The organism is Pilosibacter fragilis (genome assembly GCF_032490495.1).
Taxonomy (GTDB): domain Bacteria; phylum Bacillota; class Clostridia; order Lachnospirales; family Lachnospiraceae; genus Pilosibacter; species Pilosibacter fragilis.
This window is the reverse complement of record NZ_JAVYJB010000002.1, coordinates 115,343-173,013: the sequence shown is the minus strand read 5'-3', so window position 1 is coordinate 173,013 and position 57,671 is coordinate 115,343. Positions and strand designations below refer to the sequence as shown.

Below are 57,671 nucleotides of genomic sequence, written 5' to 3'. Positions count from 1 at the left end.
GCGTCTGCAACGCCTGCGAATCCACCTTGGTACATAGAAAGATCGCAAAGGAATTCCTGCCGCTGATGAAAAAGCGTCTCGATGAGAAAAACGTGGAGATACGCGCTGACGAGGGGGCCCGCTCCATCGTGCCGGAATTTACGGCGGCCACAGAGGAAGACTGGGGAAAAGAGTACCTGGATTATATTCTTTCCTGCAAGATCGTGGACTCCGTGGATGAGGCTATCGCCCATATCAACCGGTACAATACGGGACATTCCGAGGCCATCGTGACAAAGGACTACGAGAACGCCCAGAAATTCTTAAATGAGGTGGATGCGGCGGCAGTTTATGTCAATGCCTCCACGAGATTTACTGACGGATTTGAGTTCGGCTTCGGCGCTGAGATCGGTATCAGCACCCAGAAGCTCCATGCGAGAGGACCGATGGGACTTCTGGCGCTGACATCCACGAAGTATATTATTTACGGGGATGGACAGATCCGCAAATAGAAATACAGGCTGTAAAGCATTCCGGCGGATTTCCGCTGACGTTGGTCATGGGCGGAGAAGTAAAAAACAACGTAACTGTTCAGTAGGTCTGCGCACTTGCTGCGCTGACCGTAAGAAAACATAGGCTGGAAGGCAAAAATCCCATCAGCGAAGCTGATCTGGAATGGATTTTTGCACGTAACTATGAAGGTACTGAATAGCTACAAAACAACAAGGTTGCATTTTCGGGGAATCTTGGGTATAATCATTCGGGACAGTTCAGCCAGGGACGTTTATGCCAAAAAGAGAACGGCTGAACATAAAGGTTTATAAAAATAGTTGGAGAAATATCAGAATGACAGATAAAAATATTATCGCAGGTGCCCCGACAGAGGAACCTGCGAGACAGCAGTACTTTATGGAACAGGTGAAGAAGCTCGTGGAGGCGGAGAGCGCGAAAAAAGGCCGTCCGCTCACCTGTTTTATCAACACCTTCGGGTGCCAGATGAATGCCAGAGACTCCGAAAAACTCCTTGGAATCTTAAAGGAAGCCGGTTATGAGGAGGGAACCGATGAGAATTCAGATTTCGTCCTCTACAATACATGCACCGTTCGTGAGAACGCGAACTTAAAGGTTTATGGCCGCCTTGGATATTTAAGCGGTGTAAAGAGAAAGAACCCGGATATGATGATCGCCCTCTGCGGCTGCATGATGCAGGAGCCGGAGGTAGTCGCAAAGATCAAGAAGAGCTACCGCCATGTGGACCTGATCTTCGGAACCCACAATATCTTCAAGCTTGCGGAGCTGCTCTACGAGCGCTTCATGGAGAAGAAGATGGTGGTCGATGTATGGGAAGGAACAAACGAGATCGTGGAGGAACTCCCGATCGAGAGAAAGTATCCGTTCAAATCTGGTGTCAACATCATGTTCGGCTGCAACAACTTCTGCAGCTACTGTATCGTGCCGTATGTGCGCGGACGCGAGAGAAGCAGGGAGCCGGAAGATATTATCAAGGAGATCGAGGGTCTTGTAGCTGACGGTGTCGTGGAAGTCATGCTTCTGGGACAGAACGTCAACTCCTACGGAAAGAACCTGGAACAGCCAATCACGTTCGCGGAGCTCCTTAGAAGAGTGGAAAAGATCGAGGGACTTGAGCGGATCCGCTTCATGACTTCCCATCCGAAGGATCTCTCCGATGAACTCATCGAGACCATGAAGAACTCCAAAAAGATCTGCAGCCATTTGCATCTTCCGCTTCAGTCTGGCAGCAGTGAGATCTTGAAGAGAATGAACCGCAAATACTCGAAGGAACAGTACCTCGCCCTGGTGGAGAAGCTCCGTGCGGCGATGCCGGATATTTCCCTGACCACCGATATCATCGTGGGATTCCCGGGAGAGACAGAGGAGGACTTCGAGGAGACCATGGATGTGGTGAGAAAAGTGCGTTACGACAGTGCTTTCACCTTCATCTACTCCAAACGTACCGGAACACCGGCGGCTGCTATGCCAAACCAGGTTCCGGAGGACGTGGTAAAGAACCGTTTCGACCGCCTGCTTAAGGAGGTCCAGGACATCGCGGCTGAGGTCGTAAAGCGCCACGAGGGAACAGTACAAAAAGTCCTTGTGGAGGAGATCGATACGCACGAGGCAGGCTTTGTGACAGGAAGACTTTCCAACAACACAGTCGTGCATTTCGCTGGAGACGCATCTCTGATCGGAAAGATCGTTGATGTCTCCTTAGACGAGGCAAAGGGATTCTACTATATGGGATCTCTTGTAAAATAAGATGAAACACATGTGACGCCCGGAGCCGAGTGCTTCGGGCGCTGTGGGCATGTTAAGGAATAGGAGAAAAGACGTGGGACAGATTTCACCAATGATGACACATTATCTCGAAACAAAAAAACAGTATCCGGACTGTATTCTTTTTTACCGATTGGGTGATTTCTACGAGATGTTTTTTGAGGATGCCAAGACGGTTTCAAGAGAGCTGGAGCTGACACTGACGGGAAAGGACTGCGGCCTGGAAGAGCGGGCACCGATGTGCGGTGTGCCATTCCACGCGGTGGAAGGTTATCTCACGAGACTTGTCCAGAAAGGCTATAAGGTCGCTATCGCGGAGCAGATGGAGGACCCGAAGCTCGCAAAGGGCCTCGTAAAGCGCGAAGTCATCCGCGTTGTGACACCGGGAACCATAACGAGCTCCCAGGCCCTGGATGAGACAAAGAACAACTACCTGATGGCGGTTGTGTATACTGGAAACAATTACGGAATTGCGACGGTCGACATTACGACCGGCGATTTTTTTGTTACAGAAGTGACGAGCGAGCGGGCACTGCTTGATGAGATCAATAAGTTCACACCGTCGGAGCTCGTGTGCAACGAGGCACTCTTTATGTCCGGGCTGGACATGGATGAGTTAAAAGAACGGTATCATTTTGCCGTGACCGCCCTGGAAAACAGGTTTTTCTCGGACGATGACTGCAGAAAGATCTTAAAAGAGCACTTCCATGTGATGAGTCTGGAAGGACTGGGCCTGGGCGACTACGAGAACGGAATGATCGCCTCCGGTGCTGTTCTTCAGTACCTCTATGAGACGCAGAAGAATGACCTGTCCCATCTGACGAAGATCACACCGTATACGACAGGTCAGTTCATGATGATCGACACCTCCACGAGACGAAATCTGGAGTTAGTTGAGACCTTAAGGGAAAAACAGAAGCGCGGATCCCTGCTCTGGGTTCTCGATAAGACAAAGACGGCCATGGGAGCGAGACTTCTCCGTTCTTTTATTGAACAGCCGCTGATCGATAAAGAGGAGATCGAGCGCCGTCAGCAGGCCATCGAGGAACTGAACATGAACTATATTTCCAGGGAGGAGATCCGGGAATACTTAAATTCCGTCTACGACCTGGAACGCCTCATGGGCCGCATCAGTTACAAGACAGCGAACCCGAGAGACCTTCTCTCCTTTAAGAATTCCCTGGAGATGCTGCCGTATATCAAAGATATTCTCGGAGAATTCTCCTGCGAGCTCTTAAAAAAGATGAATGAGGACCTGGACCCGCTCCGGGACCTCTATGAGCTGATCGACCGCTCCATTGTCGACGAGCCGCCGATCACGGTCCGCGAGGGAAACATCATCAAGGACGGATACAGCGAGGAAGCCGACAAGTACCGGAAGGCGAAGACTGAGGGGAAGGCATGGCTGGCGGATCTTGAGACGGAGGAGAAGGAAAAGACAGGGATTAAAAATCTGAAGATCAAGTACAACAAGGTGTTCGGCTACTATTTTGAGGTGACGAACTCCTTCAAGGACTTAGTTCCGGAGTACTTTATCCGTAAACAGACGCTGACAAACGCAGAGCGGTACACCACAGACCGCCTGAAAGAGCTGGAAGACATCATCATGGGCGCGGAGGACCGCCTCTACACCTTAGAGTATGACCTGTTCTGCGACGTGCGTGATCAGATCGCGGCGGAAGTCCTGCGGATCCAGAGTACCGCGAAGGCTATTGCGGGCATTGACGTGTTCACATCCCTGTCCACGGTGTCCATGAGAAATAACTATGTGAAGCCGAAGATCAACGAAAAAGGCGTTATCAACATCAAGAACGGACGCCATCCGGTGGTTGAGAAGATGATCAAGGACAGTCTGTTTGTCGCAAACGATACATATCTGGACAATGGAAAGAACAGGATCTCCGTCATCACGGGACCGAACATGGCCGGTAAGTCCACCTATATGAGACAGACAGCCCTCATCGTCCTCATGGCACAGATCGGAAGCTTTGTCCCGGCGGACGAGGCTAACATTGGAATCTGCGACAGGATCTTTACGAGAGTCGGCGCCTCCGATGACCTGGCTTCCGGCCAGAGTACGTTTATGGTTGAGATGACAGAGGTGGCGAATATCCTGAGAAACGCCACAAAGAACAGTCTTCTTGTCCTCGATGAGATCGGCCGAGGTACGAGTACCTTCGATGGCCTGTCCATTGCCTGGGCGGTCATCGAGCACATCAGCAACCCGAAGATCCTCGGCGCGAAGACATTGTTTGCGACTCATTACCATGAGCTCACGGAACTTGAGGGAACCATAAGCGGAGTTAACAACTACTGTATCGCCGTTAAGGAACAGGGGGACGATATCGTGTTCCTCAGAAAGATTGTAAAGGGCGGAGCAGACAAGAGTTACGGAATCCAGGTAGCGAAGCTTGCGGGAGTACCGGAGCCGGTCATCGCCCGTGCGAAGGAACTCGTGGAGGAGCTTGCCAGTGCTGATATTACCGCGCAGGCAAAGGAAATCGCCCAGATGAGCGCGTCCCCGCAGCACAAGGCGGTGGCAAAGCCGGACGAGGTGGATCTCAACCAGATGTCGATCTTCGATACGGTGAAGGATGACGATATCATAAAGGAACTCGGGGATCTTGAGCTTTCCAGTATGACCCCGATCGATGCGTTGAATACGCTGTACAGACTGCAGACGAAGCTTAAGAACCGCTGGCAGTAATGATACGAAAAAACCTTGTGGGTGCGGGTTTTCGCATGAAACGGCATGAAAGACAAATACCAGCGAGGGTAAAATATGAAAGAGAGGGAGAGAGACTATGCCGATTCAGGTGCTGGATCAGAGTACGATCAACCAGATCGCTGCGGGAGAGGTTGTGGAGCGGCCTGCTTCCGTGGTGAAAGAGTTAATGGAAAACGCCATTGATGCCGGTTCCACGGCGATCACCGTGGAGATCCGTCAGGGCGGTATCGGGTTTATCCGGATCACGGACAATGGATGCGGGATCAAGAAGGAAGAGCTTCCGTTAGCGTTTCTTCGCCACTCCACCAGTAAGATCCGGACAGCGGAAGATCTGCTCACGGTCTCTTCCCTTGGATTCCGTGGCGAGGCACTTTCCAGTATCGCGGCCGTCTCTCAGGTGGAACTGATCACAAAGACCTCTGGCAGCCTCACGGGATCCAGATACAGGATCGAAGGCGGCGAGGAGAAAGGCCTTGAGGAGATCGGCGCGCCGGACGGAACCACATTTATCTCCAGGAACCTCTTTTTCAACACACCTGCCAGACGGAAATTTTTGAAGACGGAGACCACGGAAGGGGCACACGTGACAGATCTCGTGGAAAAGATCGCCCTGTCCCACCCAGAGATCTCCATCCGGCTTATCGTGAATAACCAGAGCCGTCTCCACACCTCGGGGAATCACAACCTGAAAGACATTATCTACACCGTCTACGGGCGGGAGATCGCGGCAAACCTTCTCCCGGTGGAGGTGTCAAACGGAATCGTGAAGATCTCCGGATTTATCGGAAAGCCGGTGATCGCCCGGGGAAACAGAAATTTTGAGAATTATTTCATCAACGGGCGGTACATTAAGAGCGGACTCGTGTCCAAGGCCATCGAGGACGGGTACAAGAGCTATATGATGCAGCACAAATATCCCTTCACGCTGCTGCACCTCACCGTGGAGCCGGAGTTTATCGATGTGAACGTACATCCGTCAAAGATGGAGCTTCGCTTCAAGGACGGCGAGAACATGTACCGGGTGATCTGCCAGGCGGTGGTGGACGCCCTTTCCGGGAAAGAATTGATTCCGAACGTGAGCCTCATGTCGGAGCGGGAAGAGCGCGAGCTTGAGAAAAAAGAGACTGCCGCGGCGGGAAATCCGATCCCGGGAAGCGGGATGAGTGAGCCCGTAAAGAACGCCCGCGGTCCGGAACCTTTTGAGCACCGGCGCATGGAAGCCATGGGCATCCGCGAGGAACGACCGGCCTACGGGGAGAAGAAGCAGAAGAGCGAATGGATCCTGCCGCCGAAACCGCTGACAAGGGAACTGCCGCCGGAACGCGCACAGGCACAGCAGCCAAACGAGACAGGAGCGGCAGCGATGCCTGCGGCTTTGGAAGAGAAAGCTCCGGAGACGACAGGTGCGGCTTTGGCTGCGAAGAAAGCGGTCCCGGCTGAGAAAGAAGCACCTCTGGCAGAGAAGGAAGCGCTTCCTAAGCAGATGGAAATGTTCGACAACCGCCTTCTCTCGGAAACCGCGAGAAAGCGCCACCGTCTGATCGGCCAGGTCTTCGAGACTTACTGGCTTGTGGAGTACGACGGCAGTCTCTACATTATCGACCAGCATGCCGCCCACGAGAAGGTCCTCTTCGAGAAGAACTTCGCGTCCCTAAAGACGAGGGAATACACCTCCCAGCTCGTGAGCCCGCCGATCATCCTGACACTTTCCTTACAGGAGGCGGATCTCTTAAAACGCCACATGAAGGTGTTTACGGACATCGGCTTCGAGATCGAGCCTTTCGGCGGAAACGAGTACGCGGTGCGGGCGGTGCCGGACAATCTGTTCTCCCTGGCGAAAAAGGACCTTCTGATGGAACTCATCGACGGACTCTCCGATGAGAGTATGGGAAAGAATGTGGAGTCCATCTACGACCGGATCGCCACCATGTCCTGCAAGGCGGCGGTAAAGGGAAACAACGAGCTGTCCTTCGCCGAAGCGGATAAGCTCATCGATGAACTGTTAAAACTGGAGAATCCATATAACTGCCCGCACGGAAGACCGACGATCGTCGCGATCAGCAAATATGAGATGGAAAAGAAATTCAAGAGGATCATATAATGAAAAAGCCTTTGATCATAATCACCGGGCCGACGGCGTCCGGAAAGACCGCCCTGTCGGTGGAACTCGCGAAAAAGGTCGGCGGCGAGATCATCAGCGCCGATTCCATGCAGGTGTACCGCCACATGGATATCGGTTCCGCAAAGGTGACGAAGGAGGAGATGGACGGTGTCAGACATCACCTGATCGATGTTCTGGATCCGTGGGATGAATTTAACGTGGTCGTTTTCCAGAGACTCGCAAAGCAGGCCATGGAGGAGATCTACGCCGCCGGACATATCCCGATCATCGCTGGAGGCACCGGCTTTTATATCCAGGCACTGGTGAACGATATCGATTTTACGGAAAATGACAGTGATACGGGATACAGGAAAGAATTGGAGTGTCTGGCGGCAGAAAAAGGCGCGTCCTGCCTTCACGATATGTTAAAGGAAGTGGACCCGGAGTCCGCAGAGGCGATCCACGAGAACAACGTGAAGCGTGTAATCCGCGCCTTGGAGTTTTACAAGAAAACCGGGACAAAGATATCCGAACATAACGAGGCGGAGCGGCAGAAAGAATCGCCATACAACTTCGCTTACTATGTACTGAACATGGATCGCGAACGCCTGTATCAGAGGATCGACCTGCGGGTGGATCTCATGATGAAGAACGGCCTGCTGGCGGAAGTGGAAAAGTTGAAGGAGATGGGCTGCACGAGAGATATGGTGTCCATGCAGGGGCTTGGATACAAAGAGATCCTGGATGCCCTGGATGGAACGATCTCCTTAGATGAGGCGGTCTACATCATTAAGCGCGACACCAGACACTTCGCGAAGCGCCAGCTCACCTGGTTTAAGAGAGAAAAAGAAGTTACCTGGGTGGATCAGGGAAACTTTGATTTTGATAGAGAAAAGATCCTCGTGTGGATGCTTGAGGATCTGCGCGAAAGAAACATTATGGCAGTTAGAAAAAAGGAGAAATCATGGAACTTATAAAGATGTACGGAGAGCTTGGAATCTCTGAGAAGGTTTTAAATTATGGAAGAGAGATCGAGAAAAGCCTGCACGACCGTTTCGAGGCCATCGATAAGACAGCAGAATACAATCAGTTAAAGGTCATTAAAGCCATGCAGGAGGCGAGAGTCAGCGATATCCATTTCGCCGGAACTACGGGATACGGCTACAATGACCTTGGACGTGACACGTTGGAGGAAGTCTATGCGAAGGCATTCCACGGCGAGGACGCCCTTGTCCGCCCACAGCTGATCTCCGGAACCCATGCGCTTACCATTGCTCTTTCCGGAAATCTCCGCCCGGGTGATGAGATCCTTTCCCCGGTAGGAAAACCGTACGATACTTTAGAGGAAGTCATCGGAATCCGTGATTCTGTCGGTTCCTTAAAGGAGTTCGGCATTACCTACAGCCAGGTGGATCTTCTTCCGAACGGTGATTTCGACTTTGAGAACATCAAAAAAGCTATCAATGAGCGAACAAAACTCATCGAGATCCAGCGCTCCAAGGGATATGCCACAAGACCAACCTTATCCGTAAAGCGTATCGGCGAGCTGATCTCCTTTATCAAGTCTATCAAGCCGGATGTGATCTGCATGGTAGATAACTGCTACGGCGAGTTCGTGGAGGAGATGGAGCCGACAGATGTGGGAGCGGACATGATCGTCGGTTCCTTAATTAAGAACCCGGGCGGCGGACTTGCCCCGATCGGCGGCTATATCGTCGGACGCAGGGACTGCGTGGAGCGGGCGGCATACCGCCTGACAGCTCCGGGTCTCGGAAAAGAGGTTGGTGCCAGCCTCGGTGTCAGCCAGTCTCTCTACCAGGGACTTTTCCTGTCTCCGACCGTTGTTGCGGGTGCATTAAAGGGCGCGATTTTCGCAGCAAACGTGTACGAGAAGCTGGGCTTCGGCGTCGTTCCGAACGGCACTGAGAGTCGTCACGATATCATCCAGGCCATCACCTTCGGAACACCGGAAGGCGTCATCAAGTTCTGCGAGGGCATCCAGGCGGCAGCGCCGGTGGACAGCTTCGTGACTCCGGAGCCGTGGGCGATGCCGGGATACGATTCTGATGTCATCATGGCAGCAGGAGCGTTCGTTCAGGGGTCCTCAATCGAACTTTCCGCAGACGGTCCGATCAAGCCGCCGTACGCGGTATACTTCCAGGGCGGACTCACATGGTATCATGCGAAGCTCGGTATCTTAATGTCCCTTCAGAAGTTAGTGGATGCAGGGATCGTGACACTGTAAGAGTGTGAACTTTTTCTTAACTCATTGTTTTTGGGCGTGAAATATGCTAAAATTTCCTGCATAGGCGAAACAAACAGCCGCCGGGACTGACGATCATGCGCAGTTCCAGCGATCGAGAGGAATGAAACAGTATGAAGAGTAAAAGTTCCTGGGCGCTGCTTCTCCTTCTGCTTTCCGGAATCGTTTTGGGAGGCTTTATCGGGGAGATGACAGCGAAGGTGCCGGGACTTTCCTGGTTGAATTTTGGAGAATCCTTTGGTCTTAACGATCCACTGATCCTTAACCTCGGGATCCTCGTGATCACGTTCGGACTCAGCATCCGGATCACGATGGCGAGCATCATCGGCGTGATCATTGCAATTTTAATTTACCATTTTCTGTAGGAAAAGGGGACATCTGCCGTATCGTGTACTTGGAGAGACAGGAAAGGCGGAATGTCAGTATGGAAAAGAAAAATGGAAAGACAATGAAGGGGCTTCCGATCTCAGAACGCCCCTATGAGAAGGTGCTGGAGAAAGGTCCGGTATCCCTCTCGGACGCGGAGCTTCTCTCCGTGATCCTGCGCTCCGGGACGAAAAATATCCCGGTGCGGGACATGGCGGAGGAAATCTTAAATGCCGGAAATCCGCCGGGACTCGCAGGACTTCTCCATGGAACAGTGGAAGACTATAAGGAGATCCGCGGTGTCGGTGAGGTGAAGGCGATCCAGCTTGCCTGTATCGGAGAACTCTCCGCCAGAATCTGGAAGGCGGCGGCATCGGAGAAGACCATCGTCTTTGACGCACCGTCGAAAGTGGCGGCTTTTTATATGGAGGAAATGCGCCATTTAGAGCAGGAGAACTTAAAGCTTCTGCTCCTGAACACGAAAAATATTCTGTTGAGGGACATCACAGTCTCCAGGGGAACGGTGAATGCATCCTGCGCGACACCGCGGGAGATCTATATCGAGGCGCTGCGCTTCAGGGCCTGCGGGATCATCCTGCTCCACAACCATCCCAGCGGGGACCCGGCACCCAGCCGGGAAGACTGCCTCTTCACAGAACGGGTCCGGGAAGCAGGGAGTCTTATGGGAGTCCCGCTTTTAGACCATATCATTATCGGAGATAATTCCTATGTGAGCCTTAGAGAACGGGGAATTTTTGAAACATGAAAAACAATACGAAATATTTTCTATTTGGACTGTCGCTTCTCTGCGTCTGCATGATCGGAATCACGACCATCAAGGGAAGCATCTTAAACCCGCTGAGAACCGCGGTGGGCTATGTGCTGGTGCCGATCCAGTCCGGCGTGAACCGGGTTGGCGGCGGCCTCTACAATGAACTGAGCAGTGTCGGAAAGCTTAAGACGGCACTGGCGGAGAATGAGACCTTAAAGACGAGAGTGGATGAACTGACGGAGGAGAACACGAGACTCCGCTCCGAACAGTTTGAGTTAGAGCGTTTAAGAAGCCTCTACGAGCTGGATCAGGAGTACATGCAGTACCATAAGATCGGTGCCCGGATCATCGCAAAGGACTCCGGCTCCTGGTTTTCCGTATTTCGCATCGACAAAGGGTCTGATGACGGAATCAAGGAGGACATGAATGTCATCGCAGGCGGCGGTCTTGTTGGCATCGTCACAGACGTGGGCGCGAACTACGCCACGGTCCGCTCCATCATTGATGATTCCAGCCGTGTGAGTGCCATGGCACAGCAGTCCGGGGACTCCTGCATCGTGGCAGGTGATCTGCAGCTCTTTAAAGAGGGCCGCTTAAAGCTTTCTTACATGGAAAAGGACGATGATATCAAGGACGGCGACATGATCGTCACCTCTAATATCAGCGGAAAGTTCCTACCGGGAATCCTAGTGGGATATGCCACGGACATCACGGTAGACTACAATGACAACCTGACAAAATCGGGATACCTGATTCCTGCCGCGAGGTTCGACAGACTTCAGGAGGTCCTGGTGATCACAGACTTAAAGGATGCGGGGCCGGAGATCAATGAATAGCAATATGAAACGGATCATCGCGAGTTTTCTGCTGGTGATTCTGGCATTTATCGTGCAGACATGTATTTTTCCGCTGCTGCCGTTCCTGGCGGTATATCCGAATCTCATGGTGATCCTTGTCTTTTCCTTCGGGTTTATCCGGGGAAGTGCCTGGGGGATGGGATACGGTCTGATCGTGGGACTTCTGATGGACCTCTCGTCCGGAGGTCCGCTCGGATTTCACACGCTGATCTTTATCTGGATGGGCTATGTAAACGGAATCTGCACGAAGTATTATTATGAGGACTATATTACGCTGCCGCTGGTGCTTTCAGCGCTGAACGAAGTGTTTTATAATTTCTATCTTTATGTATTCGGCTTCCTGGTGCGGGGAAGATTACATTTCGGCTATTATTTCATCAACATTATCCTGCCGGAGACGATCTTCACCGTGGTGACAACACTGATCCTGTACCGGCTGTTCCTGTATATCAGCCGCAAACTGGAAGAGATGGAAAAAAGGAGAGACACAACGATTGTTTAACGATTTTTCTGAGATCCTGAAAGAGTTTTTGAAAAAGCTGCTGTCGTCAAGACTTGTGATCCTGGCGGTGGTATTTGTGGGGCTGTACGCGATCCTTGGCATGCGCCTGTTCAATCTTCAGATCATGGAGGGAGAGCAGTTCCAGGAAAACTATATGGCAAAGACGGAGAAAAAGATCAGTCTTACCGGTACCCGTGGAAATATTTATGACAGAAACGGGAATGTTCTTGCATATAATAAACTGTCGTACAATGTGACGCTTCAGGATAACGGAGATTACAAGAGATCCAATGACAGAAACCGGATGCTTTTAGAGCTTGTCCGGATTTTGAACCGCCATGGCGAGAGCGTGGAAGGTGATTTTTCCATTGGATATGATTCCTCCGGCGAGATGATCTTCACGACAACCAGTGAGACGGCAAGAAGACGTTTCCTGAGCGATTACTACGGATTAAAAAAGACGGACGAGCTGGATGACGCGGAAGGAAAATATCCTTCCGATGTGACGGCGAGGGAAGTCTTTGACGACAGGGTGAAGTACTACGGTCTTGACCAGCTGAAGGATGACAACGGAGCTCCTATCGAGTTCACCGACGAGGAAGCTCTCGGGATCATCAACATCCGCTACACGATGGGACTCACTGCATACCGGAAATATGAGTCCACGACCATCGCCTCCGATGTCAGCAAGGAGACCATGACGGATATCCTGGAAAACTCCGGAAACTTAAAGGGTGCAGAAATCGAGGAATCCACGATCCGTGTATACAATGATAGTGTATATTTTGCGCCGATCATCGGCTATATCGGAAAAGTATGGGATGATGAGCTCGAAAAACTGCGGGAGACGAACCCGGATTACGAGCTGACAGACCTTGTGGGTAAGACCGGAATTGAAGCGTCCATGGAGACGGAACTTCAGGGCAAGAAAGGTTCCCAGACCATGTATGTGGACAGTATGGGACGGATCCTGGAGGTTGTTAAGAGGACGGAGCCGGAGGCCGGACATGACATCTACCTGACGTTGGACCGTGATCTTCAGATCGGTGTGTACCATATTCTGGAACAGCAGCTCGCCGGTATCATCACGGACAAGCTTGTAAACCGTGACCTGGATGACAACGATTACAAGAAAGCGGCGAATATCCCGATTCCGGTGAAGGATGTTTACTATCAGCTGATCAACAACAATGTTCTGGATCTTTCTGCGTTCTCCGCGCCGGAGGCATCCCAGACAGAGAAAAATATTTACGCGAAATACAGTCAGTCGAGAGAGCAGATCCTGGCTCAGATCAGGAGCGAGCTCACGGACGGATCCGCAAGAAAGATGGTGGACCTGCCGGAAGATATGTTTGCCTATATGCAGTATATCTACACGCTGCTTTCCGAACGTCAGATCATCAAGACGGATAAGATCGACCAGGAGTCCGACACCTACAAGGCATGGAAAGACGATTCCATCAGCCTCAGGGATTACCTGTACGATGGAATCGCTGAGAGCTGGATCGACACGACAAAGTTAAAGATCGAGTCCAGATATTCCGACGCGGACAGCATTTACCGGACCATCGTGGATTATGTGCTGGATGACCTGCAGAACGATGCGGCCTTCACAAAGAAGATCTTCCGGTATCTCGTAAACAACGGCACCGTATCCGGAAAGGAACTCTGCCTCGCCCTCTATGACCAGAATATCCTGGCATACGACGAGAATGAAGTCCGGATGCTGGAGGCGGGAGGAGACGAGTACGCGTTCCAGTTTATCAGAAAGAAGATCTCCGATATCGAGATCACACCGGCCCAGCTGGCTCTGGATCCGTGTTCTGCCAGCGCGGTCATCACGGACGTCCACACCGGTGAGGTGCGGGCGCTGGTGACATACCCGAGCTACGACAATAACAAGTTCTCCGGAACTGTGGATGCGGAGTATTACAATAAGTTAAATAATGACCAGTCCCTGCCACTCTTCAACAATGCCACTCAGGCACAGAAAGCGCCGGGTTCCACCTTCAAACCGATCATCGCGGTAGCGGCTTTGGAGGAGGGAGTCATCGGATTAAACGACACGGTGAACTGTACCGGCATCTATAAGGAGATCTCACCGGCGTTGAGATGTTGGATCTATCCGGGACAGCATGGACCTCTCGATGTGGTCCACGGTATCCAGAACTCCTGCAACGTGTTCTTCTCCGAGATGGGACACCGTCTCTCCATGGACGAGAACGGCAACTATTCACCGGAGCTCGGTATCGAGAAGATCCGGAAATACGCGTCGCTGTTCGGTCTGGATGAGACATCTGGAATCGAGATCGCTGAGAGAGAGCCGCAGATGACAACGGAGAAGCCGGAGGCGTCCTCCATCGGACAGGGTAAGAACTCTTACTCTAACGTCCAGCTTTCCAGATATATCACGGCTGTGGCCAACAAGGGAACAGTCTTCAAACTGAGTCTTCTCGATAAGATGACAGATTCTCAGGGAAATCTCTTAGAAGATTTCACTCCGGAGGTCCGCTCTGTCATCGATGTGAAGGATTCCACATGGAACGCGGTCCACACCGGTATGCGCCGGGTTATCTCCGACGGTTCCGCGAGAAAGATCTTCAGCGATCTTGAGGTGGATATCGCCGGCAAGACAGGTACCGCCGAGGAGATCAAAAACGGACACCGCATCAACCATGCATTCTTCGTTTCCTTTGCACCGTACCAGAATCCCGAAATCGCGGTGACGGTAAATATTCCCTATGGGTATTCGTCATCCAACGCGGCGACGGCCGCGAAAAATATATATCGTTTCTACTACGGATATACAGACCTGAATTACATTCTGAATAACAGTGCGTTGAACTCTTCGAACGTAGAGATCGGAGACTAATCCACGCACTGCACAAACAAAAAGCTGCAGCCCGGCGAATCTGCCGGGCTGTAAGGCGTTGACGGACCGGCGGTCTGGTTTACCTGCCGAAGTTACATAAAGGGGGATTTCAAGATGAAAGATGCTGTCGTAATCAAGGGAAATAAAGCGGGAATGACGGTCTATCTGGAGAAAGACCTGGATTTTGATGAGGTTCTTCAGGCAATCGCAAAGAAATTCAAGGCGACGGCGAAATTCTGGGGAGCTGCCCAGATGACACTGACACTGGAAGGACGGGATCTGACACCGGAGGAGGAGTACCGCGTCGTTCAGACTATCACGGATAATTCTGATATCGAGGTGCTGTGTCTTCTCGACACGGACGGAAACAGGACAAAGAAGTGTGAGAAAGCGCTGAACGAGAGGTTGATGGAGCTGTCGTCCCTCACGGGACAGTTTTACAAGGGAAATCTCCGGGACGGGGATGAACTGGAATCGGAAGCCAGTATCGTCGTGATCGGTGACGTGGAAAAGGGAGCGAAGGTCAGCGCGAAAGGAAATATCGTCGTCTTAGGGGCGCTCCGCGGAGCGGCTTACGCAGGTGTCTGCGGGAATGAGGACGCGGTGATCGTCGCCTTCGAGATGGCACCGATGTCTGTGCGGATCGCCGGGCTTTCCCTGAAAAAAGCCGGGAACGGACGTCACCTGGGACGGGGGCCGATGATGATCCTGTCTGAAAACGGGAAAGTTGTAGAGGAGCCGATCAAGAAGAGCTTTCTGAGCGCACTGAATTTTATTTAAGCCAAATGCCTAACCGTCCTTGCGTGCAGGCACGCAGTCCGTTTAGTTGCTTGACAACCTTTAACTGTAAATTTTTTATAAACTCTATTTTTTACTGGAATTTTTTGCTTTTTTCATGTAAAATATATTTTGTGGATTTATGTCCAGGCAGCGCCATTCTCAGATAATAGAACCGCTGCGGTACATTACAACTGAATACAGGAGGATATTCTTATGAGTGAAGTCATTGTTGTTACATCCGGAAAAGGGGGTGTTGGCAAGACGACGACCTCAGCGAATGTCGGTACAGGACTTGCCATGCTTGGGGAAAAAGTAATTCTGATCGATACAGATATCGGTCTGAGAAACCTCGACGTGGTGATGGGACTGGAGAACCGCATCGTCTACAACCTTGTGGACGTCGTGGAGGGAAACTGCCGTCTGAAGCAGGCACTGATAAAAGACAAAAGATATCCAAACCTGTTTTTACTTCCGTCCGCCCAGACCAGGGACAAGTCTTCCGTGACTCCCGGCCAGATGCGAAAGCTGGTGGATGACCTGAGAGAAGAGTTTGATTATGTACTGTTAGACTGTCCTGCCGGAATCGAGCAGGGATTTAAGAATGCCATCGCCGGAGCGGACCGTGCCTTTGTGGTGACGACTCCCGAGGTGTCAGCAATTCGTGACGCTGACCGGATCATCGGTCTTCTGGAAGCAGATGAGATCTCAAAGATGGATCTCATCGTAAACCGGATCCGGATGGATATGGTCCGGCGCGGGGATATGATGTCAATGGAGGACGTGACGGATATTCTCGGAATCCCAATCCTCGGCGCGATCCCGGACGATGAGGAGATCGTGATCTCCACGAACCAGGGGGAACCTCTGGTGGGAATGAATTCCTTTGCCGGACAGGCTTATCTTAATATCTGTAAGCGGATACTTGGTCAGGAGGTGCCGCTTATGGGGCTTGAGAAAAATAAAGGATTCTTCCATATGTTTAGCGGTCTCTTAAAACGGGCATAAATGAAGAAGAGGCTGTTCCATATCCTGACAGGAAGAAATTCCGGAAACATAGCAAAAAAACGGCTTGAATTTCTGCTGATCGCAGACCGGGCCGGATGTACGCCGGAGATCCTCGAGATGTTAAAAAACGACATGATAAAAGTCATATCAAGATATATGATGATCGATCCGGAGCAGCTGGAGGTCAAGGTGATCCATATGGACCACAAAAGGGTGGGAGAGAAGCTCCCTGTCCTGTACGCCAGCATCCCGGTTCGTGAACTGCTAGTTAAGGGGACATTTTAATACATGTTTTCAGAATACAATTTTAAAAACTTCAATTTCCGCCTGCTGTTCTATGCCCTGGCATTAAACGCCATCGGGCTTCTCGTGATCAACAGCGCGGTAAACGGAGACAGAAGCTATATCAACCGCCAGTTGATCGGCCTTTTCGGCGGACTGGTGATCATGCTCTTCCTGGCTCTGACAGATTACCACAAACTGATGCGCTGCACCGGCGTGATCTACCTTGGATGTGTGGCGATCCTTCTCGCGATCATCGTTGCGGGACAGTTCGGAGGAGCCGGAACTGGTGCGAGACGCTGGATCACGCTTCCTGTTATCGGACGTTTCCAGCCGTCGGAATTTGTTAAGATCGGTCTGATCATTTTCTTCTCCTGGTTTCTGCAGCGAAATCAGGAGAAGATCAATAATCTCCGCACGTTGATCATCGTCGGAGCGTTTGCTGCTGTTCCGCTGCTTCTAATTATGAAGCAGCCGGATCTGTCCACGAGTATCGTTATCATGTTTATCATCGTATGCCTGATCTTTGTCGCGGGACTCAGCTACAAATGGATCGTCGGCGCTGCCGCCGTCGTGATCCCGGGGCTGGCCCTCACGGTATTTCTCGCCGAGCGGGGCGCTGTGCCGTTTCTGACAGGATACCAGGTAAACCGAATCCTTGCCTTCGTCAATCCTGGAAAATACGCGGACCTGAATGTCCAGCAGGATAACTCAAAGATGGCCATCGGATCGGGAATGCTGTATGGAAAGGGCCTGCTCAATGAAACGGCCATTTCCGTAAAGAACGGAAATTTCTTATCGGAGGAACACACCGATTTTATTTTCGCCGTGATCGGCGAGGAGATGGGCTTTGTGGGCTGCATGCTTGTGCTGGTCCTGTATCTTCTCTTTGTATTTGAATGCCTGCGAATGGCAGGGAGAACGAGAGACCTGACTGGAAAGCTTCTCTGTACGGGAATAGCTGCTCTCGTTGGATTCCAGGCATTTACAAACATTGCGGTTGCCACCGGAATTTTCCCGAACACCGGGCTTCCGCTTCCGTTTATCAGTTATGGTGTAAGTTCTCTGGTAAGTCTTTATATCGGCATCGGCGTTCTCTTAAACGTCGGACTGCAGCAAAATAAACTAGAATTCTAGGAGGTATTGTTATGAATGTTGGACTGATCGCTCATGATTCCAAAAAGAAACTGATGCAGAACTTCTGTATTGCGTACAAGGGAATCTTAAGTAAACATAACCTCTATGCGACCGGAACCACCGGCAAACTCATCGAGGAAGTCACAAACTTAAATATCCATAAATTTCTGCCGGGGCATCTTGGCGGAGAGCAGCAGATGGGAGCACAGATCGAGAACAACGATATGGATCTCGTGATTTTCTTAAGAGATCCGCTGTCCCCGAAGTCCCATGAGCCGGATGTCAACAAGGCTGTGAGACTCTGCGATATCCACAATGTCCCGTTAGCGACAAACCTCGCTACGGCGGAACTTCTGATCAAGGCCTTGGACCGCGGCGATCTGGAATGGCGCGAGATGTATAAGTAATGGGAAAGAAGATAAGATGGATCCCGGGAATCGTGGGACTCTGCCTGGTTCTTGGCGCGTCTGGCTGCGCGAAGTCCGCAGGTGCAGGAAGCTCCTACGCCCTGGATCAGAGGATCGGGACGTTTGCCGCCTCCGGAAGCGGAAGGACGGCGGATGGATTTGCGGCAGATCTGGCGGTAGTGACAGATGAAACGAGCGTGGATGAGACGCTCACAGCGGAGTCTGCCGGAGTGTTTCCGTTAGACGGCGGAAATGCTGTTTTCGCACAGGATGTCTTTGAACGGAGAAACCCTGCCAGCACGACAAAGGTCATGACGGCACTTATTGCTTTAAAATATGGGAATCTTGATGATGTGGTGACGGTTCCCCAGGAGTCGGTGATCACGGAGATCGGTTCCTCCATGGCGGGAGTCGTTCCCGGAGACAAGCTGACACTGGAGCAGCTTCTTTACGGCCTTCTGATCCCATCTGGAAACGACGCGGCGAATGCTATCGCGGTCCACATGGGCGGATCCATCGAGGGCTTTGTGAAGATGATGAATGAAGAGGCTGTACGGATCGGTGCAACAGGGACGCATTTTGCGAATGCCAACGGTCTGACGAATGCGGATCACTATATGACCGCCTATGATCTCTATTTGATGTTCCATGAGGCGTTAAAGTATGAGAAGTTCCGGGATATTATCGGGACGAAGACATACACGGGGACCTATAAAGGGGCGGACGGATCGGACAAGACCGCATCCTGGAGTGTCAGCAACTACTATATGCTCGGAAAGAAAGAGATGCCGGAGGGCCTCTCCGTATTCGGCGGAAAGACCGGAACCACCCAGGCGGCGGGCTACTGCCTGATCATGGGGGAGAGGGACGCGGACGGAAAAGAGTACGCATCCGTTGTAATGCACGCGGACAGCCGCGATGCCCTCTATTCGGATATGTCGACGATCATTGAGAAGATCGACCGATAGCGGAAAACAGGAAGAAAAAAGCGTGAATGAACAGGATATGAAAGTTTTCGGGGGATTCGGAGGCTTTCGTGTCCTGTTTTTTGCTCCCGGCATCCGTAAAGAACTGTCGGCGGCAGATTCTGCAGGTGTTGGAAGTACATTCTGCTTTTGTATGAAATTATTTCGAAATTTAGAAATAATGGTTGCAAATTTTCAGCAAATAGTCTATAATAAATTTACAAACAAGAGATTTTTTATACAAAATATATAAAATCCAAGGAGGAGTGCATTATGGTTCAGATCATCGCAGGACGGAAGGGAAAAGGAAAAACTAAATATTTACTTGATATGGCTAACACAGCTGTGAAAGAGGCAAAAGGTTCAATCGTTTACCTTGATAAGAGCTCGAAACATATGTACGAGCTTAACAATAAGATCCGCTTAATCAACGTAGCGGAGTTCTCTGTAAGTACGGCTGAAGGCTTTATCGGTTTCATCTGCGGAATTATTTCCCAGGATCACGACCTCGAGGCTATGTATCTCGACAGCTTCTTGAAGCTCGCTGGTCTTGAGGGAGAAGATATCACTGCAACTCTCGCAGAACTGGATCAGATCAGTGCAAAATACCATGTAAACTTTGTATTAAGCGTATCCATGGATGGTGAAGAACTTCCGGAATCTGCAAAAGATATGGTACTGGTAGCTTTATAAAATAATCGCTCCTTCCTATATAAGAGTACATAAACACCTGCCTGACGGCGGGTGTTTATGTTTTATGGAAAAATGAAAGGCCCGGTTTAACGGGATATTTCCAGATCAGAGGACATATATTGCCAGGTGTCTGAAAAGAAAAATTAAAAATAAATAAAACGTCAAGCAAAAACACTTGACAACCATCTCCGTTTATAGTATGATATCGAAGGTGACCTGATATGGAAAAAATTGTAGCACAGGGTCTTCTGTATGATTTCTATGGAGAGCTCTTAACGGAGCACCAGCGGCGTGTATATGAAGATGTGGTATTTAATGACATGTCCCTCAGCGAGATCGCCGAAGAACAGGGAATCAGCAGACAGGGCGTGCATGACTTGGTGAAGCGCTGTGACAAGATTCTTTCCGGATACGAGGAAAAACTGAAGCTTGTCGAGAAATTCAACCAGACAAAGAAAATGGTAGAAGAGATTAAGGAACTGGCTGGCCAATATAAAAAGGACGGCGACCGATCCCTGATCGACAGGATCGAAGCGATTTCCGAAGAGATCGGGAAGCTGTAAGTCAGAGGGAGAGTTTTCATGGCATTTGAAAGTTTAGCCGATAAATTACAGAATGTCTTTAAAAACTTAAGAGGCAAAGGAAGACTGACAGAGGCAGATGTAAAAGCTGCCCTGAAGGAAGTCAAGATGGCTCTCCTGGAAGCCGATGTAAGTTTTAAAGTTGTTAAACAGTTTATCAGTTCTGTACAGGAGCGTGCGATCGGACAGGATGTCTTAGAGAGCCTGACTCCGGGACAGATGGTAATAAAAATCGTAAATGAGGAGCTCGTAAAGCTTATGGGTTCCGAGACCACAGAGATTGCCTTAAAGCCCCAGAATGAGATCACCGTGATCATGATGATCGGACTTCAGGGTGCAGGTAAGACAACGACTACGGCAAAGCTTGCCGGAAAGTTTAAGGCGAAGGGCAGAAAGCCGCTCCTTGCGGCCTGCGACGTTTACCGTCCTGCTGCGATCAAACAGTTACAGGTAAACGGTGAGAAAGTCGGAGTTCCGGTCTTCACGATGGGTGATAACCAGAATCCGGTGAATATCGCGAAAGCCGCTGTGGAACATGCCAGAAAAGAAGGCATGAATCTCGTATTCCTCGATACGGCAGGACGTCTTCAGATCGACGAGTCCATGATGGATGAGCTCGTCAATATCAAGGAAGCCGTTGAAGTCGACCAGACGATCCTCGTTGTCGACGCGATGACCGGTCAGGATGCAGTAAATGTAGCCGGAAGCTTCAATGATAAGATCGGCGTCGACGGCGTAATCTTAACAAAGCTTGACGGTGATACACGAGGCGGTGCGGCGTTATCGATCCGTGCCGTGACGGGAAAACCGATCCTCTACGTCGGTATGGGCGAGAAGCTCTCCGATCTGGAACAGTTTTATCCGGACCGTATGGCTTCGAGAATCCTTGGAATGGGTGATATCCTTTCCCTGATTGAGAAAGCCGAGTTTGAGGTGAGCGAAGAGAAGGCAAAAGAAATGAGCCAGAAACTTCGCAAAGCAGAATTTGATTTTAACGATTTCCTGGATCAGATGCGCCAGATCAAAAAAATGGGCGGCATGAACAGCATCTTAAACATGATGCCGGGAATGTCTCAGATGAAGGGAAATGTTGAAATAGACGAGAGATCCATGGATAAAGTGGAGGCGATCATTCTCTCTATGACGAAGGGGGAGCGGGCGAATCCGTCCCTCTTAAATCCGTCGAGAAAACAGAGGATTGCAAAGGGAGCCGGCGTAGATATTGCCGAGGTGAACCGGATCGTCAAACAGTTTGAACAGTCGAAAAAGCTTATGAAGCAGCTTCCCGGAATGATGGGAGGCGGCAAGCGGAAAGGGCTTGGCGGACTGGGCGGGATGCTTGGAAAGATGAAATTACCTTTCTAAATACCGCAATTTATGATAAGAAGGCAAATGCGATTCCCGCATGGCTGATAAACGAAAAAACCAAGGAGGTGAAATTGTCATGGCAGTTAAGATGAGATTAAGAAGAATGGGTCAGAAGAAGGCTCCTTTCTATAGAATTATCGTTGCAGATTCCCGTTCCCCGAGAGACGGTCGCTTCATCGAAGAGGTTGGATACTACGATCCGAACACAGAGCCGAGCACCATCAAATTCGACGAGGAAGCAGCTAAGAAGTGGTTAGGAACAGGCGCTCAGCCGACTGAGACTGTTGCTAAGCTCTTAAAGGCAGCCGGTATCCAGTAATCGAGGTGGATTCAATGAAGGAATTGGTAGAAGTTATCGCCAAAGCGCTGGTTGATAATCCAGATGAAGTCGTTGTTACGGAATCTGAAAAAGAAGAAGAGATCGTCATTGAGCTTAAGGTTGCCCCGACCGATATGGGAAAGGTGATCGGAAAGCAGGGAAGGATCGCGAAAGCCATCCGCTCCGTTGTGAAGGCAGCTTCTTCCAAGATGGATAAGAAAGTGATTGTTGAAATTCAGTAATCGTGAGGGACTGTGGACAGGATTTTTCCCGGCTGCAGTCCCCTTTCTGTCATTAAGGAGACAATATGGAAAAATATCTTCGCGTAGGCGTCATTACCTCCCCGCACGGCGTGCGCGGCGAGGTGAAGGTCTATCCGACCACAGATGATGTGATGCGCTTTAAAAAATTAGATAAAGTGATTCTGGATCTCGGAAGAGGAGAGACACGGGAGTTAAAGATTCGTCAGGTGAAATTCTTTAAAAATATGGTCATCCTGAAATTTGATGGCGTGGACACCATGAACGAGGTGGAAGGCTGGCGTCAGAAGGATCTTCTTATTACAAGAGATCAGGCGATCCCGCTGGAGGAGGATGAGTTCTTTATCACAGACCTCATCGGACTTAACGTTGTCACAGACGAGGGAGAGACACTTGGAACTTTGACGGATGTCATGGAGACCGGAGCGAATGATGTGTACTGCGTGAAGACACCGGAGGGAAAAGAGCTTCTTCTCCCGGCGATCCGCGACTGCATCCTGGACGTGGATCTCGACAAGGAAGAAATGCTTGTTCATGTTCTCCCGGGACTTCTCGATCTGTAGGGGAGGTATCGATGAACTTTCATGTACTTACCCTGTTCCCGGAAATGATCATGAACGGTCTGGAGACGAGTATTCTCGGCCGCGCGGCTGCAAAGGGAATCGTATCATTTGAGGCAGTGAACATCCGTGATTATACGCTGGAGCGCCACGGCAAGGTGGATGATTATCCATACGGAGGAGGAGCCGGGATGGTCATGCAGGCAGAGCCGATTTACCGCGCTTACGCGGCTCTTGTGGAGAAGATCGGAAAGAAACCACGTGTGATCTATATGACACCGCAGGGTCAGACCTTCAACCAGAGCATCGCGGAAGATCTTGCGCAGGAGGAAGATCTGGTGTTCCTCTGCGGCCATTATGAAGGCGTGGATGAGCGTGTCCTCGAGATGATCGCTACAGATTATCTCTCCGCAGGAGATTATGTCCTTACGGGCGGTGAACTGCCGGCGATGATGATGATCGACTGCATCTCAAGACTTGTGCCGGGAGTGCTGAACAATAACGTATCTGCGGAGTTTGAGACGTTCCATGATAATCTTCTGGAGTATCCCCAGTATACCCGTCCGGAAGTATTCATGGGCAAAAAGGTGCCGGATATCCTGCTTTCCGGCCACCACGCGAATGTGGAGAAGTGGCGCAGGGAACAGTCCATTATCCGAACGTTAAAGAACCGGCCGGAGCTTCTTGAGGATGCGGTCCTGTCGAAGAAGGAGCAGAAGTTTCTCGACGAACTGTTGAGACAGCAGGAATTGGAGAACGCCCAGAAGGTCAAAAATAAAGAGAAAGCATCGGCGGAACATGACGGGGAAGAGACCGCCTGATCCGTGCAGCAGCTGGAAAAATGAGACTTTCGCTCCACAAATATTGGTTACAGTTCAGCCATTACATCTTCTTGTTTTCATATTCATGAAAACAAGAAGCTTGGTGGTTCCACCATATGCTGATTTGGATGAAAAAGTGCTTATGCAAGCAAGCTTGCAACACACTTTCTCATTCAAACCAGCGCATGGCTGAACTGTAACAAATATTGTGCGATTTTTGAGAAAACCGCTTGCATTTTGGCTGACGGTATGGTAAAATACAAAACTGTGGTATCCGAAAGACGGGGAAATCCTGTCGATACGGAGGCTTAAATCATAAGAGATGGTCCGCTGCCGCAGGAAAAGATGATGCGGGTAAGAACATCGAATACTTTAAGGAGGTTCATATCAATGAACGACATTATCAAGAATATCGAAGCTGCACAGTTAAAAGAGTCTGTACCGAGCTTCAACGTAGGTGACACTGTAAGAGTATCCGCTAAGATCAAAGAGGGAAACCGTGAGAGAATCCAGGTTTTCGAGGGTACAGTTATCAAGAGACAGAACGGCGGCGTTAGAGAGACTTTCACAGTAAGAAAGAACTCCAACGGTATCGGCGTTGAGAAAACATGGCCGCTTCATTCCCCGTCTGTTGAGAACGTTGAGGTTGTTAGAAGAGGTAAAGTTCGTCGTGCGAAACTTTACTACTTAAGAACAAGAGTAGGTAAGGCAGCAAAGGTTAAAGAATTAGTAAAATAATTCATAACTGTACAGAGAGTCAGTAGATCAAAGGGGCAATGAAAATTGTCCCTTTGTTTTTAATGTAACAGGAAATTCCGAGGAATTCCCTGTTACATTAAAAGGCACTAACGTGCCAAGGATGCGCACTCGCGCGAAGATGTAGATTGTCGCAAGCGACCGCGCGAGGCGCGAGAATGTGCCAAGGCACATTCTTTTTATATGAAAGTGTTGTTAAGCGGATGACCAGACTGCGTACTTGCGCGCAAGGATGGGCAGACATTTGACAGCCAAGCCGATATAAGTAAGCAGGGCGATAGCCCGGATTACGAATTTTGGCGGCAATTGTGGGAGTGACTTAGTCACGGAACAATTGCCTTTCAGAGAGGGGGACTCGCCATGGAATTTTTTGAGGAAAAGGAATCGAACAGACTTCACCGGCTCACGGAATGGGCGGTCGACTGCGCAGTCATGGTTGCCCTTGCGTGTTATCTTGTGTTTTGTTTTGGAAGCAGGATTGAGATGAATGGAAGTTCCATGAAGCCCGTGCTGGAATCCGGAGATGTGGTATTGATGAACCGCCTGTCCTACGATATCGGGAAACCGAACCGGCTTGATGTCGTTGTGTTTGAGCGGGAAGGGCAGCAGCCTGGAATCAAGCGGATCATCGGACTTCCGGGGGAAACGGTCCAGATCAAAAACGGGTCCATCTATATCAATGGGGAACTCTTAAAGGCGCAGGACGGTCTTGGTGAGGCCACGATCGCCGGGGCAGCCGAATATCCGGTGGAGCTTGGGGAGGATGAATATTTTCTCCTGGGAGACAACCGGGAATCAAGTGAAGACAGCCGGTTTTCCGGCATTGGAAATATAAAACGGGAAAATCTCATCGGACGCGTCTGGCTGCGGTTTCAGCCATTTTCCAGACTTGGTTTCGTCCGGTAGCAGGAAAGGACGGAGACAATTACTATGAATATACAGTGGTATCCAGGCCATATGACAAAGGCGAAACGCGCCATGAAAGAGGACGTGAAGCTTGTAGACCTCGTGATCGAGCTCGTGGACGCGCGCGCGCCGTTAGCCAGCCGCAACCCGGATATTGACAGTCTCGCAGCTGGAAAAGGCCGTGTGATCCTTTTAAACAAGGCAGATCTCGCTTCTGAGAAGGCAAACGCGGTGTGGATCACTTACTTTGAGAGCCAGGGTTTCCAGGTCATGAAGATCGACGCGAGGGCGAAGGCAACCTTAAAGCAATTGAATGCCCTGATCCAGGAGGCATGTAAGGAGAAGATCGAGCGCGACAGAAGACGCGGAATCTTAAACCGCCCGGTGCGCGCCATGGTGGTGGGGATCCCGAACGTGGGAAAATCCACCTTCATCAACAGCTTTGCCGGAAAGGCGGCTGCGAAGACCGGAAATAAGCCTGGCGTCACAAAAGGAAACCAGTGGATCCGCTTAAACAAGCAGGTGGAGCTTCTTGACACCCCAGGGATCTTATGGCCGAAATTTGAGGACCAGAGAGTGGGACTTTTACTGGCATTTTTAGGTTCCATCAACGATGAGATCCTGGAAAAAGATGAGCTGGCATCCGAGCTTGCGGACTATCTTAGGAATATCACTCCGGGACTCTTAAAGGAGCGCTATGGAATCGAGGAGGACGGAAAGAAGCCGTATGAGCTTCTCGATGAGATCGCGGCAGCCCGCGCATGCCTGACGAAAGGCGGGGTGAATGATCTCACGAAGGCTGCGAGACTGCTGCTCGATGAATTCCGGGGTGGAAAGCTTGGAAGGATTACGCTGGAGATGCCGGAAAAGAAAGAAGAAGCGGAATAATATAAAACTCTGAAAATGCAGAGGTGTGCAGATATTTCCCGGAATTATTCAGATGATGACTGTTTTGATGAAATGAAAGGGGAGAAGCTGCGCATGCAGGCAGAGAAATTATGTGAGGATAAGGAGCTGGGCAGAATATGGCAAGACGGGTGCTGACGGGAGAAAAACTTGAGAAGGAACTGGAACGTCTCTCTCTTATGCGGGAATTCGAGAGACAGTATGAGGATTGCGCGTTCATCTGCGGAATCGATGAGGCAGGCCGTGGACCTCTTGCGGGCCCTGTAGCAGCCGGTGCGGCGATCCTGCCGAAGGATTGCCGGATCCTTTATCTGAACGACTCAAAGAAGCTCTCTGAGAGCCGCCGGGAGGAACTGTTCTTGGAAATCAAGGAGAAAGCAATCGCCTGGTCTGTGGGGATCGTGGGCCCGGAGCGGATCGATGAGATCAATATCTTACAGGCGACCTATGAGGCAATGCGGCAGGCGATCGCAAAGCTCGATCCGGCGCCGCAGATCCTCTTAAACGATGCGGTGACGATCCCGGGCATTGCGGTTCCCCAGGTGCCGATCATCAAGGGCGACGCGAAGAGCGTTTCTATCGCTGCGGCCAGCATCCTCGCAAAGGTGACCAGAGACCATATGATGGAGGAGTATGATAAGGAATATCCGGAGTATGGTTTCGCGAAGCATAAAGGATACGGAACTCCGGCGCATATCACAGCGCTCAAGGAGTTTGGTCCGACACCGATCCACAGACGGACGTTTATTACCAAATTCGTATAAATTGGCAGGCTCGAGGATCAGGTGTAAAGAGAGAATAAAAATGTTTATGCGGCTGCAGGAGATGAGCTGTATGGACTGCGTTGTCATAAATCGGGGGATGAGCGTGACAAAGAATAATCGGGCAACAGGCAGCATCTATGAAGAAAAGATCGCTGCCTTTTTAAAACAGAACGGATTTATGATCCTGGAGAGGAATTACCGCTGCAAGCAGGGCGAGATCGATATTATCGCGAAGGATGGAAAATATTTCGTGTTTATCGAGGTGAAATTCCGCGCCAGCGGCTCGGCTGGTTTTTCACTGGAAGCCATCGACCACAGGAAGGCCATGCGGATCCGGAATGCAGCGGTGTATTATCTGTTTTCCCATCAACTTCCGGAGGAGACTCCGTGCCGGTTTGATGCGGCGGGGATCGATGGGGAAGAGATCACGTATATCAGAAACGCTTTTTAATGAAATAGTCTTATGTTTTTTGCATGAGATATCTCGGAAAGGGGAAAATTTATGAATCAGTGGATCAGAAAAACAGATGCGGCGGATCATATGAGAGAAGTGACAAAGAGCAGTGTCACATATCTGACATTTCCGGTACTTGATGCCACGGGAATCGTCACTCACGCGTTCTCCACGAGAATGGGCGGTGTCAGCGAGGGCTGGTATTCGACCATGAATTTTTCCTTTACCCGCGGTGATAACCGGGAACATGTGCTGGAGAATTACAGCAGGATGGCGGCGGCTCTCGGTGTAGACCGGGAAAAAATGGTCTTAACCTGGCAGACCCACACGACAAATATCCGAGTCGTCTCCGCGGATGATCTCGGAAAAGGCGTTGTGAAGGACCGGGACTACCGGGATATCGACGGACTTTTGACGAACATGCCGGGCGTGACGCTTGTGACATTTTTTGCGGACTGTGTCCCGTTATATTTTGTAGATCCGAAACACCATGCCATTGGTCTCGCACATTCCGGCTGGCGAGGAACCGTGAACCGCATGGGGGAAAAGATGATACATGCGATGAAGCAGGAATACGGAACTGTCCCGGAAGACCTGATCTGCTGCGTGGGACCGAGTATCTGCAGCGACTGTTATGAGGTCGGGGAAGATGTGGCGGACAACTTTCGTGATGCATTTTCGAAAGAGGATTGTGAACACATTGTCTTCCCGTCTAAGAGCGGCGTGATCGGGAAGCGTCAGCTGGATCTCTGGGAGGCAAATCGCCGAATCCTGATGGAAGCCGGAGTGCCGTCAAAGAATATTTCCGTCACAGATATCTGCACAAAGTGCAACCCGGATAAGCTGTTTTCCCACAGGGCGATGGGGGAGAAACGAGGGAATCTCTGCGCGTTTCTTGCACTTAAAGAGAGATAAAAAGTCTCGAAGCCGCTGATATTGAATTGCAGGCAGAGCCGACAGACAGCACGAAGTGGTTGAATTGCAAGAAAACGACATTTCACACAAAACCTTCCAGTGTATTATTTTTCAGGACGATCATACTAGGAACGTACCATCAAACATGCCCGATGCGAAAGCAGTAAAAGGCATTACACTAAAAGGAGGCGTATCTTATGTCTAACACAAGCAGTTCTTCTAACCGTGTAGTAGTTCCGGAAGCAAAGGAAGCGATGGACAAATTCAAAATGGAGATCGCAGATGAGCTCGGAGTACCGCTCACAAACGGCTACAACGGCAATCTGACTTCTTACCAGAACGGCAGCGTCGGCGGCTATATGGTCAAGAAGATGATCGAAGAGCAGGAGAAGAAGATGGCAGGTAAATAAAGCCTGAGCATCCGGAAAGCCTTCGCAGGAAAGACGGGACCTCATCAGTTCCATCTGCCCTGTGAGGGCTTTTTCCGTGTCACGATTCACGCCTTGCCGCAGACAGTAACTGAGTATGTTACAGCAAAAAATACTTGTATAATAGAAAAAATGCGATTATAATGGGTATGCTTTCTTACGGTCAGCGTAGCAAGTGCGCAGACATGCAGAACAGTTACGAATAATTGCAATATTCAGAGGTTGAAATATGAGAGTGATTGCAGGCAGCGCGAGACGGCTGCTTTTAAAGACGGTGGATGGAATGGAGACAAGACCCACCACGGACCGGATAAAAGAGACCCTGTTCAATATGCTTCAGAATGACCTTTACGGGGCAAGATTCCTGGATCTTTTCGCGGGAAGCGGCGCGATCGGGATCGAGGCATTAAGCCGCGGGGCGAAGGAAGCGGTCTTTGTCGATAAGGGTGACGGACAGATTTCCTGCATCCGGGAGAATTTAAAGACAACCCACCTGGAAGAAAAGGCCAGGGTCATGTCTGCGGATGTGACAGAGGCAGTTCGGAGACTTGACCGGGATGGAAAGTCGTTTGACTTTATCTTTATGGATCCACCGTACCGGATGGATCTTCCGAAAAAAGTCCTTGAGGCATTAAAGGATACCTGTCTCGCGGACGAAGAGACGCTGATCATCGCTGAGGAAGCTCTTGACGTGGATTTTTCCTGGGCTGGTGCACTCGGGTATGAGATCGTGAAGATCAAAGAATATAAGACGAATAAACATGTTTTCCTTAAGATTAAGAAAGTGTAATGAAGTGACCAGTACGAATGACAGATCACAGGCTGGAAATTGCCAGAACAAAGCCAGAAAAAACACATAAAATGAGGAGATAAACCGCAGCAGCCTGCGGCATAGACAAAAATCATGAAGACAGCAATCTATCCGGGAAGTTTTGACCCGGTCACACTGGGACATATCGATGTTATCAAGAGGGCATCAAAATTATTCGATCATCTGATCATCGGCGTTCTCAATAATCGCGCGAAAACGCCATTGTTTTCTGTGGAAGAACGTGTTAAGATGTTAGAAGAGGTCACAAAAGACATTCCGAACGTGGAGGTAAAGAGCTTTGCGGGACTTACCGTTGACTTTGCAAAGGAATGCAACGCCAACGCCGTTGTCCGTGGACTCCGCGCGATCACTGACTTCGAATATGAACTCCAGATCGCCCAGTTAAACCGCGTGATGGATACCAGCATAGACACAGTATTTCTGACCACGAGCCTTGAGTACGCGTACTTAAGTTCCAGTACCGTAAAGGAAGTTGCGGCTTACGGCGGGGATATTTCGAATTTTGTAACACCTTATGTGGCGGATGAAGTACATAAGAGACTGCGTGAGAGACAAGGCAGTCAGGTGTAAGGGAAAGGAAAAGGAAACGACATGAGCAGAATTGAACAGTTAATCAATGAAATTGAGGAATATATCGACAGCTGTAAATTTCAGCCGTTATCTACAACAAAGATCATCGTAAACAAAGAGGAGCTGGACGAGCTTTTAGTGGAGCTTCGCTTAAGAATCCCGGATGAGATCAAGCAGTATCAGAAGATCATCAGCAACCAGGATGCGATCCTCTCTGATGCCCACAGCAAGGCAGACGCAATGCTCGCAGAGGCAACGGCCCAGACAAACGAGCTTGTAAACGAGCACGAGATCATGCAGAGAGCTTACGCCCAGGCAAATGAGATCATCGAGCAGGCCCAGGCCCAGGCCCAGACTATCGTTGACAACGCAGTCGCTGACGCAAACAGTGTCCGTCAGGGATCTATCCAGTACACAGATGATATGTTAAAGAGCCTTCAGACAATTATGAACCACACAATGGAAGGCGCCCAGGGCCGCTTCGACGCGTTCATGAACTCCATGAAGTCCAGCTACGATATCGTTTCCTCCAACAGAAAGGAACTTTCCTCCGGAATCATCACAGAGAAAGAGGAAGACGCTGCGCCGGAGACCGATGGTAAGAACGCTTAATGCAGTCAGTCTGTACAGAATCGCTGATGGAAACAAAACGAATTTAAAATATGGAAAAACGCAGAACACCGGTGAGGACTGCCATGACGGCAGCTGTCAGGGAGGCGTGGGCAATTTTCCAGAGAAGATACTGCCGGATGGAGAGTCCGGCAGTTTTTTCGTGTACAGAATTCTGCCGGCCGCCGCAGGAGACCGTCCTGCCGGCGGATCCCGATGAGGATCGGTGTATCCGGATCACTGCATTTGTCTGCGACATGGCGGAAAAGCCGCCGAAAGAGAATATGGCAGCAGCTGCGATAGCGGAATATGGATATGTAAGAGAATCGCTGACAGTACGGATCCCCGTTGTGATCTCCATTGCGCCAGAGAAAAACAGACGGGCTGGGGCTGGAATCTCAGGAGTATTCCGGATCACAAGGATCAAAATGGAATAAAAGATCAGGTAGCCGCCGATCTTTACAAGAATCTCTGCGGAATTCAGGATCGCGGCATCCAGGGAAAGTGCAGAACTGGACGATTTATCTGATCGTGTGTGCTTTGAAGAAAACGCATTGGCGGAATTCGGAGTTGGATGTTGTTGGGAAATACCGGAATTTTCCGGGATGGATTCAGGACTAAAAGGAGCGTGATAAATGAAGTGTGCCGGGATAGCGAGCAGCAGGAGCGGCATGTAAATGGCAAAGACAAAGCACAAAAGCGGTAACTGAGCGGCAAACATGGGATAAACGAAACCTGCGAGAAACATGGGACTCGGGTGATTACAGAGGGCGAAGAGAAACTTTGCCTCGCTGGAGCTGAGCCGCCTTTCCGCGAGAAAGTCTGCGCACGTTTTTGCGCCCATAGGGCAGCCGCAGAGGAGCCCTGTGAGGAGAACATACCATCCGTCTGCTGACAGCCCGCAGAAACGGAAAACCACCGTAAACGGCTGCATAAGCCAGGAGATCCCGCCGGAGGCAGAGAGAATGGAGGACAGAACCATAAATGGAAACAGCGCCGGTACCACTGCAGAATACCACAAAAGAAGTCCGGCTGCTGCACCTTTTGTCACAAGGCCCGCGTGAAAGATCATAAAAAGCAGGGAGAAAAGAGCCAGGATTGATGTCTTTATCATAAATACTCCTAATGAGGATATTTAGATCAGGTTTACCGGGTGCCCCAGATAGTTACAGTTCAGCCATTACATCTTCTTGTTTTCATATTCATGAAAACAAGAAGCCTGGTGGTTCCACCATATGCTGATTTGGATGAAAAAGTGCTTATGCAAGCAAGCTTGCAACACACTTTCTCATTCAAACCAGCGCATGGCTGAACTGTAACACCAGATAAACTCTTTCTATTATTTTCATTGTACTTTCACCGGAATTTTGATATGATAAAGATAGTGTGCTTTTTTATTTAAAAGTCCATATTTTCCGGGAATTCTGCATTTCCCAATAGAATGAATACGGACTGGACCAGAAAAGCACGGGATTCGGAAGGAGAGAAATACTTGGAAAAAGCAATCCGGTTGGATAAATATCTGGCTGATATGGGAAAAGGGACGAGGACGGAGCTCAAGGAGATGATCCGGAGAGGACGGATCACGGTGAACGGTGTGATCGTAAAAAAGCCTGAGACGAAGATAAAGAAAGGCGAAGACACGATCTGTCTTGACAATGCGCCGGTAGAATACGTGGAACTGGAATATTACCTTTTAAATAAACCCCAGGGTGTGATCTCCGCGACGGAGGACCGCCGCAGAAAGACCGTGGTGGATCTTATCGATGAAAAAAGCCGAAAAGACCTGTTCCCGGTGGGCCGTCTTGATATCGATACAGAAGGTCTGCTTCTCATCACAAACGATGGGGCGCTGGCCCACCGTCTTCTCTCACCGGGACATCACGTGGATAAGGTGTATGAGGCGAGATGCGAGGGCTTTGTCCCAGATGAGGCGGTAGATAAGTTCCGGGAAGGAATGACGCTTGCGGACGGACTTTCCTGTATGCCTGCGGAGCTGGAGATCTTAGAGAGAAGAGCGGAGGACCGGAAGACGGGGACAGCGGCGGAGAGTCTCGTGCGGCTCACGCTTCACGAGGGGAAATTCCATCAGGTTAAGCGCATGATGGAGGAGACCGGCTGTCCGGTGCTTCACTTAAAACGCTTGTCTATGGGGCCGCTGAAGCTCGATGATGCTTTAAAGACCGGGGAATACCGGAAACTGACGGATAAAGAACGGGAGTTGTTGGAAAACTTATGATAAAGAATTTTTTGGAAAATAAAAAGGCGGTGCTTTTTGATCTGGATGGGACTCTGGTGGATTCCATGTGGATGTGGGAGGCGATCGATATCGAATTTTTGGGAGCTTACGGCTATGAATGCCCGGACGATATCCAGAGAGCGATCGAGGGAATGAGCTTTTCGGAGACGGCGGTATATTTTAAGGAGCGGTTTGATCTCCCGTTAAGCCTTGACGAGATTAAGGCAGTCTGGACCCGGATGTCGATCGACAAGTACCGTCATGAAGTACCCTTGAAGCCGGGTGTGCTGGAATTTTTGAAATACTGCAAGGAGAACGGGATCCGCACAGGAATCGGGACCAGCAACGGAAGCGAGATCGTAGATGCGGTCCTGACATCTTTGAAGGTGAAAGAATACTTTGATGCGGTGGTGACAGCCTGTGAGGTGGCTCACGGAAAGCCGGAGCCGGATATCTACCTCGAAGTCGCAAAACGTCTTGGTGTGCAACCGGAGAACTGCCTCGTGTTTGAGGATATCCCGGCGGGGATCATGGCAGGCAAAGCGGCGGGGATGCCGGTGATCGCCATGGAGGATGATTTTTCGGCAGATCTGATGGATGAGAAGAGAGCGCTTGCGGATGCGGTGATCTCTGATTACAGAGAATTACTGTAGTTTTTATAAGATTGGCTCATTTGCCGGTTCAACGATAAAATGAATAAGGACATAACATATGATACATGATTTTCTCCCGGTATGTCGGGCAGATATGGAAAAAAGAGGCTGGGACCAGTGTGATTTCGTCTATGTTTGTGGAGACGCCTATGTGGACCATCCGTCCTTCGGTTCCGCAATCATCAGCCGTGTGCTGGAATCCTACGGATACAAGGTCGGGATCATCGCCCAGCCGGACTGGAAGGACAAAGAGAGCATCCAGGTTCTCGGAAGACCGCGTCTCGGCTTCCTCGTGAGCGCCGGAAATATGGACTCCATGGTAAACCATTATTCCGTCTCAAAAAGACGCCGCGATAAGGATTCCTACACGCCGGGCGGTGTTATGGGAAAGCGGCCGGATTACGCGGCGGTGGTTTACTGCAACCTGATCCGTTCCGTTTATAAGGATATCCCCATCGTGATCGGCGGGATCGAGGCGAGCTTACGGCGCCTGGCCCACTATGATTACTGGTCGAACAAGGTGAAGCACTCGATCCTCGTGGATTCCCAGGCAGACCTGATCTCTTACGGAATGGGCGAAAAGTCTATCGTTGAGATCGCGGACGCGCTGAACTCCGGTCTTGATGTGAAGGATATTACATTTATCGACGGAACTGTCTATAAGACAGACAGTCTGGATTCCGTATACGATGCGGTTACCCTGCCGTCCTATGATGAGATCAAAACAGATAAGAGACGTTATGCGGAAAGCTTCAATATCCAGTATAAAAATACGGATGCCTTTTCGGGAAAACGTCTTGTGGAGCAGTACCGGGACAACCTTTATGTTGTCCAGAACCCACCGGCAAAACCGCTTTCTGTTCAGGAGATGGATGATGTCTACGCACTTCCTTATATGAGGCGGTGGCATCCGTCCTACGATGCGGCAGGCGGGATCCCGGCGTTCTCGGAGGTGAAATTCAGCCTGATCAGCAACCGTGGCTGCTTCGGCGGCTGCAGCTTCTGTGCGCTGACGTTCCATCAGGGGCGTATTATTCAGGTACGAAGCCACGAATCGATCATCGATGAGGCGAAATACCTGACAAAGGAACCTGATTTTAAGGGATACATCCACGATGTGGGCGGCCCGACGGCGAACTTCCGCTTTCCGGCCTGCAAAAAACAGCTGAAATACGGAGCATGTCCTGGAAAACAGTGCCTCTTCCCGAAGCCGTGCGAAAACCTGATCGCGGACCATACGGATTATATCGCCCTCTTAAGAAAACTCCGGGCGCTGCCGAAGGTGAAGAAGGTATTTATCCGTTCCGGCATCCGTTTTGACTATGTTCTCGCGGACAAGAAAAAGGATTTTTTAAGAGAACTCTGCATGTACCATGTCAGCGGACAGCTGAAGGTTGCCCCGGAGCATGTCTCGGATCAGGTGCTCAGACTTCTCGGAAAGCCGGAGAATTCCGTCTATGAGAAGTTTGCTCAGGAATATAAAAAGATGAATGAGAAGCTGGGATTAAAGCAGTATCTCGTTCCATACCTGATGTCCTCCCACCCGGGTTCCACCTTGAAAGAGGCGGTGGAGCTTGCGGAACACTTAAGGGATCTTGGATACATGCCGGAGCAGGTACAGGATTTTTACCCGACACCGTCGACGATCTCTACATGTATGTACTATACAGGGCTGGATCCGCGGACGATGGAACCGGTCTATGTGCCGACGAACCCGCATGAGAAGGCGATGCAGCGTGCCCTGATCCAGTACCGGAATCCGGACAACTATGATCTTGTAAAAGAGGCACTGATCAAGGCCGGAAGAGAGGATCTCATCGGATTTGACCAGAAATGCCTGATCAAGCCAAGGAAGATGACGAAGGACATCGCAGATAGAAAAAAAGTCGGAACGAGGACCGGAAAAAAGCCCGGGAACGGGAAAACGGAAGGAAAAGGCCGCCAGGTCTTATCCGGCAGAGCAAAGGGAATGGCCGGACAGACCGGTGGGAGAAGACCGAAGCCGAAGCAGGGAGGACGAAAGAAATAACGGCGTTATCCTGCGCGGATCTGTAAAAAGATGAGCATTGATACAGCTCGACCATATTTTTAGAAAGGCAGATTTCATGAGTGGAAAAAAGATTGCGATCGTGACCGGCGCGTCGTCGGGAATGGGAAGGGAGATGGTGTATCTCCTTGCGGATCACTTTGCGGCACTGGAGGAGATCTGGGTCATCGCCAGACGAAAGGACCGCTTGGAGGAGCTCGTTGGAAAGGTTCCTGTGTCCTTGCGGATCCTGCCGTTCGATCTTTCAGACGAGGAAGACCTTTGCATGCTTTCCGGACTTTTAAAACAGGAACAGCCGAATGTGAAGATCCTCGTAAACGGCGCGGGGTACGGAAAGACAGGTGCTGCGGGAACGATCCCGGGCAGTTTCTCCACCGGAATGGTGCGGTTAAACGATGAGGCTCTGGTGGCGGTGACGGAGATGGTACTTCCGTATATCTCAGGGAACAGCCGGATCATCCAGTTTGCCTCCGCTGCGGCGTTTATGCCGCAGCCGGGATTCGCGGTCTACGCCGCGTCAAAGTCCTTTGTGCTGAGCTACAGCCGGGCGCTGGCTGCCGAGTTAAAAAAGAGGGAGATCTATGTGACAGCGGTTTGTCCGGGACCTGTTGAGACGGAGTTTTTCGGGATCGCTCTCAATGGGGGAAAGCTTGCACCTATCAAGAAACTCACGATGGCAGATCCGAAAAGAGTAGTGAAAAAAGCTCTCCTGGACAGTATGAAGGGCAAACGGATCTCGGTATATGGCCCGTGGATGAAAGCATTCTATGTTCTCTGCCGGATCGTTCCGCATGAGATCCTGATGGGGTTTATCAACTGGTAACCTCCGACTGCGGAACAGAGCACTGAAAATTTACAAAGTATAGCAGAAAAGAGGAAAAAACTTGAAATTACGACTGGAAAAAGGAACTTACCGTTACCGTACTGCCCATAAGAAACGTCAGCTTTTCTTTGTGGTGTTGTTTATTCTGGCGATCGTTGCGCAGCTTATTTTAAGAAACTTTATCACGGCGCAGATCTATAAAAATCTTGTCACGATCAGTGCGATCCTCACGGTGCTGCCGATGGCAAACCTCGCATCCCCTCTGGTGGTTGCGGCGAGGATCCCGGAGGTCCCGGAGAAATTTCACGACGCGTGTGTTCCATACGAGGAGAAATTTCCGATCTTATACGATCTGATCATTACATCGAATGACCTGATCATGCCGGTGGACGCTGCGGTGGTCCATCCGACAGGGGTCTACCTCTATTGTCCGAACAAAAACGTAGACAGGAGGAAGGCGGAAAAATTCTTAAACGAGATGCTGGTGGGCTGGAAGCTGGACGGAAACGCGAAGGTCATGAACGAGGAGAAAAAGTTCCTACGGAGGCTTTCTGAGCTTAAGACCGTCACAGAGGAAGAGGATGACGGAAGCGCTCCACATGTTTTAAAGTTATTAAAGAGTCTGTCCATGTAGGGGAATAAAAGATGAGAGAGATCGTGATTGAAAAGAACGAGGCGGGACAGCGACTGGATAAATTTCTCGCGAAGTACATGAATGAGGCGTCGAAGAGCTTTTTCTATAAGATGATGCGCAAGAAGAACATCACGCTGAACGGGAAAAAGTGTGAGGGAAATGAAAAACTCGCCGAAGGCGATGTCGTGAAGCTGTTTCTTGCGGAGGACACCATCGAAAAATTTTCCAGTGTTCAGGTGCAGGAGGTAAAGAAAGTAGATCTCGATATTCTCTATGAGGATGACGAGATCATTCTGGTCAACAAACCGGCGGGTATGCTGTCGCAGAAGGCTAAGGAGACCGATGAATCTCTGGTGGAGTATCTGATCGATTATCTTTTGGGGAGCGGCAAGCTCACGGAGAGCGGGCTCCGCGCGTTCCGCCCTTCGGTCTGCAACCGTCTGGACCGGAATACCAGCGGTATCGTGGCTGCAGGAAAATCTTTGGCGGGGCTTCAGATGCTTTCCGGCGTGTTTAAAGACCGCTCGATCCATAAGTATTATCAGTGTCTTGTATCCGGCGAGATCCGGGATGTGAAGACGGTGGACGGCTGGCTTTTAAAGGATGAGAAGAAGAATCAGGTGCGGATCCTCACGGAGGCGGAGGCAAAGCGCTTTGGAGGAAAAGGCGGAGACGAGGAGCCGAAACGGATCCGGACAAAATATGAGCCGATCGCAACGGATGGAAGGTTTACGCTGCTCAGAGTGACACTTCTGACCGGACGTTCCCATCAGATCCGCGCCCATTTAGCGTCTCTTGGGCATCCGATCGTAGGGGATTTCAAGTACGGCGGAGTTTCGAAAGTCAACCCATCAGGGCGGACCGTGAAGTATCAGCTCTTACATTCTTACCGTCTGGAGTTTCCGAAACTTGCGGAACCGTTTGTCTATCTATCCGGGCGGGGGTTTGAGGCGCCGCTGCCGGGATATTTCGGTTCGGTACTGAAAGAGACAGGGATCAGGTCGCCATAAAATCTGGCAGCACCGGACAGACATGTGACAAACAGCTGGTTGACATAAAAAACTTATGTAAATCACTCAAAAATATTTGCATTGATGATAAGGAACAACTATGGGAACATGGAAAACCAGGGGCCTTCGTGGCTCCACGCTGGAAGATCTGCTCAACCGGACCAATGACAGCTACCGGGAAAAGAAGCTGGCTCTGATCCAGAAGATCCCGACCCCGATCACGCCCATCGAGATCGACAAAAAGAGCCGTCATATCACGCTGGCGTACTTCGACATGAAAAGTACGGTCGACTATATCGGTGCGGTTCAGGGGATTCCGGTCTGCTTTGACGCGAAGGAATGCGCGGTGAGTACGTTCCCACTCCAGAATATCCACCCGCACCAGATCGCATTCATGAAGGAATTTGAAGCCCAGGGCGGAATTGCTTTCATTATCCTCTCCTTCACAGCGGAGAACGAGATCTATTATGTTCCTTTTGATGTGGTGAACCGTTTCTGGGTACGGATGGAAGAGGGCGGAAGAAAAAGCTTTACCTATGATGAGGTGGTGCCGGAAGCGTACAGGATCCGGAGCCACCGGGACATGTATGTCCATTACCTGGAAGGGATCCAGCAGGATCTTGACCGGAAGGAAGAAAAAGGAGGAGACAGCGAATGATTGAGATGGTCATATGGCTCGTTGTGATCGCGGCGTTCGTGTTCCGGGCGTTAAAAAAGAACGGGACACTGGACGAACTCTTTGCGGGTGCAAAGAAGCGGAAAGAAAATAAGGCAGAGCGCGTGGTGTACGAACAGCCGGAGGAAGGTTCCGGGAAGAAGGAGAAGAAGAAGGGGCCGGGGATCCGGGTCCCGAAGCACACAGGTCTTGCGGTGACTGCGGTTGTGATCGTCCTCGCGGCGGCAGTGCTTTCCTTCGACAGCTTCTATACTCTTTCCGAGGAGGAGATGGCGGTGGTCACCACGTTCGGAAAACCGGCAGTGGAGGAGGCATCAGGTCTTCACTTTAAAATTCCGGTGATCCAGCGCGTGACTAAGGTTTCCAAAGCCATCACGGGTATGCAGATCGGCTACACGACGGACCCGGCCCGGGCGGACGGCGCCTCCATAGACAATCCGGTATCTATCGAGAACGAGAGCCTGATGATCACAAAGGATTTCAATCTGACAAACGTGGATTTCTATGTGGAATACATGGTCACAGATCCGGTTCAGGCGGTGCGCCACAGAAGTGTGTACGAGTCTATCATCAAGAACCTGGCTCAGAGCTATATCCGCGATACCGTCGGCGTTTATAATGTTGATGATGTGATCACTACCGGAAAGACTCAGATTCAGGAGCGGATCAAAGAGCAGCTCACAAACCGTCTTGTCGAGGAAAATATCGGATATGGAATCTACAACGTGTCGATTCAGGATACGGAAATGCCGAGAGATGATGTGGCGAATGCGTTCAAGGCGGTTGAGGATGCGAAACAGGGCATGGAGACGGCGATCAACTCCGCAAAGAAATATCAGTCTGAGAACATTCCGGAGGCGAAGGCAAAGGCCGATAAGCTTTTGCAGGATGCCGAGGCATACAAGGAACAGCGGATCAACGAGGCAAACGGACAGGTGGCGCGTTTTGAGGACACATACGCGGAGTATGTGAAGTACCCGCTGATCACAAAAAAGCGTATGTTCTATGAGACTATGGAGGAAGTTCTTCCGGATCTCAAGGTCATCATCACCGGCGGAAACGGCACACAGACGCTGCTGCCGTTAGAACCATTTTCAGAGGCAGTTTCCGGCAGCGCAGCACAGACGGGAGGAGGGAACTAAATGAAAAAGACAGGAAAAAGAATCATAGGAATCGTTGTTCTTCTTCTGATCGTCGTTCTGCTTCAGGGAAGTATGGTGAGCACATACAATGACGAGTATAAGCTCATTCTCCAGTTCGGAAAAGTGGTCCGGGTGGTCGAGACGCCGGGTCTCAGCTTTAAGATCCCGTTTCTTCAGACGACACAGTCGATTCCTAATTATGAGATGATCTATGACCTTATTCCGAGTGAGGTTAATACAAGGGATAAAAAGGTGATGGTAACGGATTCCTTTGCATTGTGGAGTGTTACAGATCCGCTGGCATACCTTTCCAGACTCGGAGCGAACAAAGCAAATGCGGAAAGCCGAATTTCCGTCGTTGTATATAATGCTGTAAAAAATGTCATTTCCTCCACGGATCAGGCAGATGTGATCTCCGGCCGTGACGGAAAGCTGGCAGAGATGATCACAGAAAAGATCGGTTCTTCTCTGGACAGCTACGGAATCAAGGTAAAAAAGGTGGAGACGAAGCTTTTAGACCTCCCGGATTCCAACAAGGAGGCTGTTTACCAGCGTATGATCTCCGAACGGCAGAATATCGCTGCCGGATATATCGCAGACGGTGAGTACCAGTCCAATGTCATCAAGAACAGTACGGATAAAGAGGTCTCCATCATCATCTCCGAGGCGCAGGCCCAGGCGGAGAAGATCCGGGCGGAAGGCGAGGCAGAGTATATGAGGATCCTTTCCGGCGCGTACAATGACGAGGGAAAGGCCGATTACTATAATTATATCCGCAGTCTGGACGCGTTAAAGGCGAGTCTCAAGGGAGATAATAAGACGATCATTCTGGATGAAAATTCAGAGCTTGCGAAGATCCTCCGGGGGAACTATTAAGGAACAGACAGGATAAAACCGCAGCAGCGGAAAATTCCTGTGAAGCAGTGATGCCGTGAAATTCGGAAAGATCCGAACGAAGCAGCCCGCTGCGGGACATAACCGCGGTCAGCAAAAAGACCGTGGATGTCTGATAAATAATGATACGGTAAAGGAGAAGGGTTATGTCAAAAGTAGTTGATTATTTCCTCAAGTATGTAGCATTCGATACGCAGTCCGCAGAGGATGCGGGGACAGTTCCGAGTACGGAAAAACAGTTCGCTCTGGCGAAGCTTCTGTCCGAACAGTTAAAGAATATCGGGGTGAAGGATGTCTCCATGAGTGAGCACGGTTACGTGTACGGAACGATTCCGGCAAACGGGGATTATAACTGCCAGACCGTCGGCTTCCTTGCGCATATGGACACTTCACCGGATTGTCCGGATGAGAATGTCCGTCCGCAGCTCGTCAAGCACTACGACGGAAAGGATATCATTTTAAATAAGGCGCTCGGAGTGAAGATGACAACAAAGATGTTCCCATTCTTAAAAAACTATGTGGGGCAGGATCTGATCACCACCGATGGAACGACACTGTTAGGTGCAGATGACAAGGCGGGAATTGCCGAGATCATGACCATGGCGGAGACACTTCTGACACACCCGGAGATCCCGCACGGAACCATCAAGATCGCTTTCACACCGGACGAGGAAGTCGGACACGGCGTTGACTTCTTTGATGTTCCCGGCTGGGGCGCAGATGTGGCTTACACTGTTGACGGCGGCGCATGGGGCGAGATGGAGTATGAGACTTTCAACGCGGCATCTATGAAAGTCACGATCCATGGAAGCAACATTCATCCGGGCAGCGCAAAGAACAAGATGAAAAACTCAATCCTGATCGGTCTGGAATTCCAGTCGATGCTGCCGGAGAACGAAAAGCCGCAGTATACTGAGAAGTATGAGGGATTTTTCCATTTAAACCACATCGGCGGAAATGTGGAGAATACAACTCTCCACTATATCGTCCGTGACCATGATATGACGCGGTTTGAGGAGAGAAAAGCGCTCGGAAAGAAGATCGGCGAGTTCCTGAACGCGAAGTACGGTGAGGGAACCGTCGAGGTGGAGATCGCAGATACCTACTACAATATGGCTGAGAAGATCCGTCCGCATATGTACCTGATGGATGTGGCTGCTGAGGCATTTAAGGAGCTTGGCATCGAGACTCCGGCGATCAATCCGGTCCGCGGAGGCACGGATGGATCAAGGCTTTCCTACATGGGACTTCCATGTCCGAACCTCTGTACCGGCGGACATAACTATCATGGAAAGTATGAGTTCATCTGCATTCAGTCCATGGAGAAGACAGTGGAGCTGCTTCTTAAGATCGCGGAAAAGTTTACGAAGGTTGAGAAGCAGGCATAAAATCTGGATCAGGATATGGCTGTTTAGAAAATGCGGGAGGCGCTGGATATCGCTTCCCGCTTTTTTGGATGTATGAACGCAATTTAGAACATGGCTTTATATTGAAGGGGCAGAGCATTCATGATATAATGAGCGATAGTGAGTCAGAAGCGTGCCTGCACGGTTATGGCGAACGGCGAAATTAGTGAGTGACGAAGTCACGATATAATCATGCGCAGAAAGGCGGTACAGATTATGATAAAAACGATTCAAAGACGTCTGGACGCGATCCTGCATTGGAATATTTCCTTTGTGGGCGGTTTCCTCGGCGGTTATGCAATCCTTTCCCATGCCGGAGTCTTCGGCTCCGCACAGACGGGAAACCTGATGGAGATGGCTTCGAACGTCCGATTTATGGAATGGGAGGAATTGGGACTTCGTCTGCTGGCGATGGTGATTTTCGCCTGCGGTGTGATCGCTTCCTATATGCTGACAAACTATACAAACTTACATATGCGGAAGCTGGCGATCTGGGTGGATGCGGCCGGTCTCGGACTTACGGCCCTGCTGCCGGATTGGTTCTCGCCGATTGCGGGTGTTTACCCGATCTTTTTTTGCTCGGCATTCCAGTGGGGTGTATATTCCGGCGCAGATGGTTTCAACAGCGCGACGGTCTTCATCACAAACAACTTCAAACAATCCGTCCTCGGCTGGACGCAGTATGCGTTGACAAAAGATAAAGAATTTAAGAGAAAAGCCGTGCTCTACAGCAACACGGTACTTATGTTCTTTCTCGGCGCCCTCCTCGGTGTCACCGGTGTAGCTGCCTTCGGCAACGCACTCGGTGCCTGCGTAGGCTTTATTCCCCTTGCTGTCGCTCGGATCTTTATCAGCATCGGTGAACTTCCGATAGAAGATGAGACTCCGGAGGAGACAGAGGAAGAGGCAGAAGAGATGCTGGAAGAGGCGAAGATTTTGGAGAAGGAAGAGAAGAAGAAAATTTAAAAATTGTATATTTGATGAATGGGAATAGGCAGTTGATTCAAGGATGGGTCGGCTGCCTGTTTTGTATATCGGGAAATGCCGAAAAATTCCCTGGTACACAAAAAGACACGAATGTGCGAATGATAGTAAACGGAATTTACTTTTGAAATTTTCACGTGAATCAAAAAATCCATACCCCCATTGCAATTCTCCGCTATTTTGCGTATACTTATAATATGAGTGGATAGATGCAGCCGCTATGTGTTGGGCATTTTGCCTGCCGTAGTAGAACGGGGCACTATCCACTCTTTTATGCTTATGAACAATCAATAGCCCTCACGCGGACTCCCGCAGCAGCCGGATCAGCTCCTCCATCGCTGGAAGGGTCTGTTTCCCTTTCAATGTAACGATGGAGTAGCTGGTAGTATCAGCTGGATTTCCGATCCGGAAGCAGCGGACAGGCTTGGGATAGTGGAAATTTTTCATGTACTGGTAGAAGTTGAATGCGATCCCATAGCCCTCCGCGGCGAGCTGACAGGCAGATTCAAGATTTTCAAGGAGAAAGACCTGTCCCGGTTCGGCGTGATCATAAGCAATGGCAAGGTCTGTGTAGTGTCTGGAGGACTGCTCCGGCTTTTGCAGGATAAAACGTTCCCCGTTAAATTGTTTGAGATCGATCCTTGGACATGGATCTTTCCGGCTTTTCTTTGCCGCGCCCGCGCACAGTGGGTGATCGGCGGAGACAACAGCGACCATATAGTCCTCATAGAGAGGACAGTATTCCAGCAACGGATGGCTGGAGGATTCATTGACGATGGCAAAATCAAGCTCTCCGGCAAGCAGATGCCGGATCATCTGCTCAGTGGATTCCTCATATGGGATCAGCTTCACATCCGGGTAGCGGGAGGAAAAGACAGGCAGTGCTTTCGCAAGAAGATAAAGTGTTCTTCTGGGATGGATTCCGAAACGGATCGTTCCCGAAGAGCCACCCATGTATTTTTGAAGCTCATTTTCATAATGGGCTTCTATTTTTATCATTTCTTTTGCATGTTCTAAATAGATCTTTCCGGCCTCGGTTGGGACAAACTGTTTCCCGATCCGGTCGAAAAATTTTGTCCCGGTGCGTTCTTCAAGATTTCCTAAAAATATGCTGAGTGCAGGCGGAGAGATGTGCAGGGCCTGGGCCGCATCCTTAATTCCCCTGTGTTTTTCAATTTCGAGCATATAGAGCTGTTCCCGCATATCCATGGCGTTTCGCTGGTCCTTTCCCTGAATAAATATTTGCAATTTCGCATAAAAATAAACAATATTAAATAAAACAATAAAAATATTAAACTTGCTTTAATTATATATCTTGATTATAGTCTAAGAAAGAAAACAAATCAAGGAAGGATTGGAAGTATGAAACCATTAAAAGAAAAAAAACCTTTTCAGGCGCCGCACACATTTGTGATCCTTGCAGCGCTGATCCTTCTGGCAGTCGCAGCCACTTATGTTGTGCCTGCTGGAGAGTATACCCGGTATACGGATGAGGCGACAAACAGAACCCTCGTGGAAGCGGGGAGCTTCCATTATGTCGAATCTCATCCGGTAAGCTTTTTAACCGTTCCGGCACTGATCTACAGGGCGATCGTAAAGGCGGCAAGCACAGTTACGTTTATCCTTATTATCGGCGGCTCTTTTGAGATCATCACATCCACAGGGATCCTCACAGTTCTCTGTAAGAAGATGGCGAAAGCCTTCCGTGGCCGCGAGTATTTTGTGATCCCTGCATTTCTGCTGTTGTTTTCTGTTTTTGGAACGACGATGGGAATGTCTGCTGAAGTCATGATCTTTGTACCGATCGGAATTGCCCTTGCGGCATCTCTGGGACTTGATAAGGTGACAGGTACCGCAATGATCGCTATGGGCGCCGCATCCGGATTTACAGCCGGAATCCTGAATCCCTTCAATGTCGGTGTTGCTCAGGATATTGCAGAGATCCCGATGTTTTCCGGTATGGGATACCGTATTTTTATTCTCGGAGTTCTTCTGGTGATCAATACGGTCTACATTACCTGGTACGCAAAGCGCGTGAAAGCGGACCCGACAAAGAGTATCATCTACGGAGAGCCTGAGGATCAGGAATTTACTTTCGATGATACAGAAGAAGCGCTGAACCTGACCCATGGTCTGACTCTGGTAGTGATCGTAGCCGGCTTTGCGGTCCTGATCTATGGACTCAGTAAGCTCGGATGGTATTTTGAGGAGATGTCTGCGATCTTTATCGCGATGGGTGTGCTCTGCGGTATCGTGAACCGCTATAGCCCAAACAAGATCGCCGCTACGTTCGGAAACGGAGCGAAGGGAATCGTTGTGGGAGCTCTGATCGTCGGTATTGCCCGCGGTGTTGAGCTTGCATTATCTGACGCGATGATCCTTGACACCATCGTCCATGCGATCGCAAGTATCGTAAACATTCTTCCGCAGTCCTTAAAAGCCATCGGAATGTTCCTTGCACAGTCACTTGTCAACTGTGTGATCACCTCCGGTACCGGACAGGCCGCGGTTACCATGCCGCTTATGGTACCGGTTGCGGATCTGATCGGTATCACGAGACAGACAGCCGTCCTTGCGTTCCAGCTCGGAGACGGATTTTCAAACTCTGTTCTTCCGACATCCTCTGCGCTGATGGGTTATCTTGTCGTTTCGAAGATCCCATATGTAAAATGGTTAAAATTCATGATGCCGTTATTCCTGATCTGGACATTCTTCGGATGTCTGTTCATGCTGGGGGCACTCATGATCGGCTATTAAAGCGGAGGAAAAGAGAAGATGCAGGATTTTGAAGTGAAGGAGCGTTTAAGAGAACATCTGGAGTACCTTTGTTCGTTCGACAAGCTCTCCGGTGAACCCGAGGCGTATCGCGCGGTCGAGTATATTCTTGATGTACTGGAAAAATCCGGGATCTCCTGCCATGAGGAGGATTTTCCGGCTTATCTGAGCAATCCGGTGAGCAGTGTCCTTATCGCGGATGGTGAGGAGTTTCCATGTCGTCCAAGGTCTTTCTCGGAGAGTACAAAAGAAATGATCGAGGTCCCACTGATCTACGATCCCGGAACAAAAACGGAAGTCTCCCTTTCAGAACAGAAACGGTTTATGGAAACGGTTGCCGGAAAGCTTGTCCTCGGGTACGGATTTGATGAGCGTTACGCAAAATTGCTGGAGCAGCATGGTGCGGCCGGGTGGATCCAGATCTGGACCTCAGACGAGGACGCGATCCATGAGGACACGGTAAGTCCTGTCTGGGGAACTCCGGATATGGACTCATCTCTGTTCCGGTTACGGATGCCGGTGGTTGCCGTCTCAAAGCCTTGCGGGGAGAAACTGATCCGGAAGCTGAAAACATATGAGGCAGAAGGAAAACAGCTTTTTGCGCAGCTTTCCAGCGAAGTGGACACAGATGTAAAAAACGTCGCGCTGCCGATCGCCGAGATCCCGGGAAAGAGCAGGGATTTTGTCCTGCTCTCCGGTCACTATGATACCTGGTACCGTGGCGCTTTTGACAACTGCACGGCAAATGTACTGGCTCTGGAGCTTGCGCGTTATATGAAAGAACATCAGGATGAGCTTTTCTATTCCCTGCGGATCGCCTGGTGGCCGGGACATTCCAACGGGCGCTATATGGGATCCACCTGGTATTGTGATCACCACTGGGATGAGCTTGAGGAGCACTGCATCGCTCACCTGAACCTTGATCTTCTGGGATCAAAAGGAGCAGACCATACGCTTGCGATCCGGACAGCGGGGCTTGAGGGCGAGGAATGGCTAAAAGAGCAGGTGCGGAAGGTAGATCCGGCGGCGGAAATGATGTTTGGGCGTATCGGGCGGGGAGCGGACCAGTCGCTCTGGGGCGCAGAGATCCCATATCACATCAATCCCCGTTATGAGGCGAAAAAAGAACGAAAGCAATCGGATGCTCCGGGTCCCGGCGTGTACTGGTGGCATACGATCGACGATACCTTTGACAAGATCGATCTTGACGGGCTTTTGCGGGATGGGAGAGTCGTGGGCGTTCTGCTGTATGAACTCCTCTCGAAGGAGAAGCTTCCTGCCGATTATCGCGGCTATGCAAAAACCTGGCTCCCATACTTTGAGACGTTAAAAAATTCAGAGGAGCATGAACAGGCGGCGGATGAGATCGAAACACTTCTAAAAGAGGTTCTGGATCGTTGTGAAACGCTTGAACATATATGGGGAACGGAGAAGATCGAAGAACATAACCGCCTTTGCCGTCTCGTCGGAGGAGTTCTCAGCCGTCTTATGCACTCCACAGGCTCCGCGTATGAACAGGATACTTCTTTTGCATATGGTCCGCTGCAGCTTCTTAAAGCTTCCGCGAAGGCACTCCCTGAAAACAGTCCCGCGGATTGGAGCCTGTTCTATCAGACAACATTCGTGAGACAGAGAAACCGGATGGTGACGGAGCTTAGAAAACTGCTGAAAGAGATCGATCTGGAATTCAGGAATGGATCGGATCGCTTTGGATCTTCACGAAATTGTGACAGGAGAATAGAGATATGAAGAAAGAAATAATAAAGCAGGCCGTTGCGCCATACATGCAGGAGCTTGCGGGGCTGGCGGATCAGATCTATGATCTGGCGGAGCCGGGGCTTGAGGAAGTCCGCTCCAGTGGGATCCTTACAGATTATCTGGAAAAAAAGGGATTTCAGATCGAGCGCGGGATCGCAGATCTCCCGACTGCATTCCGTGCCGTCTATGAACAGGGAAACGGAGGTCCTTCCTTTGGATTTCTGGCAGAGTACGATGCGCTGAAAGGGATCGGTCATGCCTGCGGACATCACATGCAGGGACCGTCTGTGATCGGAGCTGCTCTGGCACTTCGGGATCTCTGTAAGGATCAGCCCTATAAGATCGTGATCTATGGGACACCGGCGGAGGAGACGGTCGGCGGAAAGATCATTATGAAGGAGAAAGGATGCTTTCAGGATATCGATCTTGCGCTCATGATGCATGCAGCTCCCAATACCTGTGTCGATGTCCGCTGCATGGCACTTGAGTGCTTTTATGTTACCTTTCATGGGGTAGAGGCCCATGCCGCCATGAGCCCGCACAAAGGGAAGAGCGCCTTTGATGCCGCGCTTCTTTCCTTTCAGGGGATCGAGTTTATGAGGGAGCATGTCCTTGAGGATTCCAGAATGCATTATACGGTCCTTGATGCCGGCGGTCCATCGAACATCGTTCCCGGGACAGCAAAGGCAGAGTATACACTTCGCTCTTATAGTACGGATTACTTAGAGAAGGTCATCGTTCCGAGATTTCAGGACATCATAAAGGGTGCGTGCCTGATGACGGGAACGACCTGTGAGACAGAGAGAAGCTACCCATTTCAGGCAAAGATCCCGTGCCTGACCCTGAATGACCTGATCATGGAAAACGCCAGAAAATTTGAGGCACCACAGCTCGCCGGACCGCGTGAAAAGACGGGCTCCACGGACTTTGGAAATGTTATGTATGATGTGCCCGGATGCTGCATCCGCACAGCGTTTGTGCCAGAGGGTACCGCGGCGCATTCGCAGGAATATCTCGATGCGGGAAAGACGGAGCGGGCTCATGAAGCGATCCGGTCCGGTTCAGAGATCCTTGCGGGAACATGCATCGACATGATTGAAAGACCAGAGCTTTTGGAACAGATCAAAGAGGAGTTTCGGAAGCGGAAACAGGAAGAAATCGCAAAAATATGACAAAATTGTCATTTTCCAGTCATGAACAATTAAACTGCTGTCTGTAAAATATGAAACTGTAAGAAATCTAACAAATATCCAGAAAGGAAGATGATTATGACAGCAGCTATTGGTTTTCTGATGATCATCGCGATCGTAGCACTGCTCTTAAAGGGCAAAATGTCTCCGATCGTGGTACTTGCGGTGATTCCGGTCATTGCAGCCTTGATCCTCGGCTTCTCCCCGGTGGAGGTCATGGACTTCATTGCGGATGGAATCAAAACCACCACAAGCAATGGTATCTTATTTATCTTTTCAGTAATTTATTTTGGTGTTCTGGCAGACACCGGACTCTTTGATGTTATCGTAGGCTGGCTGGTAAAAAAGGCCGGAAACAATGTAATTGCGGTCACTGTAGTTACAGCGCTGATCGCAACGATCGCTCATCTGGACGGTACTACGGCTGTTACCGTTCTCATTACGATCCCGGCGATGTACCCGGTATATAAGAAGATGAACATTGACTCCCGTATCCTTCTCTGCCTGACAGGTGCCTGCATGGGCGTTATGAACCTGCTTCCGTGGGGCGGTCCGACAGCGAGAGCGGCTACGGTACTCGCTATGGATGCCACTGAGTTATGGCACATGCTGATCCCGCTTCAGGTTGTTGGCCTGATGATGAACATCATTCTTGCTGTACTCCTCGGCATGTTAGCCATCAAGCATGGTGCCGGCGCCGGAAAGGGCGTAGAGGTGGAGTCCGATGAGAAAGAGAAGAAAGAGGCAGCTGATTTAAGAAAATCCAACGCTTACCTGATCTTCAACTTCTTACTTACAGTAGGTGTGATTGCCCTGTTATCCACAGGTATCGGTAAATCCTATGTAATCTTCATGCTTGGTCTTTGCATCCTTCTGGCTGTCAACTACCCGAACCAGAAGCTTCAGGACAAGCTGATCAAGAAGCATGCTCCGGCAGCCCTGATCATTTCCGCAACACTGTTTGCCGCAGGTGCTATGGTAGGTGTCTTCGACGGAACCGGTATGCTGGAAGCAATGGCAAATGCGATCATGGCGATCATTCCGGCAGCTCTTGGAAAGTACGTTCACATCATCTTTGGTATTCTTGCGCTTCCGCTTGGTCTCTGTGTTGGAACAGACGCATACTTCTATGGCATCATGCCATTAGTTATGCAGGTAGGCGAAACCTATGGCGTGGCTTCCCTGAATACTGCCCTGACCATGCTGATCGGTAAGAACCTTGCGTTAATGGTAAGCCCGTTAGTACCGGCAACATACCTTGCGATCGGTCTGACCGGAACAGAGCTGAAAGATCATATGAAATTCAGCATTCCGCCGTACTACATTATCAGCCTTATCATGCTGGTATTCGGTGTGATTCTTGGCGTTGTTGCCATCTAAATGATACATAACGAATGAAAATCCTGTTCTGCAGTACGGATCTTGTACCGCAGAACAGGATTTTTTGCTATAATGAAAGAAAAATGACGCAGGAGAAAGTTTATGAATACAGAAAAAATCCTACTGGTGGACGATGAGCGCGCGATCCGGCTGGCTGTGCGGACCGCCCTGACCCGTGAAGGAATGCAGGTGACGGAGGCAGCCGATGGAAGTGAGGCTCTGGAGCTTTTAAAGAAACAACAGTTCCATCTGGTGATCCTGGACGTAATGATGGAACATGTGGGTGGTTATGATGTGCTGCAGGCAATGCGCGCCGCTGGAGACCACACGCCGGTCATGATGCTGTCGGGAAAATCCGATGAGATGGATCAGGTGCTGGGGCTCGGCTTTGGCGCGGACAGTTATCTGACAAAGCCGTTTCATACTGCGATCCTGATCCAGACAGCAAAGGCGCTGATCCGCAGAAGTCAGATCTACAGCCAGGGAGCATCCGGAGACACCGGGATCCGTAAGGGTCCGTTTACGGTAGATACCTTAAAGATGGAGTGCCTGAAAAACGGTGAGCCGTTAAATTTTACTGCCAGAGAGATGACCCTGTTCCGATTCTTGATGGAGCATCCGGGACAGGTGTTTACGAAGGAACAGCTTTATACCCAGGTATGGAATGAGGCGGTGGTGGATGACAATACCATCACCGTCTATGTGAAACGGATCCGGAACAAGATCGAGGATGACCCGAAGCAGCCCCGGTATCTGAAGACGGTACGTGGAATCGGATATATGCTGAATGTGTAGGAATAAAAAATGGAAGAATTTTTAAATAAAAGGAAATCAAGACTGGTGGCGGTCAGTCTGTTGATCATTTTATCAGTGGTTGTGATATTTGCAGGTTCCCGGCTTTACAGTCAATACCGGGAGCAGGTGATCCGGACGGAGGAAAGTCAGCTTTTAACCATGGCGGGAATCGTCGGAAATAACCTCAATTCCTACATGGAACAGCAGCTTGAGGAGATTGACCTGTTTTATTCCCAGGAAGGAATGCCGGAAAATGTCTGGGCGGAGTATGGCGGAATCAATGCGAGGACAGCTTACTTTTTAAAGGAAAATGTAGGGGTCTATAACTGGATTACTGTAACGGAACCGGATGGAACAAAATTCCGGTATGAACCGGGAAAAAAGACATTTCAGGAATCTGCGGACGGAGAAGTGAAAACAGTGGATTCCCAGAACGAAAATCATCCTGCAGAGATCACGGGAAAAGAAATATCAGATCAGACGGGATGGTATGAGCTTTATATTGAGAAGAATGTCCCTGTCGGATCTGAGGTCTATATGCTCACATTTGCCATGGACCTTGGAGCGCTGTATGAGAAGATCGTCGCGCCGGTAAAGATCGGAGAAGCCGGATATTCCAGCGTCAAAGACCAGAATATGAACATCATCATGCATCATGTAAAGAACCAGATCGGTCTTAAAGCGGTAGATGGACGTATTGAGAGGTATCCATATCTTGACATGAGCAGCCTGAATGCCTGGATCATGAGGCAGGAAAATGAGGACTCAGGAACCGGTGTGATCGATACATATGTCTGGGATGATCCTGGATTAAAAAGAGTCCGCCGCGTTGTTGCATTTCAGGCGATCTCGATTCAGGGAGAACGCTGGATCGTCAATTCCACACTGCCGGTCCATGAACTTTCGGGACCGCTTGAGAGCATGATGACCATGCTGATCGGCGTGATGATCCTGTACATGATGATCCTTGTGGTGATCATGGTATTTTTCCTGAGAAACCGTTTTCTGGCGGAATCCCAGCAAAAGGAGATCACGTATTTAAAAGAGATCAATCACGGAATGGAGATGCTGGTCCAGAAAAACAACGAGATCCGGCATTACCAGCGAATCCAGTCACTGGGAATGATGGCGAGCCACATTGCGCATGAATTCAACAATTATCTGACACCGGTGCTGATCTATGCGGAGCTTCTTGAAAATGATGAATCCATCTCTTCCGAAAATCAGGAGATGATCCATGAGATCACAAAGTCGGTGGATCAGGCATCGAATCTGTCGAAAGAACTGCTTGCCTTTTCCAGACAGGATACCGGTGTGCGGCTGGAACCGCTGAACTTTACGGAAGAAGTCGGGAATGCGGTATCTATCGTGCGGCAGCTTGCCCCGGCGGCGATCACGTTGAAAACAGAGATTACGGAGGAACCACTGTATGTTTTAGGACGCAGACGGATGGCGGAACATATCCTGCTGAATCTGAGTAAAAATGCCTTTCAGGCCATGGAAAAGACGGAGAGAAAGGAACTGCTGATACGGCTGGAGGCAAAAGGGAACGATATGATCTGTCTGCAGGTGTCCGATACCGGCTGCGGAATCGGGGATGACGCCATGCAGAAGATCTTTGAACCGTTCTACACAACAAAAGGATCCAGACAGGGCACCGGACTCGGTCTTTCAGTGGTCCAGAATATGGTGACATCGGTCGGCGGAACGATCTGTGTAGAGAGCAAAGCGGGTGAGGGAACAACATTTGTCATTGAGATCCCGCAGAGCGGCCCGGAAGTGGAAGCTGACGGCCGGAAACGGCTGAAGCATGTACAAAAGATCGCCATTGTATCCGGCGAAGAATCTGCAAAGACCTGGAAAGCGGCCGCATCTCACAGCCGGAAGACAGTGGATCTGTACGCACACCCGGCGGCCCTTATTGACCGGGTCCAGAAAGATCCGTCAGCCTATGATCTTCTGATCGCGGAGTACACACTGCCGACCATGAACGGAATCGAATTGTGTGAGGTGGTCCGCCGCATCAATCCGGAGATCCGCCTGATTTTGCTTGCGGAACAGGGAGGAGCCGATTTCGAGTGGTATCTGAACAACGGTATGATCGACCGGTTTATGCTGAAAGCTGAGTTCGCGGAGGAATTTGCGGAGATGTTTGAGGGGTGACTTGAGGAATTACAGTATCTTGTACTTCCAAATAAAATTAGCTATAATAAGCACAGACAACAGGAAATGGACTGCGAAGCCTGATGATATGTTTTGCATGAAATAGATACATCTATGTAAAATATTTATAAGTATGTTTTAGGGAGGAGAATCTGGACCAGACGGCAGACAATGCGTTAAAGCAGATTGAGGAGCGGGGTATGAAAAGGACCTGCTGGCAGTGGGAATTCCAGTGGATAGAATTTACAAACTGGGCTTTGCGTTTTCCGGGAAAGATGTGCTGATGAAAGAGATAAGGTAAGTGAAAAAAATACCTAGGCATATTGGATATGCCTGGGTATTAGTCTGGATGGAGCAGATTTACAGCTTTCCGTATGCAATCAGCGGATCCCCGCTTTTTACACCGAGACTTAAAGTGTAATACAGCACAACACCGTCAAACGGAGCAGTATAGCGGGCAATTTCATTTCCATAAGAATCCTTCAGGGTGCCAAGCAGGGTGCCCTGTTTTAATTTCTGACCGGCTGCCGACACGGCGGGATACCAGAAGCCATCCGCGGGAGCTTCTTCGTAGACGGCTCTGCGGATTTCGGCCTGCTGGAGGCAGGGAGAAACGGAAGCTGCATTCAGGATTCCCAGATGCCTCATCAGCTCATACACATTTTCCCGGCATGCGGCAACTTCTTTTTCACTCCACAGGCCGCGATCTCCGCGCTCTACCAGGAGGGCCGGGATACCGCATTGGGCTGCCCAGCTGTAAAGTCCGTTTTGGGAGGTGGATGCAACACGGTAAGGAACAGAGAGACTTTCAGCGGCAGCCGAAGCAGCGGCAGACAAGGATTCCGGAACGGATGCTGGGAAGAAGACCAGCGGAGTCAGTGCTTCATTGACATCACCGCCATGCAGGTCCATCAGGAAATCCGCTTCGGGGTACAGGGTTTCTTCCAGTACTCTGGCAAGCTGGCTGGAAAAGGTGCCATCCGGTTTGCCGGGAAACATACGGTTTAAGTTCTTGCCGTCAGCCGGGATGGTCTGTTTGCTGCCCTGGTAGAAGCCTTCCGGGTTTACCAGGGGCAGCAGGATCACGCGGCCAGACAGGGCGGCGGGCTCCAACTCTCGTTTCAGGCGGTTCAGTGTTTCGATGCCGACGTATTCACAGCCGTGAACACCGGCTGTCACCACCAGGTTTTTTCCTGGGCGGCTGCCGCAGATCACGGTCATTTCTACAGAATAGGGGCTGGTGACAGGCAGCGGAAGTGTCTGTTTTACTCCGCTGCCGGCTTTGAAGTCAGACAGTCTCATAAGTCTTAAAAAATTCTCCTTTAGTCAAATTCGATAATGGAAGCCAGGAGCTTCTTCGCGTATTCGTCTTTGGTCTCCGCAATGCGGGATACCGGGATGTGCTCGGTGATGCGGCCATGGTAAAGGAAAAGCACTTCATCGCAGAGGTAGGTGACAGAAGTCAGGTCATGGGTGATGAAAATATAAGTCAGTCCCAGCTTTTCCTTCAGTTCATGCAGAAGGTCCATGATCTGGACCTGGGTGTGGGCATCCAGGGAGGAGATGGCTTCGTCAAAGAGAATGATCTCCGGCTGGCAGGCCACAGCCCGGGCAATGCAGACACGCTGCAGCTGCCCACCGGATAACTCATGGGGATACCGGTCTGCGTAGGAAGCGTTTAAACCGACCAGCTCTAAAAGGCGGCTGGTTTCTTCGGCCCGGTTTAACCGGATTTTCTGGTTGCGCTCTCTTGCGGCCAGTCCTTCTGCAATGATCTCCTTTACCCGGAAGCGGGGATTTGCGGAAGTGGTATAGTCCTGAAATACAACACTTAAGCGCTTCTGCAGGTTTTTTCTGCCGCTTCTGGAGGCGTAGACGGAAGTGTCGTGAATCTTCAGTTCGCCGCTGTCGGGCTTTAACAGACCGCAGATCACGCGGCCCAGGGTAGATTTTCCGCTTCCGGACTCTCCGAGGATTCCAAGACAGGTCCCCTTGGGCACCTTTAAGGAGACATCAAAGAGAACCTGGTCCCGGGTGGTGCCGAACAGCTTTTCCTGGCGTTCGCTGCGGAAGCTGACGCAGACGTTATTTACTTCAAGCATGGGAACTCTCCTTTCCGTGTAAGATCTGGCGGTAGCGGTGCATGACGGCAGATCGTTTCTCCACCAGCATGCGGGTGTACGGGTCATCGGCATGCTTAAGGATGTGGTAAAACTTCCGCTGTCCACCACATGTCCGCTGTTCATGACCAGGATGCGGTCAGCTACTTTGGAGATGGCGCCCAGGTCATGGGTGATGAACAGCATGGCGGTATTTTTCTGCTTTTTGATACGGATAAATTCTTCCAGAATCTCGTACTGGGTGATGGCATCGATGGCGGTGGTCGGCTCATCGGCAATCAGAAGCTCCGGCTGCAGGGCCATGGCAATGCCGATCATGATACGCTGGAGCATGCCGCCGGAAAGCTGGTGTGGGTATTTTTCCAGAACCTCTTCTCCGTTTCGGATCCGCATCTGTTCCAGAATTTCCAGAGAGCGGGTGCGGATTTCCTGCGCATTCCAGGAGGTGTGGGTGGCAAAGGTTTCTGCCATCTGGTCTCTGCGGCCTCGGCGGCGTTCCATAAGGTGTTGCGGTCAGCGTACTCCGGCGGGGCATGGAGCGACAGCATGATTTCCGTGTGGACGATTTCGCTTTTATGGGAGTAGTATTTCTGCTTCTGGTCGCACTCGGAAAAGAGCCGTTCCCCGCTTTGGTAGGCAGCGGAAGCAACGGCAGACTGGCGTTTACTCCGCTGGACAATTCTCAAATCAAAGTGCGGGCATGGTGGCATGACGAGTGTGACCTCCTTTCTCCCGGCGTCCGGGCAAAGAAAAAGCAGGAAACCAAAATCGGTTTCCTGCTGATAATATTTATCCCAAATGTTTAATTTCGAGTCATAATATAATATCCACAAAATTTACTATAGTTAGCATAGGAATAATTTCTATTTGCCGTTTGTGGATCTGTAATAAAGTTTCCTGAAGCATCGACTTTTGTGCAACTGGTTGTACCAGGTTTGTGTGACCAATAGCCATCAGAATTTTGAACATACCAGTGATAATCCACACCAGGAGCAATGACAATTGCCACTTTGTATTCATTACTCCTAGGTTTCTCATTTTTTGAAGAACTTCTAATACTTCTTCCGTTTCCCAAATAAGGGCCATCATTTTTAGTCCCAGTATACATTAATGAACAAATATTACTTTTACTTAAATCTTCAAAGGTAATTTCTCCACCGCCGTAATGTCCAGGATTGACACCGCCTACAGTACTAGTAATAACATCCATCGCATAGATATAACAGTTAGCATACAGTTTATTTTCTTCCCAGTAATTGAAATTATATACTGGTTCACCACCACCTGTTGGTAATAGTGATGCACGAGATGATAAATCACTTACTTCTGCACCTTGAGATAAACCGGTTTCCTGAGTAGACTCACTTTGTCTCTTATTACTACCGGGTCGAAAATTAATACGTTGCTGAATATCCGCCGGAAGGGAATTAAACCAATCCCACCATTCTGCTTCAGTTGTAGGAGTAGAAGCTGGTTGATAGTTAGTCTGTTTTTCTTCTGCTGCAAAAGCTACAGTAGTAAAACATGCCATGATTATTAAAGCTAATAGAATTATCTTTTTCTTCATTTCACACATTCCTCCTATCTACTATAATTAAGTTTTAAGTAAATAATTTCCCCCCATTGGAATCCCCTCCCTATATTTTATGTAAAAATCATAACAAAAATATGGTTTCATGTCAATCTATTTTGGGAAAATTCACCAAACTAGGTAGCTGGAACAAGCCAGCGCAGGGGATGGGTAGCTTCCCCTGTGGGGATTTGGAGCGGATTGAAAATCAGCGGAAAATCCATAGCTTTCCGCAGGACCCCCCCGGCAGGGCGCAACGCACCGGCTCGACTGGTGTATAATTGCGCCATCTTTCAGAGGGGCAGCCCACGGGCGGACGCACTGGAAGCCAGTCAAGGCCGTTCCCAGTCTGTGTCCTT

General features: G+C 50.2%; 58 protein-coding genes and 1 pseudogene (2 of these 59 running past the window's edge). 52 read left to right on the top strand and 7 right to left on the bottom strand.

Annotation, left to right across the window (positions count from 1 at the left end):
- The 35 genes from ABCW45_RS02115 to ABCW45_RS01945 form a co-directional block, all read left to right on the top strand.
- A protein-coding gene (locus tag ABCW45_RS02115; protein WP_343220156.1) for a glutamate-5-semialdehyde dehydrogenase crosses the window boundary here: on the top strand, positions 1-491 show its 3' portion. It extends 751 nt beyond the left edge of the window; 491 of the gene's 1,242 nt are visible here — the last part of the coding sequence; its start codon lies off the left edge, out of view; it ends in the stop codon at positions 489-491.
- A 334-nt stretch (positions 492-825) separates the two neighbouring features.
- A complete protein-coding gene (miaB, locus tag ABCW45_RS02110; RefSeq protein WP_117567075.1) occupies positions 826-2,256 on the top strand; it encodes a tRNA (N6-isopentenyl adenosine(37)-C2)-methylthiotransferase MiaB in 1,431 nt (476 codons plus the stop codon).
- Between the two features lie 91 nt (positions 2,257-2,347).
- Complete coding sequence (mutS, locus tag ABCW45_RS02105) at positions 2,348-4,981, top strand: DNA mismatch repair protein MutS (RefSeq protein ID WP_181968004.1); 2,634 nt, start codon at positions 2,348-2,350, stop codon at positions 4,979-4,981.
- Between the two features lie 97 nt (positions 4,982-5,078).
- A complete protein-coding gene (gene mutL, locus ABCW45_RS02100) occupies positions 5,079-7,103 on the top strand; it encodes a DNA mismatch repair endonuclease MutL (RefSeq protein WP_117471773.1) in 2,025 nt (674 codons plus the stop codon).
- A complete protein-coding gene (gene miaA / locus ABCW45_RS02095) occupies positions 7,103-8,080 on the top strand; it encodes a tRNA (adenosine(37)-N6)-dimethylallyltransferase MiaA (RefSeq protein WP_117469545.1) in 978 nt (325 codons plus the stop codon). Before mutL ends, miaA begins: the two co-directional genes overlap by 1 nt.
- On the top strand, positions 8,068-9,348 hold the full coding sequence (locus tag ABCW45_RS02090; protein WP_015554322.1) for a methionine gamma-lyase family protein: 1,281 nt from the start codon (positions 8,068-8,070) through the stop codon (positions 9,346-9,348). The genes miaA and ABCW45_RS02090 overlap by 13 nt, the downstream gene beginning before the upstream one ends.
- Before the next feature lie 131 nt (positions 9,349-9,479).
- A complete protein-coding gene (locus ABCW45_RS02085; RefSeq protein WP_015554323.1) occupies positions 9,480-9,731 on the top strand; it encodes a DUF4321 domain-containing protein in 252 nt (83 codons plus the stop codon).
- Between the two features lie 59 nt (positions 9,732-9,790).
- Entirely contained in the window at positions 9,791-10,498 is a 708-nt protein-coding gene (gene radC, locus ABCW45_RS02080) for a RadC family protein (protein WP_117469546.1), read from the top strand.
- A complete protein-coding gene (gene mreC / locus ABCW45_RS02075) occupies positions 10,495-11,340 on the top strand; it encodes a rod shape-determining protein MreC (RefSeq protein ID WP_015554325.1) in 846 nt (281 codons plus the stop codon). The genes radC and mreC overlap by 4 nt, the downstream gene beginning before the upstream one ends.
- Positions 11,333-11,863 carry a rod shape-determining protein MreD gene (gene mreD, locus ABCW45_RS02070; protein WP_343220155.1) on the top strand — a complete coding sequence of 177 codons (531 nt, stop codon included), beginning with the start codon at positions 11,333-11,335 and terminating at the stop codon, positions 11,861-11,863. Before mreC ends, mreD begins: the two co-directional genes overlap by 8 nt.
- Entirely contained in the window at positions 11,856-14,735 is a 2,880-nt protein-coding gene (locus ABCW45_RS02065) for a penicillin-binding transpeptidase domain-containing protein (RefSeq protein WP_117469547.1), read from the top strand. The genes mreD and ABCW45_RS02065 overlap by 8 nt, the downstream gene beginning before the upstream one ends.
- Before the next feature lie 114 nt (positions 14,736-14,849).
- The gene (locus ABCW45_RS02060; RefSeq protein WP_117469548.1) at positions 14,850-15,515 is read left to right on the top strand and encodes a septum site-determining protein MinC; all 666 of its coding nucleotides are present in this window, start codon (positions 14,850-14,852) and stop codon (positions 15,513-15,515) included.
- 213 nt (positions 15,516-15,728) lie between these two features.
- On the top strand, positions 15,729-16,520 hold the full coding sequence (gene minD, locus ABCW45_RS02055; RefSeq protein ID WP_117469549.1) for a septum site-determining protein MinD: 792 nt from the start codon (positions 15,729-15,731) through the stop codon (positions 16,518-16,520).
- A complete protein-coding gene (gene minE / locus ABCW45_RS02050; protein ID WP_015554329.1) occupies positions 16,521-16,805 on the top strand; it encodes a cell division topological specificity factor MinE in 285 nt (94 codons plus the stop codon). It abuts the gene before it with no gap.
- A gap of 3 nt (positions 16,806-16,808) precedes the next feature.
- Positions 16,809-17,939, top strand: a complete 1,131-nt coding sequence (locus ABCW45_RS02045; protein WP_117469550.1) for an FtsW/RodA/SpoVE family cell cycle protein — start codon at positions 16,809-16,811, stop codon at positions 17,937-17,939.
- Positions 17,940-17,950: 11 nt separating this feature from the next.
- Positions 17,951-18,346 carry a methylglyoxal synthase gene (locus ABCW45_RS02040; RefSeq protein WP_021904367.1) on the top strand — a complete coding sequence of 132 codons (396 nt, stop codon included), beginning with the start codon at positions 17,951-17,953 and terminating at the stop codon, positions 18,344-18,346.
- Positions 18,346-19,314: a D-alanyl-D-alanine carboxypeptidase family protein gene (locus ABCW45_RS02035; protein ID WP_117469551.1), complete on the top strand. Its 969-nt coding sequence runs from the start codon at positions 18,346-18,348 to the stop codon at positions 19,312-19,314. Before ABCW45_RS02040 ends, ABCW45_RS02035 begins: the two co-directional genes overlap by 1 nt.
- Positions 19,315-19,336: 22 nt before the next feature.
- Positions 19,337-19,564: a hypothetical protein gene (locus ABCW45_RS02030; protein ID WP_117469552.1), complete on the top strand. Its 228-nt coding sequence runs from the start codon at positions 19,337-19,339 to the stop codon at positions 19,562-19,564.
- Between the two features lie 20 nt (positions 19,565-19,584).
- Positions 19,585-20,004 carry a hypothetical protein gene (locus tag ABCW45_RS02025; protein ID WP_015554333.1) on the top strand — a complete coding sequence of 140 codons (420 nt, stop codon included), beginning with the start codon at positions 19,585-19,587 and terminating at the stop codon, positions 20,002-20,004.
- Between the two features lie 221 nt (positions 20,005-20,225).
- Positions 20,226-20,567 carry a YlxM family DNA-binding protein gene (gene ylxM, locus ABCW45_RS02020; RefSeq protein ID WP_015554334.1) on the top strand — a complete coding sequence of 114 codons (342 nt, stop codon included), beginning with the start codon at positions 20,226-20,228 and terminating at the stop codon, positions 20,565-20,567.
- Between the two features lie 18 nt (positions 20,568-20,585).
- Positions 20,586-21,950, top strand: coding sequence for a signal recognition particle protein (gene ffh / locus ABCW45_RS02015; protein ID WP_117469553.1), 1,365 nt, complete (start codon positions 20,586-20,588; stop codon positions 21,948-21,950).
- Positions 21,951-22,029: 79 nt separating this feature from the next.
- On the top strand, positions 22,030-22,272 hold the full coding sequence (gene rpsP, locus ABCW45_RS02010; RefSeq protein ID WP_015554336.1) for a 30S ribosomal protein S16: 243 nt from the start codon (positions 22,030-22,032) through the stop codon (positions 22,270-22,272).
- A 14-nt stretch (positions 22,273-22,286) separates the two neighbouring features.
- Positions 22,287-22,514, top strand: a complete 228-nt coding sequence (locus ABCW45_RS02005) for a KH domain-containing protein (protein ID WP_015554337.1) — start codon at positions 22,287-22,289, stop codon at positions 22,512-22,514.
- A gap of 65 nt (positions 22,515-22,579) precedes the next feature.
- Positions 22,580-23,095, top strand: coding sequence for a ribosome maturation factor RimM (rimM, locus tag ABCW45_RS02000; protein ID WP_015554338.1), 516 nt, complete (start codon positions 22,580-22,582; stop codon positions 23,093-23,095).
- An 11-nt stretch (positions 23,096-23,106) separates the two neighbouring features.
- Positions 23,107-23,913, top strand: coding sequence for a tRNA (guanosine(37)-N1)-methyltransferase TrmD (gene trmD, locus ABCW45_RS01995; RefSeq protein WP_117469554.1), 807 nt, complete (start codon positions 23,107-23,109; stop codon positions 23,911-23,913).
- A gap of 390 nt (positions 23,914-24,303) precedes the next feature.
- The gene (gene rplS / locus ABCW45_RS01990) at positions 24,304-24,651 is read left to right on the top strand and encodes a 50S ribosomal protein L19 (RefSeq protein WP_015554340.1); all 348 of its coding nucleotides are present in this window, start codon (positions 24,304-24,306) and stop codon (positions 24,649-24,651) included.
- 378 nt (positions 24,652-25,029) lie between these two features.
- Positions 25,030-25,575 (top strand): signal peptidase I, encoded by a 546-nt coding sequence (gene lepB / locus ABCW45_RS01985; RefSeq protein WP_015554341.1) that lies wholly within the window; start codon positions 25,030-25,032, stop codon positions 25,573-25,575.
- A 24-nt stretch (positions 25,576-25,599) separates the two neighbouring features.
- Positions 25,600-26,463, top strand: coding sequence for a ribosome biogenesis GTPase YlqF (ylqF, locus tag ABCW45_RS01980; protein ID WP_117469555.1), 864 nt, complete (start codon positions 25,600-25,602; stop codon positions 26,461-26,463).
- A 137-nt stretch (positions 26,464-26,600) separates the two neighbouring features.
- A complete protein-coding gene (locus ABCW45_RS01975; protein ID WP_343220154.1) occupies positions 26,601-27,245 on the top strand; it encodes a ribonuclease HII in 645 nt (214 codons plus the stop codon).
- 70 nt (positions 27,246-27,315) lie between these two features.
- Complete coding sequence (locus tag ABCW45_RS01970; protein WP_343220153.1) at positions 27,316-27,696, top strand: YraN family protein; 381 nt, start codon at positions 27,316-27,318, stop codon at positions 27,694-27,696.
- Between the two features lie 51 nt (positions 27,697-27,747).
- Positions 27,748-28,614, top strand: coding sequence for a peptidoglycan editing factor PgeF (gene pgeF / locus ABCW45_RS01965; RefSeq protein ID WP_117469558.1), 867 nt, complete (start codon positions 27,748-27,750; stop codon positions 28,612-28,614).
- 197 nt (positions 28,615-28,811) lie between these two features.
- Positions 28,812-29,024, top strand: a complete 213-nt coding sequence (locus tag ABCW45_RS01960; RefSeq protein ID WP_117469559.1) for an alpha/beta-type small acid-soluble spore protein — start codon at positions 28,812-28,814, stop codon at positions 29,022-29,024.
- A gap of 247 nt (positions 29,025-29,271) precedes the next feature.
- On the top strand, positions 29,272-29,832 hold the full coding sequence (gene rsmD, locus ABCW45_RS01955) for a 16S rRNA (guanine(966)-N(2))-methyltransferase RsmD (protein ID WP_117469560.1): 561 nt from the start codon (positions 29,272-29,274) through the stop codon (positions 29,830-29,832).
- A 114-nt stretch (positions 29,833-29,946) separates the two neighbouring features.
- On the top strand, positions 29,947-30,444 hold the full coding sequence (gene coaD, locus ABCW45_RS01950; RefSeq protein ID WP_015554446.1) for a pantetheine-phosphate adenylyltransferase: 498 nt from the start codon (positions 29,947-29,949) through the stop codon (positions 30,442-30,444).
- Between the two features lie 21 nt (positions 30,445-30,465).
- A complete protein-coding gene (locus tag ABCW45_RS01945) occupies positions 30,466-31,056 on the top strand; it encodes an ATP synthase subunit B family protein (protein WP_117469561.1) in 591 nt (196 codons plus the stop codon).
- A gap of 43 nt (positions 31,057-31,099) precedes the next feature.
- Here the strand turns inward: ABCW45_RS01945 and ABCW45_RS01940 are convergent, their stop codons facing one another.
- A complete protein-coding gene (locus ABCW45_RS01940; protein ID WP_343220152.1) occupies positions 31,100-32,167 on the bottom strand; it encodes a hypothetical protein in 1,068 nt (355 codons plus the stop codon).
- 327 nt (positions 32,168-32,494) lie between these two features.
- On the opposite strand from ABCW45_RS01940, the gene ABCW45_RS01935 reads away from it, so the two are divergent.
- The 11 genes from ABCW45_RS01935 to ABCW45_RS01885 all read left to right on the top strand — a co-directional run bounded on the left by ABCW45_RS01935 (position 32,495) and on the right by ABCW45_RS01885 (position 43,543).
- The gene (locus ABCW45_RS01935) at positions 32,495-33,292 is read left to right on the top strand and encodes a pseudouridine synthase (RefSeq protein ID WP_117471782.1); all 798 of its coding nucleotides are present in this window, start codon (positions 32,495-32,497) and stop codon (positions 33,290-33,292) included.
- Positions 33,289-33,945, top strand: coding sequence for an HAD family hydrolase (locus ABCW45_RS01930; RefSeq protein ID WP_117469564.1), 657 nt, complete (start codon positions 33,289-33,291; stop codon positions 33,943-33,945). Before ABCW45_RS01935 ends, ABCW45_RS01930 begins: the two co-directional genes overlap by 4 nt.
- A 58-nt stretch (positions 33,946-34,003) precedes the next feature.
- Positions 34,004-35,974 carry a YgiQ family radical SAM protein gene (locus ABCW45_RS01925; RefSeq protein ID WP_343220150.1) on the top strand — a complete coding sequence of 657 codons (1,971 nt, stop codon included), beginning with the start codon at positions 34,004-34,006 and terminating at the stop codon, positions 35,972-35,974.
- Positions 35,975-36,050: 76 nt separating this feature from the next.
- Positions 36,051-36,815 carry an SDR family NAD(P)-dependent oxidoreductase gene (locus ABCW45_RS01920; protein WP_343220149.1) on the top strand — a complete coding sequence of 255 codons (765 nt, stop codon included), beginning with the start codon at positions 36,051-36,053 and terminating at the stop codon, positions 36,813-36,815.
- A 61-nt stretch (positions 36,816-36,876) separates the two neighbouring features.
- A complete protein-coding gene (locus tag ABCW45_RS01915) occupies positions 36,877-37,449 on the top strand; it encodes an O-linked GlcNAc transferase-like protein (RefSeq protein ID WP_242990510.1) in 573 nt (190 codons plus the stop codon).
- An 11-nt stretch (positions 37,450-37,460) separates the two neighbouring features.
- Positions 37,461-38,459, top strand: a complete 999-nt coding sequence (locus ABCW45_RS01910) for an RluA family pseudouridine synthase (RefSeq protein WP_343220148.1) — start codon at positions 37,461-37,463, stop codon at positions 38,457-38,459.
- A gap of 100 nt (positions 38,460-38,559) precedes the next feature.
- Complete coding sequence (locus ABCW45_RS01905) at positions 38,560-39,117, top strand: Holliday junction resolvase RecU (protein ID WP_015554454.1); 558 nt, start codon at positions 38,560-38,562, stop codon at positions 39,115-39,117.
- Positions 39,114-40,277: an FtsH protease activity modulator HflK gene (gene hflK / locus ABCW45_RS01900; RefSeq protein WP_120040008.1), complete on the top strand. Its 1,164-nt coding sequence runs from the start codon at positions 39,114-39,116 to the stop codon at positions 40,275-40,277. Before ABCW45_RS01905 ends, hflK begins: the two co-directional genes overlap by 4 nt.
- Positions 40,278-41,153, top strand: a complete 876-nt coding sequence (gene hflC / locus ABCW45_RS01895; protein ID WP_015554456.1) for a protease modulator HflC — start codon at positions 40,278-40,280, stop codon at positions 41,151-41,153.
- A 164-nt stretch (positions 41,154-41,317) separates the two neighbouring features.
- Positions 41,318-42,559, top strand: coding sequence for a peptidase T (gene pepT, locus ABCW45_RS01890; protein ID WP_015554457.1), 1,242 nt, complete (start codon positions 41,318-41,320; stop codon positions 42,557-42,559).
- Between the two features lie 234 nt (positions 42,560-42,793).
- Entirely contained in the window at positions 42,794-43,543 is a 750-nt protein-coding gene (locus tag ABCW45_RS01885; protein WP_343220147.1) for a YoaK family protein, read from the top strand.
- A 315-nt stretch (positions 43,544-43,858) separates the two neighbouring features.
- Here ABCW45_RS01885 and ABCW45_RS01880 read toward each other — a convergent pair whose 3' ends face one another.
- Positions 43,859-44,746, bottom strand: a complete 888-nt coding sequence (locus tag ABCW45_RS01880; RefSeq protein WP_343220146.1) for a LysR family transcriptional regulator — start codon at positions 44,744-44,746, stop codon at positions 43,859-43,861.
- 177 nt (positions 44,747-44,923) lie between these two features.
- Here ABCW45_RS01880 and ABCW45_RS01875 point away from each other — a divergent pair, with 177 nt between their 5' ends.
- The 6 genes from ABCW45_RS01875 (at position 44,924) to ABCW45_RS01850 (ending at position 53,622) form a co-directional block, all read left to right on the top strand.
- The gene (locus ABCW45_RS01875) at positions 44,924-46,318 is read left to right on the top strand and encodes a YfcC family protein (RefSeq protein WP_343220145.1); all 1,395 of its coding nucleotides are present in this window, start codon (positions 44,924-44,926) and stop codon (positions 46,316-46,318) included.
- 18 nt (positions 46,319-46,336) lie between these two features.
- The gene (locus ABCW45_RS01870) at positions 46,337-48,085 is read left to right on the top strand and encodes a M28 family peptidase (protein ID WP_343220144.1); all 1,749 of its coding nucleotides are present in this window, start codon (positions 46,337-46,339) and stop codon (positions 48,083-48,085) included.
- Complete coding sequence (locus tag ABCW45_RS01865; protein ID WP_343220143.1) at positions 48,082-49,266, top strand: M20 family metallopeptidase; 1,185 nt, start codon at positions 48,082-48,084, stop codon at positions 49,264-49,266. The genes ABCW45_RS01870 and ABCW45_RS01865 overlap by 4 nt, the downstream gene beginning before the upstream one ends.
- A gap of 96 nt (positions 49,267-49,362) precedes the next feature.
- On the top strand, positions 49,363-50,664 hold the full coding sequence (locus tag ABCW45_RS01860) for a CitMHS family transporter (protein WP_117469573.1): 1,302 nt from the start codon (positions 49,363-49,365) through the stop codon (positions 50,662-50,664).
- A gap of 102 nt (positions 50,665-50,766) precedes the next feature.
- On the top strand, positions 50,767-51,459 hold the full coding sequence (locus ABCW45_RS01855) for a response regulator transcription factor (RefSeq protein WP_117469574.1): 693 nt from the start codon (positions 50,767-50,769) through the stop codon (positions 51,457-51,459).
- A 9-nt stretch (positions 51,460-51,468) separates the two neighbouring features.
- The gene (locus ABCW45_RS01850; protein WP_343220142.1) at positions 51,469-53,622 is read left to right on the top strand and encodes an ATP-binding protein; all 2,154 of its coding nucleotides are present in this window, start codon (positions 51,469-51,471) and stop codon (positions 53,620-53,622) included.
- Between the two features lie 360 nt (positions 53,623-53,982).
- Here ABCW45_RS01850 and ABCW45_RS01845 read toward each other — a convergent pair whose 3' ends face one another.
- From ABCW45_RS01845 to ABCW45_RS01825, 5 genes and pseudogenes are all read right to left on the bottom strand, one after another.
- Positions 53,983-54,924 (bottom strand): M14 family metallopeptidase, encoded by a 942-nt coding sequence (locus tag ABCW45_RS01845; RefSeq protein ID WP_177273178.1) that lies wholly within the window; start codon positions 54,922-54,924, stop codon positions 53,983-53,985.
- Between the two features lie 20 nt (positions 54,925-54,944).
- Positions 54,945-56,213, bottom strand: a complete 1,269-nt coding sequence (locus tag ABCW45_RS01840) for an ABC transporter ATP-binding protein (protein ID WP_343220141.1) — start codon at positions 56,211-56,213, stop codon at positions 54,945-54,947.
- Positions 56,198-56,452, bottom strand: a pseudogene (locus ABCW45_RS01835) (MobA/MobL family protein); the annotation flags it as partial. The gene ABCW45_RS01840 and the pseudogene ABCW45_RS01835, both read right to left, overlap by 16 nt.
- A 92-nt stretch (positions 56,453-56,544) precedes the next feature.
- Positions 56,545-57,309 (bottom strand): hypothetical protein, encoded by a 765-nt coding sequence (locus ABCW45_RS01830; protein WP_117552296.1) that lies wholly within the window; start codon positions 57,307-57,309, stop codon positions 56,545-56,547.
- A gap of 335 nt (positions 57,310-57,644) precedes the next feature.
- Positions 57,645-57,671, bottom strand: partial view of a hypothetical protein gene (locus ABCW45_RS01825; RefSeq protein ID WP_343220140.1) — the final stretch only. 138 nt of this gene lie beyond the right edge of the window; the window shows 27 of its 165 coding nt (coding positions 139-165); the start codon falls outside the window, past its right edge — the gene reads right to left on this strand; the stop codon is at positions 57,645-57,647.

Coding starts and splice junctions, on each gene's coding strand:
- miaB (WP_117567075.1), top strand. CDS start 826: ATGACAGATAAAAATATTATCGCAGGTGCCCCGACAGAGGAACCTGCG.
- ABCW45_RS01935 (WP_117471782.1), top strand. CDS start 32,495: ATGAATACGGACTGGACCAGAAAAGCACGGGATTCGGAAGGAGAGAAA.
- ABCW45_RS02005 (WP_015554337.1), top strand. CDS start 22,287: ATGAAGGAATTGGTAGAAGTTATCGCCAAAGCGCTGGTTGATAATCCA.
- rimM (WP_015554338.1), top strand. CDS start 22,580: ATGGAAAAATATCTTCGCGTAGGCGTCATTACCTCCCCGCACGGCGTG.
- mreD (WP_343220155.1), top strand. CDS start 11,333: ATGAATAGCAATATGAAACGGATCATCGCGAGTTTTCTGCTGGTGATT.
- ABCW45_RS02060 (WP_117469548.1), top strand. CDS start 14,850: ATGAAAGATGCTGTCGTAATCAAGGGAAATAAAGCGGGAATGACGGTC.
- ABCW45_RS02040 (WP_021904367.1), top strand. CDS start 17,951: ATGAATGTTGGACTGATCGCTCATGATTCCAAAAAGAAACTGATGCAG.
- miaA (WP_117469545.1), top strand. CDS start 7,103: ATGAAAAAGCCTTTGATCATAATCACCGGGCCGACGGCGTCCGGAAAG.
- lepB (WP_015554341.1), top strand. CDS start 25,030: ATGGAATTTTTTGAGGAAAAGGAATCGAACAGACTTCACCGGCTCACG.
- ABCW45_RS01905 (WP_015554454.1), top strand. CDS start 38,560: ATGGGAACATGGAAAACCAGGGGCCTTCGTGGCTCCACGCTGGAAGAT.
- ffh (WP_117469553.1), top strand. CDS start 20,586: ATGGCATTTGAAAGTTTAGCCGATAAATTACAGAATGTCTTTAAAAAC.
- ABCW45_RS01870 (WP_343220144.1), top strand. CDS start 46,337: ATGCAGGATTTTGAAGTGAAGGAGCGTTTAAGAGAACATCTGGAGTAC.
- hflK (WP_120040008.1), top strand. CDS start 39,114: ATGATTGAGATGGTCATATGGCTCGTTGTGATCGCGGCGTTCGTGTTC.
- minD (WP_117469549.1), top strand. CDS start 15,729: ATGAGTGAAGTCATTGTTGTTACATCCGGAAAAGGGGGTGTTGGCAAG.
- ABCW45_RS01845 (WP_177273178.1), bottom strand. CDS start 54,924: ATGAGACTGTCTGACTTCAAAGCCGGCAGCGGAGTAAAACAGACACTT.
- ABCW45_RS01945 (WP_117469561.1), top strand. CDS start 30,466: ATGAGCAGAATTGAACAGTTAATCAATGAAATTGAGGAATATATCGAC.
- ABCW45_RS02025 (WP_015554333.1), top strand. CDS start 19,585: ATGGTTCAGATCATCGCAGGACGGAAGGGAAAAGGAAAAACTAAATAT.
- ABCW45_RS01925 (WP_343220150.1), top strand. CDS start 34,004: ATGATACATGATTTTCTCCCGGTATGTCGGGCAGATATGGAAAAAAGA.
- ABCW45_RS01930 (WP_117469564.1), top strand. CDS start 33,289: ATGATAAAGAATTTTTTGGAAAATAAAAAGGCGGTGCTTTTTGATCTG.
- ABCW45_RS01840 (WP_343220141.1), bottom strand. CDS start 56,213: ATGGCAGAAACCTTTGCCACCCACACCTCCTGGAATGCGCAGGAAATC.
- ABCW45_RS02085 (WP_015554323.1), top strand. CDS start 9,480: ATGAAGAGTAAAAGTTCCTGGGCGCTGCTTCTCCTTCTGCTTTCCGGA.
- ABCW45_RS01865 (WP_343220143.1), top strand. CDS start 48,082: ATGAAGAAAGAAATAATAAAGCAGGCCGTTGCGCCATACATGCAGGAG.
- ABCW45_RS01855 (WP_117469574.1), top strand. CDS start 50,767: ATGAATACAGAAAAAATCCTACTGGTGGACGATGAGCGCGCGATCCGG.
- mreC (WP_015554325.1), top strand. CDS start 10,495: ATGAAAAACAATACGAAATATTTTCTATTTGGACTGTCGCTTCTCTGC.
- rplS (WP_015554340.1), top strand. CDS start 24,304: ATGAACGACATTATCAAGAATATCGAAGCTGCACAGTTAAAAGAGTCT.
- ABCW45_RS02090 (WP_015554322.1), top strand. CDS start 8,068: ATGGAACTTATAAAGATGTACGGAGAGCTTGGAATCTCTGAGAAGGTT.
- ABCW45_RS01960 (WP_117469559.1), top strand. CDS start 28,812: ATGTCTAACACAAGCAGTTCTTCTAACCGTGTAGTAGTTCCGGAAGCA.
- ylxM (WP_015554334.1), top strand. CDS start 20,226: ATGGAAAAAATTGTAGCACAGGGTCTTCTGTATGATTTCTATGGAGAG.
- ABCW45_RS01850 (WP_343220142.1), top strand. CDS start 51,469: ATGGAAGAATTTTTAAATAAAAGGAAATCAAGACTGGTGGCGGTCAGT.
- ABCW45_RS02045 (WP_117469550.1), top strand. CDS start 16,809: ATGTTTTCAGAATACAATTTTAAAAACTTCAATTTCCGCCTGCTGTTC.
- ABCW45_RS01830 (WP_117552296.1), bottom strand. CDS start 57,309: ATGAAGAAAAAGATAATTCTATTAGCTTTAATAATCATGGCATGTTTT.
- ABCW45_RS02035 (WP_117469551.1), top strand. CDS start 18,346: ATGGGAAAGAAGATAAGATGGATCCCGGGAATCGTGGGACTCTGCCTG.
- hflC (WP_015554456.1), top strand. CDS start 40,278: ATGAAAAAGACAGGAAAAAGAATCATAGGAATCGTTGTTCTTCTTCTG.
- minE (WP_015554329.1), top strand. CDS start 16,521: ATGAAGAAGAGGCTGTTCCATATCCTGACAGGAAGAAATTCCGGAAAC.
- ABCW45_RS01875 (WP_343220145.1), top strand. CDS start 44,924: ATGAAACCATTAAAAGAAAAAAAACCTTTTCAGGCGCCGCACACATTT.
- ABCW45_RS01970 (WP_343220153.1), top strand. CDS start 27,316: ATGGACTGCGTTGTCATAAATCGGGGGATGAGCGTGACAAAGAATAAT.
- ABCW45_RS01910 (WP_343220148.1), top strand. CDS start 37,461: ATGAGAGAGATCGTGATTGAAAAGAACGAGGCGGGACAGCGACTGGAT.
- trmD (WP_117469554.1), top strand. CDS start 23,107: ATGAACTTTCATGTACTTACCCTGTTCCCGGAAATGATCATGAACGGT.
- ylqF (WP_117469555.1), top strand. CDS start 25,600: ATGAATATACAGTGGTATCCAGGCCATATGACAAAGGCGAAACGCGCC.
- pgeF (WP_117469558.1), top strand. CDS start 27,748: ATGAATCAGTGGATCAGAAAAACAGATGCGGCGGATCATATGAGAGAA.
- pepT (WP_015554457.1), top strand. CDS start 41,318: ATGTCAAAAGTAGTTGATTATTTCCTCAAGTATGTAGCATTCGATACG.
- rpsP (WP_015554336.1), top strand. CDS start 22,030: ATGGCAGTTAAGATGAGATTAAGAAGAATGGGTCAGAAGAAGGCTCCT.
- ABCW45_RS01975 (WP_343220154.1), top strand. CDS start 26,601: ATGGCAAGACGGGTGCTGACGGGAGAAAAACTTGAGAAGGAACTGGAA.
- ABCW45_RS01860 (WP_117469573.1), top strand. CDS start 49,363: ATGACAGCAGCTATTGGTTTTCTGATGATCATCGCGATCGTAGCACTG.
- ABCW45_RS01940 (WP_343220152.1), bottom strand. CDS start 32,167: ATGATAAAGACATCAATCCTGGCTCTTTTCTCCCTGCTTTTTATGATC.
- radC (WP_117469546.1), top strand. CDS start 9,791: ATGGAAAAGAAAAATGGAAAGACAATGAAGGGGCTTCCGATCTCAGAA.
- mutL (WP_117471773.1), top strand. CDS start 5,079: ATGCCGATTCAGGTGCTGGATCAGAGTACGATCAACCAGATCGCTGCG.
- ABCW45_RS01885 (WP_343220147.1), top strand. CDS start 42,794: ATGATAAAAACGATTCAAAGACGTCTGGACGCGATCCTGCATTGGAAT.
- ABCW45_RS01920 (WP_343220149.1), top strand. CDS start 36,051: ATGAGTGGAAAAAAGATTGCGATCGTGACCGGCGCGTCGTCGGGAATG.
- rsmD (WP_117469560.1), top strand. CDS start 29,272: ATGAGAGTGATTGCAGGCAGCGCGAGACGGCTGCTTTTAAAGACGGTG.
- ABCW45_RS01880 (WP_343220146.1), bottom strand. CDS start 44,746: ATGCTCGAAATTGAAAAACACAGGGGAATTAAGGATGCGGCCCAGGCC.
- mutS (WP_181968004.1), top strand. CDS start 2,348: ATGATGACACATTATCTCGAAACAAAAAAACAGTATCCGGACTGTATT.
- coaD (WP_015554446.1), top strand. CDS start 29,947: ATGAAGACAGCAATCTATCCGGGAAGTTTTGACCCGGTCACACTGGGA.